The sequence below is a fragment of the Mesorhizobium sp. WSM4840 genome (genome assembly GCF_055811755.1).
Genome location: NZ_JBVVQD010000025.1, coordinates 53,944 through 105,868, shown reverse-complemented (window position 1 = coordinate 105,868; position 51,925 = coordinate 53,944). Strand labels below are relative to the sequence as shown.

The 51,925-nt window shown below is 61.0% G+C and carries 37 protein-coding genes and 3 pseudogenes; 18 read left to right on the top strand and 22 right to left on the bottom strand.

The window, feature by feature from the left end:
* Window positions 1-362: 362 nt before the first annotated feature.
* Window positions 363-1,430: an RHE_PE00001 family protein gene (locus AC0L3I_RS27380; protein ID WP_473528933.1), complete on the top strand. Its 1,068-nt coding sequence runs from the start codon at window positions 363-365 to the stop codon at window positions 1,428-1,430.
* A 344-nt stretch (window positions 1,431-1,774) separates the two neighbouring features.
* Here the strand turns inward: AC0L3I_RS27380 and AC0L3I_RS27375 are convergent, their stop codons facing one another.
* Complete coding sequence (locus AC0L3I_RS27375; protein WP_473528932.1) at window positions 1,775-2,722, bottom strand: DUF5996 family protein; 948 nt, start codon at window positions 2,720-2,722, stop codon at window positions 1,775-1,777.
* A gap of 160 nt (window positions 2,723-2,882) precedes the next feature.
* Between AC0L3I_RS27375 and AC0L3I_RS27370 the strand changes: the two genes are divergently transcribed.
* Window positions 2,883-4,538, top strand: a complete 1,656-nt coding sequence (locus AC0L3I_RS27370; RefSeq protein ID WP_473528931.1) for an acetolactate synthase large subunit — start codon at window positions 2,883-2,885, stop codon at window positions 4,536-4,538.
* A 681-nt stretch (window positions 4,539-5,219) separates the two neighbouring features.
* Window positions 5,220-6,212 (top strand): adenosine deaminase, encoded by a 993-nt coding sequence (gene add, locus AC0L3I_RS27365; RefSeq protein ID WP_473528930.1) that lies wholly within the window; start codon window positions 5,220-5,222, stop codon window positions 6,210-6,212.
* Window positions 6,213-6,353: 141 nt separating this feature from the next.
* Here the strand turns inward: add and AC0L3I_RS27360 are convergent, their stop codons facing one another.
* From AC0L3I_RS27360 to AC0L3I_RS27315, 10 genes are all read right to left on the bottom strand, one after another.
* A complete protein-coding gene (locus tag AC0L3I_RS27360; RefSeq protein WP_473528929.1) occupies window positions 6,354-6,566 on the bottom strand; it encodes a hypothetical protein in 213 nt (70 codons plus the stop codon).
* Complete coding sequence (locus AC0L3I_RS27355; protein WP_473528928.1) at window positions 6,563-7,363, bottom strand: DUF2092 domain-containing protein; 801 nt, start codon at window positions 7,361-7,363, stop codon at window positions 6,563-6,565. The genes AC0L3I_RS27360 and AC0L3I_RS27355 overlap by 4 nt, the downstream gene beginning before the upstream one ends.
* 237 nt (window positions 7,364-7,600) lie before the next feature.
* Window positions 7,601-10,006 (bottom strand): arylsulfatase, encoded by a 2,406-nt coding sequence (locus tag AC0L3I_RS27350; RefSeq protein WP_473528927.1) that lies wholly within the window; start codon window positions 10,004-10,006, stop codon window positions 7,601-7,603.
* A gap of 285 nt (window positions 10,007-10,291) precedes the next feature.
* A complete protein-coding gene (locus AC0L3I_RS27345; protein ID WP_473528926.1) occupies window positions 10,292-11,068 on the bottom strand; it encodes a tetratricopeptide repeat protein in 777 nt (258 codons plus the stop codon).
* Between the two features lie 43 nt (window positions 11,069-11,111).
* Window positions 11,112-11,645: a hypothetical protein gene (locus AC0L3I_RS27340; RefSeq protein WP_473528925.1), complete on the bottom strand. Its 534-nt coding sequence runs from the start codon at window positions 11,643-11,645 to the stop codon at window positions 11,112-11,114.
* Window positions 11,646-12,118: 473 nt separating this feature from the next.
* Window positions 12,119-13,348, bottom strand: a complete 1,230-nt coding sequence (locus tag AC0L3I_RS27335) for a phospholipase D-like domain-containing protein (protein ID WP_473528924.1) — start codon at window positions 13,346-13,348, stop codon at window positions 12,119-12,121.
* Window positions 13,349-14,095: 747 nt separating this feature from the next.
* Window positions 14,096-14,365: a hypothetical protein gene (locus tag AC0L3I_RS27330; RefSeq protein WP_473528923.1), complete on the bottom strand. Its 270-nt coding sequence runs from the start codon at window positions 14,363-14,365 to the stop codon at window positions 14,096-14,098.
* Window positions 14,358-15,146 carry a hypothetical protein gene (locus AC0L3I_RS27325; protein ID WP_473528922.1) on the bottom strand — a complete coding sequence of 263 codons (789 nt, stop codon included), beginning with the start codon at window positions 15,144-15,146 and terminating at the stop codon, window positions 14,358-14,360. Before AC0L3I_RS27325 ends, AC0L3I_RS27330 begins: the two co-directional genes overlap by 8 nt.
* Window positions 15,143-15,610, bottom strand: a complete 468-nt coding sequence (locus AC0L3I_RS27320) for a hypothetical protein (RefSeq protein WP_473528921.1) — start codon at window positions 15,608-15,610, stop codon at window positions 15,143-15,145. Before AC0L3I_RS27320 ends, AC0L3I_RS27325 begins: the two co-directional genes overlap by 4 nt.
* Before the next feature lie 392 nt (window positions 15,611-16,002).
* Complete coding sequence (locus AC0L3I_RS27315; RefSeq protein ID WP_473528920.1) at window positions 16,003-17,445, bottom strand: Shedu immune nuclease family protein; 1,443 nt, start codon at window positions 17,443-17,445, stop codon at window positions 16,003-16,005.
* A gap of 291 nt (window positions 17,446-17,736) precedes the next feature.
* Here AC0L3I_RS27315 and AC0L3I_RS27310 point away from each other — a divergent pair, with 291 nt between their 5' ends.
* The 3 genes from AC0L3I_RS27310 (at window position 17,737) to AC0L3I_RS27300 (ending at window position 24,916) form a co-directional block, all read left to right on the top strand.
* Entirely contained in the window at window positions 17,737-18,786 is a 1,050-nt protein-coding gene (locus tag AC0L3I_RS27310) for a hypothetical protein (protein ID WP_473528919.1), read from the top strand.
* A 236-nt stretch (window positions 18,787-19,022) separates the two neighbouring features.
* Complete coding sequence (locus AC0L3I_RS27305) at window positions 19,023-21,632, top strand: PD-(D/E)XK nuclease family protein (RefSeq protein WP_473528918.1); 2,610 nt, start codon at window positions 19,023-19,025, stop codon at window positions 21,630-21,632.
* A complete protein-coding gene (locus AC0L3I_RS27300) occupies window positions 21,629-24,916 on the top strand; it encodes a UvrD-helicase domain-containing protein (RefSeq protein WP_473528917.1) in 3,288 nt (1,095 codons plus the stop codon). Before AC0L3I_RS27305 ends, AC0L3I_RS27300 begins: the two co-directional genes overlap by 4 nt.
* Before the next feature lie 5 nt (window positions 24,917-24,921).
* Here the strand turns inward: AC0L3I_RS27300 and AC0L3I_RS27295 are convergent, their stop codons facing one another.
* The 4 genes from AC0L3I_RS27295 to AC0L3I_RS27280 all read right to left on the bottom strand — a co-directional run bounded on the left by AC0L3I_RS27295 (window position 24,922) and on the right by AC0L3I_RS27280 (window position 30,012).
* Window positions 24,922-26,340 carry a UvrD-helicase domain-containing protein gene (locus tag AC0L3I_RS27295; protein ID WP_473528939.1) on the bottom strand — a complete coding sequence of 473 codons (1,419 nt, stop codon included), beginning with the start codon at window positions 26,338-26,340 and terminating at the stop codon, window positions 24,922-24,924.
* The gene (locus AC0L3I_RS27290; protein WP_473528916.1) at window positions 26,327-28,048 is read right to left on the bottom strand and encodes an ATP-dependent nuclease; all 1,722 of its coding nucleotides are present in this window, start codon (window positions 28,046-28,048) and stop codon (window positions 26,327-26,329) included. Before AC0L3I_RS27290 ends, AC0L3I_RS27295 begins: the two co-directional genes overlap by 14 nt.
* Window positions 28,049-28,178: 130 nt before the next feature.
* Window positions 28,179-29,291, bottom strand: a complete 1,113-nt coding sequence (locus AC0L3I_RS27285) for a nucleotidyl transferase AbiEii/AbiGii toxin family protein (protein WP_473528915.1) — start codon at window positions 29,289-29,291, stop codon at window positions 28,179-28,181.
* On the bottom strand, window positions 29,272-30,012 hold the full coding sequence (locus AC0L3I_RS27280; RefSeq protein ID WP_473528914.1) for a DUF6088 family protein: 741 nt from the start codon (window positions 30,010-30,012) through the stop codon (window positions 29,272-29,274). The genes AC0L3I_RS27285 and AC0L3I_RS27280 overlap by 20 nt, the downstream gene beginning before the upstream one ends.
* 504 nt (window positions 30,013-30,516) lie before the next feature.
* Here AC0L3I_RS27280 and AC0L3I_RS27275 point away from each other — a divergent pair.
* Window positions 30,517-32,589 (top strand): annotated as a pseudogene (locus tag AC0L3I_RS27275) (helix-hairpin-helix domain-containing protein); the annotation flags it as partial.
* Between the two features lie 79 nt (window positions 32,590-32,668).
* Window positions 32,669-33,661 (top strand): non-homologous end-joining DNA ligase, encoded by a 993-nt coding sequence (gene ligD / locus AC0L3I_RS27270; protein WP_473528913.1) that lies wholly within the window; start codon window positions 32,669-32,671, stop codon window positions 33,659-33,661.
* A 28-nt stretch (window positions 33,662-33,689) separates the two neighbouring features.
* Here the strand turns inward: ligD and AC0L3I_RS27265 are convergent, their stop codons facing one another.
* Window positions 33,690-34,280: an SOS response-associated peptidase gene (locus AC0L3I_RS27265; protein WP_473528912.1), complete on the bottom strand. Its 591-nt coding sequence runs from the start codon at window positions 34,278-34,280 to the stop codon at window positions 33,690-33,692.
* A 58-nt stretch (window positions 34,281-34,338) separates the two neighbouring features.
* Between AC0L3I_RS27265 and AC0L3I_RS27260 the strand changes: the two are divergent.
* A pseudogene (locus AC0L3I_RS27260) lies at window positions 34,339-34,437 on the top strand (SOS response-associated peptidase family protein); the annotation flags it as partial.
* Window positions 34,438-34,658: 221 nt separating this feature from the next.
* Here AC0L3I_RS27260 and AC0L3I_RS27255 read toward each other — a convergent pair.
* Together AC0L3I_RS27255 and AC0L3I_RS27250 are read right to left on the bottom strand one after the other, a co-directional pair.
* The gene (locus tag AC0L3I_RS27255; protein WP_473528911.1) at window positions 34,659-35,840 is read right to left on the bottom strand and encodes an extracellular catalytic domain type 1 short-chain-length polyhydroxyalkanoate depolymerase; all 1,182 of its coding nucleotides are present in this window, start codon (window positions 35,838-35,840) and stop codon (window positions 34,659-34,661) included.
* Window positions 35,841-36,192: 352 nt separating this feature from the next.
* Window positions 36,193-39,540 carry an AAA family ATPase gene (locus tag AC0L3I_RS27250; protein ID WP_473528910.1) on the bottom strand — a complete coding sequence of 1,116 codons (3,348 nt, stop codon included), beginning with the start codon at window positions 39,538-39,540 and terminating at the stop codon, window positions 36,193-36,195.
* A gap of 568 nt (window positions 39,541-40,108) precedes the next feature.
* Between AC0L3I_RS27250 and AC0L3I_RS27245 the strand changes: the two genes are divergently transcribed.
* Entirely contained in the window at window positions 40,109-40,666 is a 558-nt protein-coding gene (locus AC0L3I_RS27245; protein WP_473528909.1) for a hypothetical protein, read from the top strand.
* Window positions 40,667-40,732: 66 nt separating this feature from the next.
* Here the strand turns inward: AC0L3I_RS27245 and AC0L3I_RS27240 are convergent, their stop codons facing one another.
* From AC0L3I_RS27240 to AC0L3I_RS27225, 4 genes and pseudogenes are all read right to left on the bottom strand, one after another.
* Entirely contained in the window at window positions 40,733-41,242 is a 510-nt protein-coding gene (locus AC0L3I_RS27240) for a helix-turn-helix transcriptional regulator (protein WP_473528908.1), read from the bottom strand.
* A 269-nt stretch (window positions 41,243-41,511) separates the two neighbouring features.
* Complete coding sequence (locus AC0L3I_RS27235; RefSeq protein ID WP_473528907.1) at window positions 41,512-41,877, bottom strand: hypothetical protein; 366 nt, start codon at window positions 41,875-41,877, stop codon at window positions 41,512-41,514.
* A 30-nt stretch (window positions 41,878-41,907) separates the two neighbouring features.
* The gene (locus AC0L3I_RS27230) at window positions 41,908-42,384 is read right to left on the bottom strand and encodes a hypothetical protein (RefSeq protein ID WP_473528906.1); all 477 of its coding nucleotides are present in this window, start codon (window positions 42,382-42,384) and stop codon (window positions 41,908-41,910) included.
* Window positions 42,341-43,041, bottom strand: a pseudogene (locus AC0L3I_RS27225) (ParA family protein). Before AC0L3I_RS27225 ends, AC0L3I_RS27230 begins: the two are co-directional and overlap by 44 nt.
* 679 nt (window positions 43,042-43,720) lie before the next feature.
* Here AC0L3I_RS27225 and AC0L3I_RS27220 point away from each other — a divergent pair.
* From AC0L3I_RS27220 to AC0L3I_RS27185, 8 genes are all read left to right on the top strand, one after another.
* Entirely contained in the window at window positions 43,721-44,122 is a 402-nt protein-coding gene (locus AC0L3I_RS27220; protein ID WP_473528905.1) for a plasmid mobilization protein, read from the top strand.
* Between the two features lie 3 nt (window positions 44,123-44,125).
* Window positions 44,126-46,642 carry a relaxase/mobilization nuclease domain-containing protein gene (locus AC0L3I_RS27215; RefSeq protein ID WP_473528904.1) on the top strand — a complete coding sequence of 839 codons (2,517 nt, stop codon included), beginning with the start codon at window positions 44,126-44,128 and terminating at the stop codon, window positions 46,640-46,642.
* Between the two features lie 6 nt (window positions 46,643-46,648).
* Window positions 46,649-46,855, top strand: a complete 207-nt coding sequence (locus AC0L3I_RS27210) for a hypothetical protein (protein ID WP_473528903.1) — start codon at window positions 46,649-46,651, stop codon at window positions 46,853-46,855.
* 292 nt (window positions 46,856-47,147) lie between these two features.
* Window positions 47,148-47,873: an IS6 family transposase gene (locus AC0L3I_RS27205; RefSeq protein WP_473528938.1), complete on the top strand. Its 726-nt coding sequence runs from the start codon at window positions 47,148-47,150 to the stop codon at window positions 47,871-47,873.
* Window positions 47,874-49,169: 1,296 nt separating this feature from the next.
* The gene (locus AC0L3I_RS27200) at window positions 49,170-49,682 is read left to right on the top strand and encodes a sigma-70 family RNA polymerase sigma factor (protein ID WP_473528902.1); all 513 of its coding nucleotides are present in this window, start codon (window positions 49,170-49,172) and stop codon (window positions 49,680-49,682) included.
* Window positions 49,679-50,482 carry an anti-sigma factor family protein gene (locus AC0L3I_RS27195; protein WP_473528901.1) on the top strand — a complete coding sequence of 268 codons (804 nt, stop codon included), beginning with the start codon at window positions 49,679-49,681 and terminating at the stop codon, window positions 50,480-50,482. The genes AC0L3I_RS27200 and AC0L3I_RS27195 overlap by 4 nt, the downstream gene beginning before the upstream one ends.
* A 317-nt stretch (window positions 50,483-50,799) precedes the next feature.
* Window positions 50,800-51,354 (top strand): tetratricopeptide repeat protein, encoded by a 555-nt coding sequence (locus AC0L3I_RS27190; protein ID WP_473528900.1) that lies wholly within the window; start codon window positions 50,800-50,802, stop codon window positions 51,352-51,354.
* Window positions 51,355-51,464: 110 nt separating this feature from the next.
* On the top strand, window positions 51,465-51,854 hold the full coding sequence (locus AC0L3I_RS27185; protein WP_473528899.1) for a BA14K family protein: 390 nt from the start codon (window positions 51,465-51,467) through the stop codon (window positions 51,852-51,854).
* The last annotated feature ends 71 nt before the right edge of the window (window positions 51,855-51,925 follow it).

Sequence of the window (51,925 nt, the reverse complement as noted above, 5' to 3'; positions counted from 1 at the left end):
GCCATCTTGGGGCCGAAAATGACTGATTTGCGCCGCAAAAACAATCACTATCGATAAGAGGTGATTATCGATAGTGAAACCGCATCCCAAGAAGACCCGGCGTGAGTGAAGCAAAGTGCAAGATAGCTTCAGCAAGTCGAATCGGCTAAAGCGATATCAATGGCTTACGACGTCACCAGTTTGCATCAAGAGAGGCTGGAGACGGGCCGCAAGCGGGTGCGCCGATTTTTGCCTAAGAATTTCAATTGGCAGCGCCAGAGCGAAGGCCGGAACGACGCCCGATGACTCTTTTTGACCTTGACCGTACCAATGCAATCCCGTGGCGCGACCTCGCGGGACCGCTCGTCACCGCAGAGGATTCTTTGGCGCGCCTCGATGAGCGGCTGGCCAGAAGTCCGGTGCGCGAAGGGTTTGTCGCGCGCACGCATTTCTACGACGCCGCCGCCGCGCTGTGGCTCGAGGGCGAGCTTGTCCATGTCGAGGATCTGGTCCTACACGACACCCACATGGACATCCGCACGCCGACCCACGAGCTCACCCGTGCCCATGCGGTGCTGCGGGCACGGCGGCTGATTGTTGCCAACAGGCCGGACTGGGCGCTGAGCCCGAACGGCCTAAGCCAATTGCGCGGGCGTGGCGCTAGCGCCCAGAACGCTTTGCCACCGGAGCGTCATGCGACGGCAGCGGAGGGCGGCGGTGATGAAGAGGCGGGCGAGTCGGCCAACGACGATCTGAACGATGGCCTAGGCGCCGAATTTGCTGCCATCGATGCGCTGCTCGATCGTACGCGCAACGTGCTCGACGGGCTCGCCGCCGCGCCGGTTTCGCGACCGCAACAGGTCCCGACGGACGAAAAAAATCCGCTCGTCTACGATCCCGACTGGGACGAGGAGGAACGGCTGTCGGACTGGCGGGCCATGTTGAACCGGACCACTGGCCAGCCGCCCGTGCTGAGCGCCGCCCTGCTATGGGATGCGTGGGAAACAAAAGAACCGCTGCAGCATCTGCCCTGGCTCGGACATCTGCTCGTCGGCGCCATGCTCAGGCAGGTCCGAAAAACGAGCGCACACCTCGTCTGTCTCAACACCGGGCTGCGCGCCATTCCGCGCGAAAGGCGGCGCGCCCGCGACAGGACGGCGCGGCTGATCGGGTTTCTGGAGGGCGTCACTGAAGCGGCCGTCGCCGGGCTGAAGGAACACGACCGGCTGGTGCTCGCCCGGGAGCAGATGGCTCGGCGTCTGCGCGGCCGGCGGGGGCATTCGAAGCTGCCGCAACTGGTCGAGCTGGTGCTCGCCCGGCCGCTCGTCTCCACGGCGATGATCGAAAAGGAGCTGAAGTTAAGTACACGCGGCGCGCTTAATCTCGTCGCCGAACTCGGCCTGCGCGAGATCACGGGCAGGGGACGTTACCGGGCGTGGGGGATCCTCTGACAGCTCGCGTGCGCGCGGAAAGATCGCCTGGCACGCCGGCGTGCGACCGGCACCACCGTGCTATTGCGAGTCGCTTCGTCTTGGCAGCGGGAACAGGCTTCCCACTTCATAGCTCGGCACCCTGACTATCCAGTTTCCTCATCTTCTCTGGCGCGCCAAACCTTCGAACGCATTGATGTGAACCGCGACTACGAGCCGACTTCTTCAACGATATCCGCGCAATTCGCTCGTTTGACGATCGCCAGCTGTTTAGTTCTGCGGCTGTAAGTGCACGACAGGCTCTCAGCCAGTGTCGCTTTCGAGGTCCTAGGGCAATCCGTTACGAACGTTGGGCGAGAAGGCACTTACAGGCGCCGTGGTCGGCGAGGTTGTCCGATTGCGCATTCGAGAGCGGCGGCATCCCATTCCGCGAGCTCGGCAGCGGCGCGATAGGTGCTCTCGAGAAAACCCATGAGGATCGCTTCCGGATCGGCTGCTCCGCGCACCGCGTCATAAGGCAGCAGGAATTCTCCAAGGCTCGCTTCGTAGTATGCGGCGTCGGGAAGGATCTTTGCCGCGGCGAAGCCAGCCGGTGCCGGATAGGCATAGGAATAGAAGGCGGGAAAGTCGACCGCTCCACCGCCCGGCCAAAAGCCAGCCGACGAAACCTCATGACTGTAGGCTTCGCGGGTGATCTCGTCGGGCAGGGCGGGAATGCCACCCGGGTGCAGGGGCGCTCGCCGCCCGGAAAAGCGCGTCACTGCGAGATCGAAGCTCCCCCAGAACAGGTGCACCGGGCTGACCTTGCCGAGATAAGCGGTGCGGAAGGTCTGGAGTACGGCTGTCACCGCTATGCTTGCCTTGAAAAAGCGCGCGACGGCATCGGCATCGTAGGGCCGCTCGGCCCGGTCCTCTGCGAACGGAATCGCGTTCGGGATTTCATTCGGCATGCCGTTCATCTCCGCCGTCCCGCCGAGGCTGCGAACGAGGTCTAATGCGTGAGCATGGAAGGAAGCGACCGACATCGGCTCGAGCGGAAATCGGGCAGTGCGTCCGTCGGTGGCCGCTCCGACCACCTGATGGTCGACCAGGTCGAGGCTGAGTTCGATCCCGCCAGCTCCATCAGGCACGAGCCCGGTCGTGAAGCCGCGAGCATTAGGATAGAGGGTCGCGTGCCACGAATGGTTCACCCAGGGCGTGCGCGCAAGCCGATATTTCCCTATGATCTGGGAATAAAGATGCAGCGCGGAGCAGGTACCGCGCCAAGGACCATACGGTATGTCCGGCCACCGATCATGGATGCGGTCGTTCATCGGGCTAACCTACCTTCGACAAAGTTGAACAACAATCCGCCCCTTCGCTCCGTTCACAATACCCGCCCCGTTGAGATAGAGTAGGTCCAAGGCATTGTCAGTTTCGCTTGGGATCGATCCGTTCATTTGGGTCCCGCTTCAACCACAAGGATGCCGAAATTTGAAAAAGGGCTCTGACCTCCTCGTTGCCGCCCTCGGGAATGAGGGAGTGGATCGGATCTTCGGTGTCCCCGGCGAGGAAAATCTCGACGTCCTGGAGTCGTTGCGCACCTCGCGGATCGAATTGATCACAACGCGGCATGAGCAGGCGGCAGGCTTCATGGCGGCCACGCATGGACGGCTGACCGGGCGGCCCGGCGTTTGCATCTCGACGCTTGGACCCAGCGCGCTCAATTTCTCGACCGCCGCGGCCTATGCCCATCTGGGCGCCATGCCGATGATCATGATCACCGGCCAGAAGGCGATACGGAGCGCCAGGCAAGCGCGTTTTCAGATCGTCGACGTGGTCGGATCGATGAAGCCGCTGACCAAGATGTCGCGGCAGATCGTCAGCCCGCGCAGCATCCCGACCGCAGTGCGCGACGCTTTCAGGGTTGCGACGGAAGAGCGTCCCGGCCCCGTGCACCTGGAGCTTCCCGAGGACGTTGCCGGCGAGAGAATCGAGTTCGTCCCGCCCGTCCCGGTGCATCGGCTGGAAAGTCCGGTGGCCCATCCCGCCGCGATCGATCGCGTAGTGCAGATGATACTCGCGGCCAGGCGTCCCTTGATCATGATCGGCGCGGCTGGAAATCGCCCTCGGCTGGTTGGTCCGCTCTCGGACTTCGTGCGACGCTGCCGCATTCCGTTCTTCAACACACAGATGGGCAAGGGCGCAGTCGACGGCGGCTCGAACCTCTATGTCGGAACGGCCGCGCTTTCCGAGCGCGATTATGTGCACGATGCGATCGAGCTTTCGGATCTGATCATCGCCATTGGACACGACACGATCGAGAAGCCGCCATTCCTCATGCGGGACAAGGGCGGCCCCAAAGTCATCCACATCGGGTTCACATCAGCGACGGTGGAACAGGTGTTCCATCCCGATGCCGAAGTGGTCGGCGACATCGGCACGACCGCGGCCGTGCTCGCCGATCGGCTCGAGGGCCGGCTCAGCCCCGACACGAAGATCATCGAGCTTCGTCAGACGATTCTGTCGCGGATCAACGAGCGCAGCCTGGAGGATCGTTTCCCGATCAAGCCGCAGCGCATCGTACACGACGTCAGAACGGTCATGCCCGAGGACGGCATCGTCTGCCTGGACAACGGCATGTACAAGATCTGGTTCGCCCGCAACTACCGCACCCATCATGCGAACACGCTGCTGCTCGACAACGCGCTCGCGACCATGGGGGCGGGATTGCCGTCGGCGATCATGGCGTCGCTCCTCTATCCCGAGCGCCGCGTGATGGCGGTATGCGGTGACGGCGGCTTCATGATGAACTCCCAGGAACTCGAGACAGCCGTTCGCTTGAGGCTTAACCTTGTCGTGATGATCCTCAACGATTCCGCCTACGGCATGATCCGCTGGAAGCAGGCGGTCGACGGATTTCCGGACTTCGGGCTCACATTCGGCAATCCCGACTTCGTCCGCTACGCCGAGTCGTACGGGGCCAGCGGTTCCCGCGTCGGCGCAGCGGAGGAGCTGGTTCCAACGCTGGAGGAAGCCTTCAAGGGAGGCGGCGTACATCTGGTGGACGTCCCGATCGACTATTCGGAGAATGCCCGCGTCCTCGTCGAAGAGCTGCGCAGGCATTTCGCGGCCAAGGAATCGCAATGAGGCGAACCTATGCTGCCAATCCTGCAAGTCAGCGGAGAAGCCCCTTGCAGGCGGTCCTGCCCCGGCCGCTTTCGCCTCGTAGAGGGCAGCGCGTTGAAAGTACGCTAAACAACGCTAAGGGAGAACAAACGGTGATTTTGTTGGGCGCTCGTTTTGAAGGGCTGCCCAGGGCCGCACACAATCGACTGTGTGGACCACCGCAACGAGCAGGACGCGCCAGAAGTAGCCATTCGGGCGCGCGTTTCGGAACGACCGGAACGGGGCCGGAAGCAGAATGTCTGGTTTGGTGCAGCGAAGAACGATAGCGGACGTTCACCTTCCAAGTCCGATGACCCAAAGGCGACATTCGTAAGGTTGTCGGTTTTCTCCGAAGCGCGCATGTAATTGTCTAGCGATACGTTGGCCTTTCGCCGCCCTCCTCGGACAGTGCCGCGCGTGGCAAAGGCTATTTTGCGAGTGCGTGGTTTAAGACCGGTCGTCCGCTGCTGTGGATATGCGATTGCTCCAAACACAATAAGCTACGAACTCTGAACGGAGGTATCGATGCAGGTTTTACAGCACGATTGTTTGCGGCGCTGTTCCCCCAGAACGCCCATGGCCGGCCGGCGCAATTGTTTCAACTATTTCTTGAAAGGCAGGTCACGCGATACGTGCTTTTGTGCAGTCAGCTAAGGAGGCCTTATGACCGACTTCATCCGACTACCGAAAGCCGAGGTGCATATTCACGTCGAAGGTTGTTTCGAGGCGGAGGACGTCGTGCGCAACTGCGAAGCGGCCGGCATTCCGCTGCGGAGACCGCGCGACAAGCTCTTCGAAGCGCATGACTTGAAGAGCTTCCTTGAGATGCTCGACTGGATTTGCGGCACCTTCCGCACGCCCGAGCAACTGTCCGACACGGCCTACAAGGTCTCGAAGCGCATGGCTAGAAGCGGCGTTCGTTACGCCGACGTCATCGTCAACCCAACACACTGGTCACACTGGAGCCGAAACGTCTCCGGAATGATCGACGCGCTCGATAGTGGCTTCGCGGCGGCCGAGGAGGATGGGCTACCACCGGTCGGACTTTGCATCAGCCTACTTCGCACCCAGTCGGCGGAAGAGGCGATTGAGCTTGTGGAACTGTTGGGGGAGATCAAACACCCGCGGGTCGTCGCTTTGTCGATCGACGGAAACGAAGCAGCGGCTGGTCGAACGGGTCCCCGTTTTGCCGACGCATTCCGCCGTGCTTCAGCAGCGGGCCTACGGCGCACGGTGCATGCAGGCGAGTCGAGCGGACCGGAGGGGGTCCGCGACGCGCTCGAATTTCTCGGTGCCGATCGCATTGATCACGGCGTGCGCGCCGTCGAGGATCCGGAGCTGGTGAGCCTGCTCGCTGAGCGGCAGATTCCGTTAGGTATTTGCCCCGTTTCCAACATCACACTCGGCCTCTACCGCTCAATTGCAGACCATCCTATCGAAAGGCTGCGCAAGGCCGGGGTCCTGGTTTCCGTCAACACCGACGACCCAGCCTTACTTGACACCACGCTCGAGGATTCTTATGCGCAATGCGCCGAAGCGTTTGGCTGGGATCGGGAGACTATTCGGCAAATCGCAGCGACATCCGTTCGCGCCAGCTATGCCAACGCAACACTCAAGGAGCGCGTCCTGGACGATCTGACAGGTTGGCACGGCTGACAAACGGTTGCGCGTCGCTGACCCGAAGAAAAAGGCGGCAATCACGAACAGCAAGCCCACGTTAGCAACAACGCTCGTTGGCTTTAGCCTAAGCGGTTCCGCGTGTCGGCACGGTTAATTCCGCCAGCCTTCCCAACCTTCTTAGCAGTAGTAGACTCCGGCAGCGCAACGCCGCACCGTGCGGCGCGCCACCCCAGCATAGCTCACGGGCGTTAGGGGACGTCCGACTCGGGCTTCAGCGCTTGAGACGAAGCCAATCGAACCCGGAACCGCAAGCCGTTCAGAGGTTCCGATCCCAAGAACTCCAATCGCCGCAGCGAGCAGAATAAGTCTCAGCCTGATTGTCATGGTCATTGGTTTCCTCCTGGAGCAAACTGATCGGGCAATTCATCCGTATCTGTGAGTTCTGTAGCCGCGACCTTCTTGGCATCGGTCGTGTTCTTGAACGTGAAGTCGTCGGCCGCAACCTCGCTACCTGCCTTCCAATCCCTGACTTGGACACTGTATTGCGGACCCTGATCTACCTCCTTGGAGGTGATCACATAGCGGCATGGATAGGGGCTCGCGCCTTGTGCGATCCAGATTTGCCAATCGACCTCTTTGGCGCGGAACGCTAGGTGATCGCATTCGGTGCCGCCGATCACGCCGCTGCCGAGGTCCTTTACGTCGGTCACGCCGTCCATAAGCACTTCGTAGGCATTGGACGTGAGCAGATCGGCACCGGGGACAGGCCTGTGCAACTTGTCGCGCAACTCGTCGATCAGGTGGTCAAGATCGCCTGGGACCTCGGCCTGGGCGTAGAGGTTGGCATCCTTACCCAGCAGAGTGAGCGTCTTTCCGTCGAAGATCATCTCGACACTGGCGAAGCCACCGTCGCGGGTGGCGCGAATCTTGTCGGGACGGCTGAGGGCGGCAGTGCCCGAACTCGCAAACAGAATCTTCTGCTGTTCCTTGGTGACGACTTCCAGGTTCGTATCGTAGCCGAACGAAATCATCTGCTGGGCTGCGAGGTAATCTGACATGGCTTTCAGCAGGCTCTTGGCGTGCGTCTCGTCGGCCCGCGCGGCGCTAGGCGCTCCCAATGCGAGTAGGAGGGTCAGGGTCGTGGTGTACACCGCTGCTCCAGCGAGTCCTATCGGTTTCGTCTTCATTTGAATATTCCTCCGTTGAGCGTCACAATGGGCGCCGCTTGCTGGCGACCGCTGGTCGGCCTGATGGTAGTAGGCGTGGCGAAGGGCGGAGCCTTGTGCCGACTCCGGACGTGACTACAAGGTGGTCAGTTGCACTGTGCTCAGAATTCCAAGTCTGTTTGGCATGCAACTCTGCTGTCGTGACCGGCACGTTCCATGCGCTGGCTAAAATCACCCAGGGATGGGGGCCTGCTTCGGTCAACTGTTCCCCCCGAGCTTAATGGTGAGTTTTCCAAGCTTCCCGGTGAACGGGAAGGGGGACGTGTAGTCGGCATCGTCGACTCCGGTTCCGGTGTCTGAGCCGACGTCGAAGGTCTCGCTCGCCTCGAGTGCAAACGGCAGGGTATTGGCGAGCTGGCCGCTCGCCACTTCGGCGCCGTCGACCTTCATTACCGCGGTCCCGCCTTTGCCGAGGCCAGGTCCATTGTAGGTGAAGACGAAGTCGACGGTGTGCGTGCCCGCCGACAGAGGCTGGGGCGCCTCGATTCGCGGCCGTGCGAGGTCGAGCAGATTGTAGACGAAGACAGGCTTGCCCTTGAGGAGGTAGAGCGCCCAGCCGGCAAAGCGGCCGCCCTGGGTAACGAGCATCCCATCGCCGCCGCCGTCAGGCACTTCGATTTCGGCCGAGATCGAGAAGGATTTGTTGAGAATGCTGGGAGCTGTTCCGAGCGGGGTGCCGACGAGCGGGCGTGTGTAAACGAACTTGTCGCGGCCTGCGACAATGCTCGGCCGGGGTGCGATGAAGCGCGTGAGCGCCGAGGCATCGAGCGGCAGGACTTGATACTTTGCCGCCTCGATCCAGAACATGTCCTGGAGTTCCGTGAGCTTCGTTGGATTGGCCGGGGCGACGTCGTTGTTCTGGGTCCAGTCGGTGGTAAGGTCGTAAAGTTCCCACTTGGCATCGTTGACCACGTCCTTCGGGTCCGGGGCGGTGCCGTTCCACGGCGCGCGGAACGGCACGGTCGATGCGATCCAGCCGTCGTGGTAGAGCGCGCGCTCACCGAACATCTCGAAATACTGCGTGTGGTGCCGGGACGGGGCGTCGGCATTGGCCTTGTCGAAGGTATAGGCGAGGCTCACGCCCTCGATCGGCGCTTGATCGATGCCATCGACAACGTCGGGCGCCTCGATTCCCGTCACCTCGAGGATGGTCGGAACGATGTCGATGACGTGATGAAATTGGTTGCGGATGCCTCCGGCGTCTGTGATGTGGCCGGGCCACGAGATCACCATGCCGTTTCGCACGCCGCCGAGATAGCCGGCTACCTGCTTGGTCCACTTGTAGGGCGTGCTCATGGCCCAGGCCCAACCGACCGCGTAGTGAGGATAAGTTTCGGCGGAGCCCCAAGCGTCGTAGAACGGCATCTGATCCGCAACGGAAACCTCGACGCCGTTGAAGAAAGTCATCTCGTTCGGTGTGCCTACCGGCGAGCCCTCCGCGCTGGGGCCGTTGTCGCCGCTGACATAGATGATGAGCGTGTCATCGAGCTTGCCCATATCCTCGATGGCCTTGACCACACGGCCGATCTCATCGTCGACATACGCGAGGTAGGCCGCATAGACCTCCATCTGTCGCTCGAAGAGCTTCTTCTCGTCGGCCGAAAGTTCGTCCCAATTCTTGAGGAGATCGTTCGGCCAGGGCGTGAGTTGAGCATCCTGCGGGATCACGCCCAGTTTCTTCTGATTGGTGAAAATCTCGTCACGAAGGGCGTTCCAGCCCATGCCGAACTTGCCCTTGAACTTATCGATCCACTCCTGGGTCGGATGATGAGGCGCATGGGTGGCGCCCGGCGCGTAATAGAGGAAGAACTTCTTGTTCGGATCGAGGGCGTTGATCTGCTGGACATGGGCGATGGCGTCGTCCGCCATGTCGGTGACCAGATTGTATTGAGGGTTGCCGACATAGGGGTAGATGCGCGTGGTGTTGCGATAGAGATCAGGCTGCCACTGGTTGGTTTCGCCGGAGTTGAACCCGTAGAAATATTCGAAGCCCATGCCGACCGGCCATTGGTCGAAAGGGCCGACCTGGCTGGTGACGAAAGCGGGGGTATTGTGGTTCTTGCCGAACCAGGATGTGGCGTAGCCATTGGCTTTCAGGATTGTGCCGATGGTCGACTTGTCCTTCGTCATGATGCTGCTGTAGCCCGGAAACCCGGTAGCGGCTTCGCCGATCACGCCTGTGCCGACGGAGTGGTGGTTTCTTCCGGTGATCAGCGCGGCGCGGGTGGGCGAGCACAGCGCAGTAGTGTGAAACTGCGTGTAGCGCAGACCCGCGTCAGCGATCCGATCAAGGTTCGGCGTGGGGATGACGCCACCGAAGGTGCTAGGCGCGCCGAACCCTTCGTCATCGATCAGAACCATGAGGATGTTCGGCGCTCCTTCCGGTGGCACGACCTGGGGCTGCCAGTAGGGCGTGGATGTGGGCGCGTCGAGGTTGATTATGCCGCCGAATTTGCCAGGCGGATTGGGGACGCGTAGCGGGTTGATCGGCGCCGTAGCTGCGGGCGAGCCGAGCGGGACTGCCTCCTGTGCACTAGCCGGGGCAGCTACGAGCGTCAAAACGGCGAGCGCCGCTCCACATGAGACGAGCCTAGTAGTTTTCATCGCAAATCTCCCCCCTTCGCTGATCGCCACATGCAGTAACCAGCAGAACGCATATGCTTCGACGCAACCTATACCCACTCACGCGGCCTGTCAGGATTGTATTTTCAATCTCTCCGGGTCGATGCAGGATTTCTGGAGCGGGAAACTGCCGACGATGACGTAGAGAGGCAATCAGATGGGAACACCAGCCCCAGCTTCTCCTCACTTGAATTTGGTCATCGCCTTCACTCTTCTTGGCCCATTAGACTCTCGAGAGACGACGCATCCTGACATTCCTACAAACCGTCAGTGTGTGTCCAAATACTGATCGAGTGGCAGCAGCAGGTTCTGCGCGCTGCCCAACTCATTGGAGAGTGTTTGAGCTGCGGCGATCAACTCGGCCGTTAGGCCGCGAACCGCTGCAAGGTTCTGTTTGGCATGATTTTCGGGTGATTGGTCTCGGGAGGCAGACAGCAATAGCAGCGCCACGCCTGCGACCCTGTTTTCTTTCACACCGTCGCCACGAAAATACAGCATGCCCAGATTGCCGATGGCCAGTGCGTCCCCTTGGACCGACGCCCTACGATACCACTGGTTTGCGTTAGCAAAATCAACCGTGGTCCCACGACCATTTTCGTACATCACCCCCAGATTGAATTGGGCGGCCGCGTTTCCTTGTGCAGCGGCTTTGCCGTACCAAACAACCGCTTCCTTTTCATCTTTGCCAGCCCCGATGCCTTGCTCATACATCAAGGCTACATTGAATTGGGAATCAGCGTGACCTGCGGTAGCCGCGTCACGAAACCTTTTGAAAGCGAGTGGAAGATCGTTGGCTTGATAAGCTGCGATCCCAGCATCGAAATCCGCAGCTACTTTTGGATCCTCCTTGGCTTGGGCGAAAGTCTCCGCTGCAAACACAATGGTTGCAAAGAGGCACGCGCCGAGTGCGAGGATTGCGGATCCAATTTGCGACTTCAGGACGCGGCGCGATACACGAACGGAAACGGGTTCCGAGTCTGGGGAAGGCTTGAAACGGTCACCCGCTACCAACGATCCCCACGTACTTCTCCCCGTTTTGTTCATTGTGGGGAGCGCTTGTAGCGCACCTCCGCTACCAGCCGGGCAGTCATTGTTGGTCGAGGCACTTGCGGCCCGCCGCCATTGCTCTGAAAGTTCCCTTCAAATCAACGACGAAGGCCCCCACTGTTTCAGGAAATACGATCATCTCGTATTGCTTCGCTACGGCGCGCTTGAAATCCGGGTCGTCCGTCAGGATGTAGCCGCCGGAATATCCGCCCTCGGCTTTCGTGCTAGTGACGACACCACCATAAAGTTTGCCGCTGATAGAGACGAAGATTGGCGACTGGTTCCCGCTCTGGATGCCGATATCCGCCTTCGTGAAGACGCCGAGATAGCCGACCTCCTGATCATTTTGGGTAACGCCCATCTGCACCGCGCCTGCAGCATCCGGGCCGTAGTCATGCACGATCAGGCAATCTCCGCGGGTTTTGTTTGCATAGATCGTCCAGCCCTCGATATCCTTTCCATATCTTTCAAGGACGTCGTTGGCCTTGGGAAGCGGATTGTCGTCTGCGTAGGCTGCCATCGCGTACGAGAGCGCGACCGATGTCGCCGCGACCAGCATCATGAAGTTTCGCATTATTGTTCCTCCGGTGTTCAAGCGGCCATGGCAGGGCACGACGACGCTGCAAATCGAAACCTACTCTCGCAAGGTAAGCGCCGATATTGGCCTTTGGGGAACGCCATGAAATGAGGACGTCAAAATGCTCAATTGGCGGGAAGCCGACAACGCAATCATCGGGGTGGCCATATTTGGCGCAATCGCAACCTTGAGCGTAATCGCCTCAATGTCCGGTTTCAGGAAATGGAAGCGCAGGTGGTCGCGACTGATTTGCGGCGCGAAGCTGCCATTCGCATCGCGGAGAACGAAGGTCTCCAAGGGGTCATGGGCGTGAATTCGGTCGGGGCTAACGAACTTCCGCAATGGGTCGAACCTTGCCGATCAGGCAGCGGCGAAACGCCTACCGTGAATCTGTGTCCCAATAATGCACAGGAGCCCAGTTGCATGGGCGGAATGTTGTTATCCGAAGCGATGGCTCTCCCTGCTTGCCGTCAGAGCGTTCGGGTGTTCGCCATCCGCTTGTAGGCTTGCACCCGCTTCCAGCGCAGCGTGCCAGGCTTGTATTTGACCAGCCATTCCGCCGCATTCTCCTTCAGGAAAAGACTGGGGCTGGCGTCGGCGGATGCGTTTGCCTCCGGATTATTGCCGGTCGATAGGGCCTCCTGTACCGACCGGAAATAATAGTGGTTGTAGAGCCGGTTGAACTCGGTGAAGTAGATGTCCGCGACCCGCTCGTTGCCGCGGATCAGCAGCATATTCTCGTCATTGTCGTTGACCGACGGGTCGGAGAAGTTGGCGGAGCCCGTCACGACCAGCGGGTCGCCGCCAAGCGGATCGCGCAGCATGAATTTCGAGTGGATGTAGCTGACGTGCTCGTTGAGGCCGAGGATCCGGGCGTTGGTCTCCCGGGTCCACTGGTAGAGCGGTCCACGGAAATATGACCCCCATGCCTGGTAGACGTTTTGCTTTGCCGTCAGAGGAATGAACGGCGTCTTCGAGTTCGTTTTCGGCAGGTCCCGCTTTTCCAGCAGCAGGAACAACACCGGATCCTTAGATGTGTTGTCGACGAAGACGGACTTGAACGTCTTGTTGACGCCAAACGCGAGCGTGATCGCGCCCAGGCCGGGAGCGGAATCGAGCGCGGCGGCATATAGCTCGTTGACTCCGCTGCCGCTACGCGGGCTGAAGATAGTCGATGATCCGGGACCGATATCGTCGAGCTGCGCCGGGATCGTTTCGAGGTCCATGACCGCCTTTCGCCCTTCCGCCTTTTTCTTCGTCGCCTCCGACCTCGCGTCGCCCTTCTCGGAGCCAATGTCCTGAAGCAACACGTCCCAGTAGGCCGCGAACCGCCGGGCGACATCCGCGTTTCGCACCCAGTGGCCGACATTGGTCTGGCCGTGAATGCCGCCGATAGAGAGGTTGGTCGAGCCGGTCCAGACCTCCCGCGGCTTGCCGTCGCGAATGAGCACCATGAACTTGTTGTGCTGGATGTTGGCGGGGTTTCTCTCGCGCCAGCGGGCAACGGCGCTCGCGGGCAGGCCGACCTTGTCGACTTTGCGTCTGTTCTCCTCTAGCGGGAACGCCTCGTGGAACTTGCCCTTTTTGTCGGTGTACGAATTGTCCTTGCCGTCGAGCAGCAGGCGGACGTCGACGCCGCGTTCGATGGCGAGCTTCAGTTCGGCCAGGACCAGGCTCGTATCTGAACTCGTAGAATGCACCGAGCAGCGCGTCGCCGGACTTTGCGTTCCTGATGAAAGCCAGAATGGCGTCGTCCAGCCGCCGGCTTAGCCATTCGAGGGCCTCGTCACGCTTCTTCGCGGTCGGCTGCTTGTCCGGCGCCTTGTTGTTGAACCTGCGATTATAGGCCTGGCTCGATGCGACACCACGATTGAAGAAGATGTCGTGCTCGCCCTTGGTGAACAGCGCTTCCGTCTCGACGGTGATTTCGATCGGCGTGGCGGAACGGTCGAGGTTCTTCGGCGCGCCCTTCAGCGGATAGAACCAGTAGGTGTAGCGGCGGCCATCCTTGGCGGTAAAGTCGTCCCAGACAAAACTCTGGACCGGATGATCGTAGGTCGTCACCGTGGTCTTCTCGTCGGGATGCGGGATCACTGACGAGAAGACCTTCATGCCGTACATGAAATATCGTTGCTTTTCTGTCGGGTCCTGCCGCTCCACGGCAAATCCGAGCAGCCCAGTCGTATCGGCATCGTCGAAATCTATCGCAAAGGAAACCGTGTTCGTGCCGGTCACTGCGAAGATCTTGTACCCGTCGACTTCCCTCGAGACAAAGTGCATGCGCGCAGCCCCTGCCGGGATATCAGGGCAACGTAAATCAGTTCGGTGACGATTGCACGATCCCCCTCATCACCCATGGCGGATAGATGCAACGCTTGCTTGAACGATTCGAGAGCCTCTCGCCCGTCTTGCCATTTCGGCACTTTGGGCATCATCGGTATACCTCCTCATCCCGCAACCAACCGGGGCAGGCATGCCCGCAGTCGATGCACGTCATGCGTCAGATCATTGATGATGTTCGCTAGCTCCGCAGCGTAGTCAGAGAGCATGCTGGAGTAGGGCATCCAAAGCCCGGCGAGCAGGTTGGGCAGCTTCCACCAGCGATAGGGCATGAAACGACCGCCGATCTGGCTATGGTCCTGTTCGTGCCGATAGGCGGTGTAGAGCCGAATTGCCTCTGCAGATTGCTTCTGCGTGAATTCGTCCGGTTCAGGCATTGCGGCGTGCCCAATTGACGACCGACCAGACCAATTCATCGACTGTGCTGCTCCCGACGCTGATATCGCGGTGCGGTTCGACTCGATGATACTCGCCGAGCGGCGCGGTCCCCGCGGTGAACCCCGTGCGGCGTGCGATGATGTTCTTGGTGCGCCGGTTTTCCTGCCAATAGGTTACGATTGCCCGGTGCTTCGGCTCGTTCGGGCTACCGGGATGCAGCGCCCGTGCGTCGGGAAAGTGCATGTGGCGATGATGCGCGTGAAGCAGCGTGACATCATAGAGCCGCGCGATGAAGGCCCGCATCTCGTCGACGCTGCCGGAGGTGCCGACATCCTTGCACTCAATCGCTACACGCGGGCGACCCACCGGTATGCCGCCGGCCTTACGGATCTCGGTCCCGACACTGCCGGGCACGATCGAGATGTCGATCTCGTGTGTCGCGGCGCTACGACCCGCGAATTGAATGCCGTTCCAGATTTCCCATTTCCTTCGGCGGCCCCAGCGAAAGCCGATCACGCTGGCATTGCTCGGCCCCGCCGAGGCTGCGGGGACGCCGGTAGGCGCACCGCCGCGTTGAATGAAACGCCGATCGGCATCACCGGGGCGGATGATCGTCCCGTCGGATCGCTGGAGCCAAACGCTAAAGCCAGCGTCTCGTAAGCCGCGCGCGAGGCTGGTCATTACGAATAGCTCGAAGATCCGCCCGGCGCCGGAGGCGTGGTCGAGCGTAGTGACGCGGCCTACGATCGTGTTGAGCGCGGTCTGAACGGCTGGGATCATGTCGTCGCCTGGCCGCGGGCGCGCGTGGTCCACTCCGCCAGCGCAGCATGCAGGGTGGAAAAATCGTCGCGGGCGCCCGCAACATTGTCACGGCTGCTTTTCCGGTCGCCCTCGAGGTCCAGCAGGACCAACGTCACATCTTGATCGGTCTTGCCGGAGGCCTGTGTCGGTACGTCTTGAGAGTCCTGCCGCTCGATGGTCGCCTCGACGATGAAGTCGAGCGTCTCCAACGACGCCTGCAGCTGTTCGAGCGCCGCGTCGAGCCGCTCTTCGACATAGGCCGCCGCCCATTCTACCTGCTCGTCCGCTGGTATCGGCTTCGGCTCCTCAAGCAGAACGCGCGGCTCGCCGCGGGCTTTGGGTTGGGCATTGCTGCGCACGGACTGGCGCGCGGCCGCGAGCACTTCTTCGGGTTCATCGGGCAATCGGCCGAGCCGAATTCCTTCGATCAACTCGAACGCCAACCAGTCCAGCCGAGCTGCGACCAAATCTCAATCAATTCGAGCACGCGCGGATCAAGGATCGCCACAACTTTACGCCCCCAAGCAAGTTGATCCCGCAGGTACGAACTTAATCCGGCAGGCACACCGACTGTCATCGGCGTGCCAACTTTCTATGTGGTCCCCACGGATTGTTCTAGCCAAGAGAAGACGTCCGACATCATGCAGAATTTCCCTGCAGGTACCGGATGGATCGCTTCTCAACCGAAACTCTTGCCATTTGTTTCGCTGATATGCCGGTCGAGGGCCCGCAGCGAGGCATCGGAATGCACCGACCTGAACCAGCCGGGCCCGCGATTGGCAAGCGTCTACAGTCGCAAGCGATAACCTGCCGAAGGCCTAGCTGACCGGCAAGCTCACGCATTGGCCTCGCCTGGCCTCGCGAGGAGGAATTCATGCAACGCCTTCAGTTTCGCCAAAAGCTCATCGAACGTGATGATCAACACGTCACGTTGACCGCCACGATAGAGTTCAAAAGACCGGCTCTCAAATTTCTTTACCGGGTTCTTGCCGATGATCAGGACGCAGGGAACAGTCCACGCTTGTATATGGAAATTGTCGTCCTCGCCCTTCTTCTGGTTGATCGTCGACACGAGGTTGTAGCGCTGCTCCAATAACTGGCTAACGCCTCCGGCCAACTCAGACGACGGGCCAAATAGCGAGGGTGGCCGATACGGCTCCCGCGTCATCAGCGGCGTGCCCGTCGTCTTAATTTCCACTATTGCAAGATTGCCGAACGCGCCGGCTTCAAGCAGGAAATCGGCATACTTCTCACCCGTACGTCTATGGCCCATTCCTCCTACCGACGCTTGGTCCACATATAGAACGATGGGAAGTCCGAAGAGGACCTTGAGGACGAATGGGTTCGCCTTGAAAAAGGTCTGCCAGTACCCCTCCTTATGATCCTGCGTCATTCCGGCCGACATGCGTTCGATCAACAGCTCCAGGGTGACCAACTCCAGTTTCTCACTCAGCTGGAAGACCTGGACTGGATCGTCTCTCGCGATTTCGTCGACCGATTTCATGACGGTCCGCACGGCAGCGGACCTGTTCGTGTTCCTCGACTTCGGCGTGCCGCGCGTTTGGATGGCGGTGTGGACGACGTCCACCAAGTCTTCCACCGAACGAAAATGAGCTTCTGCGCTATAGGCGGGCACGATCGACGGCAATATACGGCTGCGAAGATATTCCCTCTTTTCGCCGTTGGCGAAATCAACCGCGGCGTCATGCACCCGGTTAATGTTGATCCTCACCTCGTGATAAATATGCTCCGGCAATCGAACGTCCATTCCCTCAATCGAGATGTCGTCATCACTGCAGATGATCAGGCCGCTGATCTGCGGCAACTCCTCGAATGCCTCCACGATGTACTTAATCCGCGGATCGACGCCGAAACCTTCGAAGGGCCTTTTCAGGAAACCCGTCGGAAGGTCGAGGATCATGTCGAAGCCTTTCTGCGCCTCGATGGGGTCTTGATCCTCGAAGGAGATTCTCTTTATCTGCTTGTACTTAGGCTTGGTGAAGAGCGGGATGTTTGATCTCAACCAGGTCGGATAGGTCGTCAGTACGCGGCTTTCGAGGTCATATTCTGCAAGGAGCAGGGGCCACTCAGCCTCGTCGAATTCGACCCCCGCGGCTATGCCGCGATCGTGGGCCTTGGTCCCGAGGTGGTAGGTCAGATACTGTATCGTTTCACCCTGAAATCTCTCGATGCGCAGGAACGACCCATCCTCAGGATGTGTGCCGGCGTCCACCAATTCCCTCTCGTTGCCCTGCCTGCCTTGATCTCCGGTTGTCATCCCACCCTCACGCAGCTCTCGATCGCGCGTCTCCCGCAGTCGAGCAATATCCTTGACATTCGCATCCTTAGACCAATGCGCCCTGGCGACCTACCAACAGCGTTCAGACGGCTGTCCGCGGCGATGTATAGCTCGGCGACGTCGATTATTTGATGTGAACCTAAGGCCTTTAGTGTCATCGGTAGGTCCAAAGTTCTCCTGCCAACTGCTTCCAGGTCTTCAGGGGGCTTGGCCGCGGCATGCATAGCAGACAAATAACGACGAATACATTGACGAGGCGAGGGGCATAATATGGGAAAGATGAAAGAACTACATATCGAGACGCAGAACATCGTCCGTGATTGGGAGTATCTCCTCGAGCGAATATTGGGTCAAAGGACTGTCGGCGAGGCAACGGCGCTCAAGCCCGGCGAGTCACCCTCGGATCGGGAGGAATGGGAAATGTTTCGATCCATTCCTGACCTGGCTTTCACCCCGAAGGGCGGAGTGCAGAAGCTGGCGGTCGAATTCAGGATGTTCCGCTGGCAAAGTGAGTGGCGCAGGCATGTTCGGGACGCGGTCTCGCATATGGAGGAGTTGCTCCCCCAAGCCGGCTTTGAGCGCGGCATTGTCATCCTATCGATCGACCCGCCCGCAGACGAGCTGGCTGGCCTCGCATCAGACAAAGTTGATATCTGGGGACTAAGCAAGCTGCGGGACCTGGCCGGAGATGATGAAGAACTCAGCGAAGCGCTGGAAAGCCTTGTCTCCGAGACGGTACTCGATCCGCAGGTTGTGGGCACACAAAATGCGGAACCGGGATCGCCGAGGGGCAGGCTGCTTGTTGACGATCTGCAAAGATCGCAAGCCGGGAGATCGGGATGGAGAGAGTTTGAGAGGCTCTGCGAGCAAGCGATCAGGCATCTGTTCGGACGAGAAATCTCGAACCTTAAAGCGCAGCTTCGAACTCTCGACGGGCTGAACCGCATGGATCTGATTGGCCGCATAAAGGACGACGGCGCGTCCTTTTGGTCGATGATCGCATCCGACTTCTCTACCCGTTATGTGGTTTTCGATGCGAAGAACTTCGTGGACCCAATCACTCAAACGGAAATCGAGATCACCGAGAAATACCTCTTTGCAAAAGGACTACGAGCGGTCGCAATCGTTATCGCCCGGTCAGGTGCGGACGACAATGCGCGAAAGGCTGCCGAGGGTGCGCTTCGCGAGAACGGCAAATTCATTCTGGTCATCACGCTTGATGACCTGTGCAAAATGCTCCTAGGCGCCGATGCGGGCGAGCCCCCGGAGAATCTTCTCTATCAAAGAATGGATGATATGTTGATGAGCATGGGCCGATAGCAGTATAATCGGAATGTTCATAATAATATAACGCAGCTCTACGAGCATGCAGTTCACGCAATCGCACATAGTGAACGGCAGTGAACTTGCGATCAGCGGGCCGAAAGCCACGATCCGATCGTCCACCGGGAAGAATCCGTCCTCCACGCGGAGGACTTGGTGGATAGATTCATTGCGGACGGCCGACTGTGTCACATAGTGTGCGCTCGGCTCCCAGCGCGAGCCAAGAGGGCCATATGCCGATTCACACCGTGGTAGTTGAAGGGCCGCTTGCGCTACGAATGCGACGCCTCAATGCCGCGCGTGAAGGCGCCACGGGCCGTCAGGTTCTCACGCTCCCGCTGCTGGCAGCCCGGCTTGCCGGTGGATTCATCGCGCCGGCACCGCACGAAATCTTGTATCCGGCCATAAGGCAGGCGCTCGACGCCGGCGGATATGAGGACATCGACAAGGTTTCCGAGTTGCCGGGAATGCCGGCAGCTGTGCTGTCCGCGCTTAGGGATTGGTGGGACTCCGGAATCTCGCCTTCTGTACCCGACAATGCCCGCCTCCGGGACTTCACGCTGCTGGAGAGCCGCGTCCGTAACGCACTGCCGCCGGGAATGCTGTCATCTCCCGATTTGGTCGAAGCTGCGCTGAAGCGACTACGCTTTGCGCCAAAGCTGCTTGGCTCCATCACTCTTCAAGACGTTTCCGACATTAAAGCCATCTGGCGTCCGCTCATTCGAGAGCTCTGCAACGTTGTTCCGGTGCGCTGGATCGCATCACAACACGCCAGGCGGGGCTGGTTCTCCGGTGAGATTGAAACACGCCGTGTGGGAACGGCCGCGCTGGTTTCAGCTGACCTCTGCGCAGACCCACGAAGCGAGGTGAGGGAAGCGTTGCGCTGGGCGCGAGCGAAAATTACGCAGGGAGGCGTCTGCCCGCATGAGATCGCAATTACGGCGGCCTCGCCGGCGGCGTGGGACGATGCGTTTCTCGTTCTCGGACGCGAGGCTGGGCTTCCAGTGCATTTCACCCACGGCATCCCGGCACTGGCGACCCGAGAAGGTCAGACTTGTGCATCCATTGCCGACATCCTCCTGCGGGGGCTGTCGCAGGAGCGCGTCCGGCTTCTGTTCGCCCGTCTGCCGCGAAAAGTGCGAGAGACTGTCCCCGCCGACTGGGCCAAAGGGCTGAAGCGGAGCGCGGCGCTCACGACCCCGCAGCTATGGCGCCACGCGTTACAGCAGACTCGCGCCGACCGGGCGGAGGGAGATCTTGCCGAACGCACGATGCTGCCGATTATCGAGGAACTCGCCGATGGGATTGCGTCGGCGGACCGCGCCGGGCGCCGCCTCTTGAAAGGATCGGGTCTCACCTTGTGGCAGGACGCGCTTCGCATGGCGCCTCCGCAAGCGATCGAGCTTTCCCTGCAGGCTCTGCGTGTAGATGACGGACGCGAGCCGGGGAACACGATCGTATGGGGTCCTGCCCACCACATGGCGGCGGCGCCACGGGCCCATGTCCGGCTGCTCGGGCTCGAAGCGAACGCGTGGCCGCGACGGGCGAACGAGAACCCACTACTACCCGAACACCTGCTGGGACATCTCCACCTTCCATCGGCGGACGTAGCCGAAAACGACCGGATGCTACACGACATCATCGTTGGCCAATCGGAGGGTTATACGCTGTCGCGCGGCCATAGAAGCGCGACTGGCTCCCTGCAGGCAGCCAGTGCACTGTGGCGGAAAGACCTGGAGCGCGTCGTTGGCCGTAGTGCAATCCCTGCGCACGCATTCAGCGAAAGCGATCGCCTCTACGCCCGTCCGGCCGACGCCGGCAAGGACCCGCAAGTGCGTGCAAGTCGCGGCTGCTGGCACGCTTGGCAAGACAGCGAGCAGCATACTGCCCATGATGGGCGGGTTCGTCCAAACCACCCACTCATTCTCGATGCGCTCGCCGAAGTCCAGTCAACGACATCCCTGCGTCGACTCCTTTGCGATCCATTGGGATTCGTGTGGGAATACGCGCTTCATTGGCGCGAACCCAACCTTGATCCCCAGCCGTTTGCGCTCGATCACCGCGCCTTCGGCGAACTCGTTCACGCGCTCATCGGAGGCGTATTGCGCAATGGCGCTCCGCGAAATGTCGACGAGATCGACATTGCACTCTCCCATGAAGCCGAGCGCCTAACCCAAAGCTGGCCGATCACGAGGGCAGTGCCACCCGATCTTCTCTGGCGGCACACAGTGGCAACAGCCCACGAGCGCGCTTTGCGCGGGCTGATAGAAGCCCTAGGCGAACCACGCGGCACGAGCTGGACGGAGCTCTCCTTTGGCGAAGCTACTGACGACCCTCACCCATGGATCAATCACTCCCCCGTCGCGATCGGGCAAACCGCGCTTTCCTTCCGAGGGCGAATCGATCGCCTTGACGAAGATGCGGCGCGGGGCGCTGCGATCATCACTGACTACAAGGTCGGGGCGGCGCCGGAGCGAAAGAAGACGGTCGTCTTCGATCGTGGGGCTGAGCTCCAGCGCGTCTTCTATGCCCTCGCCGTCCGGTCCCTTCTTCCTGTGGTCCGCAGCGTAGATTCGCAGCTGACGTATCTGAAGCAAGACCCTGCCCGCACGCTGAGCCTGACACACGAGGAACTGGAGAAGGCCATTGCACAGGCTATCTCTTATACCGAGGCCGGCGGCCAGCTGCAGCGCAGCGGTCAAATTGCGCCCGGTCCGACACCTGCGTTCTTCGAGCCGCTTTCGATTGGCCTGCCGGCGGACCTCGACGCGTATCGTCGCATAAAGCGTCGTCCGTTTGCCCAAGTGAACAGCCCGCTCGATGGGCTCTGGAGCAGCCCTTGAGCGTTCCTGACCTCGACGCCCGCAGGCGCGCGCTCACCGATTTCGAGACCAACATGCTGGTTGAGGCTGCCGCCGGCACCGGCAAGACCTCCTTGATGGCAGCCCGCGTGGCGATGATGGTTGCGAGCGGCATCGACCCCGCCAAAATTGCCGCGATCACCTTCACTGAACCTGCAGCAAGCGAGCTTGAGGCGCGTATACGCTGGACCGTAGAGGAGCTTCGCGCAGGACGGCTTCCGCCCGCCCTTTCTGGAGTTGTCCCGCTGCCCTTAGCCGCCGCCGAGCGCGCGCATTTGGATGCGGCAGCACTGCGCATCGGGGAGATCACGGCAACCACCATCCACGGCTTCTGCCAAGGCATCCTTCGTTCGCACGGCTTGGACGCCGGCTTGGATCCCGGCTCGCGTGTGGTCGATGAGACAATTGCCGACGCTCTCTTTGATGAAGTGCTTGCGACATGGCTGAAGGAGAAGCTCTCCGGGAGCGACGAACAGGACGGGCCGGTCGCGGTACTTGCCAAGGACGATCCTCTTGGGGTCGTTGAGCGCATCCGCGAACTTGCCAAGCTGCGCCGAGAACACCGCAGCGCGACAGCACCGGCACCAGATCTCTCATCTCGGCCGGATCGCACCTTCGCAGAGGCGGTCACCGCATTTTCACGCTGGCATGCCGAAGGCCCCGGAGAGGCGGGGACGGCGGACCTCATCGTCGACCTCGAGCGTCTCTCCGCGTTCTTCCAAGGCGACCACGCGAACGCAGGATTTTCGGCGCTTTGGCAACTAACCCAGCCGCCGCGAATAGGCATGATGCGGCCGAAGGCCATTGACCTCCAGCCTTACGATAGGAAACGCGCCTGGAAGAATCTGCTCGGTGAAACGCAGGGGCAGCATCGCAGTGATGAAGCAGCCGCACATTTCGAACAGGTGAGCACAGCGTATCGAACCCTGATCGGATCGATTTCGCAGCGCCTTGTCCACGACCTCGCCGCGCTCCTGACCGAGGTGATCGAGGCTTACGACCGTCGAAAGCGCGAGGCCGCCGTTCTCGATTTCGACGACTTGCTGCGGCAGGCGCGCGCGCTGGTCTGCGAGCATCCCGAGATCCGCGACTGGCTCGCAGGCCGCTATGCGCACCTGCTTGTCGATGAGTTCCAGGACACCGATCCTGTGCAGGCTGAAATCGTATTCTGCATAGCCGCTCATTCGCAGCCCGCTTCATGGAGCAAGGCGGTTTTGCGTCCGGGCGCGCTGTTTCTCGTAGGCGATCCAAAACAAGCGATCTATCGTTTTCGGGGCGCCGACGTCGAGGCCTATGCGCTCGCGAAATCCGTGATCGCGAACGCCGGCAATGGCTGCCTGCTTGCCGTCACTGCAAATTTCCGATCACGTCCGGAGGTTATCGATCACGTCAACCGCGTATTCCAGGACGTCCTCGGAAAGGCAGGGCAGCCCGGCTTTGTACCGCTCGCGCCGACCCTTACCCTGCCGCCGCTTCCCTTTCCCGCCGCAGCGAAGCTGACGATTGATGTCCCTCGTGACGCAAGCGCCGAGGAACAGCGGGAGGCGGAATCTGCGGCCGTCGCGGACCTGTGCACGCGCCTGATCGGCGCCCTCGCGATCACCGACCCGGATGGGACGGAGAGACTCCTCCGTCCAGGCGACATTGCCTTGCTCGCGCCCACGCATACGGATCTGTGGCGCTATGAGCGTGCCCTTGAAGGGCGCCGCATCGCGGTGGCATCCCAGGCGGGTCACGCCCTGTTCAGGCGACAGGAACTGCAGGACATCCTTGTCCTGGTCCGCACTCTTGCAGATCCGCTGGACACGCTGGCGCTCGGCGCCCTGATGCGCGGCCCCCTCGTCGGGCTACGCGACGAAGACCTGCTTGACGTCACGGCGGCGCTGTCTCCCGACGCGGACGGGCGCCGGCGCTTCCAGCTCCGAACGCCGCCAGACGAGGTTATCCATCCGCTCGCAAAAGCGACCCTGATGAAGCTCCAGGCGTTACATCGCCTCGCCGCGGAGCTCACCCCAATGCAGCTCGTCGCGTACGCGATCGAGCGCCTCAACTTGCGGGTCGTCATGGCGGCCCGGCACGGCCAGCGCAATGCCCGCGCACTCGCGAACCTGGACGCTATTATCGAGCTTGCGAGGCCCTACAACGTTGCCGGCCTGCGGGCGTTCGCGCTTGACCTTCAGCAGGGGTGGCAACGCAAGCGCCGACATCCGGAAGGAAGGGTCGACGCGTCCGAAGAGTCGGTTGAAATCGTTACCATGCACAGCGCCAAGGGGCTGGAGTGGCCCGTGGTGATCACGGTCAACTCATCCACGCGCTTCAAGCCGCAGGATCAGTTCGTCTATCGGCAATCCGACGACACTATCCACTGGATCGTCGGCGGCATCGAGCCGCCTGCGCTTGCCGCCGCCCGAGCAGAAGAAGAGTTTCGCGAAGCACGGCAGCGCGAACGGCTTTGGTACGTTGCCACCACGCGCGCCCGCGACTTGCTGGTTATCCCCGACCTGCCAGGTGCGCCCGCCCGCTCGTGGTCGCGCGTGATGGATCTTGGGCAAAAGCAGCTTTCCGAGTTCCGATCTGAGTTGTTGCCTGTGCCGGTTCCAAGCTCATCGCAGCCTGGCAGTAACGGCCAGACGGAGACGGTGTTTGCCGCAGAAGCCGAGCGGCTCACCGACGCCTCCCCGCCAATCGTGTGGGACCGACCGAGCGAACGTGATGCGGATCGCACCGGCGACATTGTGGATACCTTCGTGGTCGATGCGGTATCCGATGGGCCGCATCGCATTGCCGGGTCTGGCCCGGTTCGCGGCACGATCCTGCACAAACTCATGGAAGAGCTCATCACAGGGGAGCTTGGATCGCACCGCGACGAAGCCGCCGAGCGCGCTGCCGAGCTTCTTGCGCAGTTGCTGCCGGCTGTCAGCGACGAGCCGGATGCAAGACACCCGGATGCGATAGAGATGGCGGAGACGGCTCTGCGTACATTTTCGCTGCCGGAGCTTGCACCATTCATCACGCTACTCGTGCCCGAAATCCCACTCTGGGCGGCAAGCCCGCCGCGTTTTCTCGCCGGCCGTGCGGACGCTGTGGCAATCGACGGGGAGCGTATTTCCCTAGTCATCGACTGGAAGTCAGACGTGACTCCGGACACAGCCGCATTTAACACGCATGCGGCGCAGCTGCGCGATTATCTGCGTGTCACTGGCGCTGAGCGGGGCGCTGTCGTCTACATGTCCCGAGGGCAAGTGGCTTGGGTCGAGCCCGCATAACGCGCTCACCAAGGCGGATCGAGGATCGGCGACGGCGAGCAGACCAGGACGCGGCGGGCCCCACGCGTCATGGCGACGTAGAGATTGCGTGCGTTGAGTGCGCCCGCGTTGAGAACGACCGAGATGTCGGCTTCGAGGCCTTTTAGCAGCAGGGTGCTTCCGACCGAACGTCTTGCGAGCGGCCGGCCAACGAGCCGGGACTGTTCGCGGATCGTCACCGTCGCGTCGCGGAAGGATGGGCCGGCGGGGGAAGCCGCAAGCTGCAATGCCCTCTGCGCCGCCGCTAGCACTGCAGGACGATAACAGCGCACGCCGCCCGCCCGGTTGATGGCGTACAGGAGGTCCGATACGCCTGTAAGCGACGGTGTCTCTTCGAATTTCACCGCCGTTTGCTCGATATCGGAAAGGGCGCGCCCGAGTGTGCCGGCGCGGGCCGAGGCGACCGATCGCATGAGGTCGCTCGCGGAAAAGGCGCTCATCAGGTTTTCTGCGAAATCGGCCACGGCGGAGAGCATGTCCGGTTGGGCGAGATCGAGGGCGTTCCCAAAATCCGTAAGGTCGCGTAGGTCCACGGCCTCGACGGTCACTGCGCCGTCAACCAGCCGGGCAATACGCCGCTGTCCGCGCGGGTCGGTGCTGTCGCCGATGATCAGAACCTTGGTGTCGCCGGGCGCGTCTACCGCGGCAGCTGCATGCCGCAGCGCATCGTCCTGCCGGCCATCAAGGTGAATCCACTGGACGCCGGCAGGGGCTGCTCGAAGGTCAATCGGCGTTCGTCTCGCAAGATCGCCCCTTATCGACAGCAACCAGTTACCGAGGTCGTGCGCCCCTGCATTGTTCCACCTCCAAGGGATCGTGAGTTCTCCTACCACCGGAAAAAACGGCACGACCTGTGTCTGCCAATCTGCCAATGGGTCGCCGCCAAACCCGAAGATAGACTGGAACGGGTCTCCGACGATGGCCGTGGGCAGGCTCTGGGCGAGCCAAGTTACGAGCGCGTGCTGGCGGATCGAGCAGTCCTGGTACTCGTCGACAAACAGCCGTTCATAGCTGGCGGCGAGGATGTCGTGGACATGCCCCGCCGCGACAAGCCGCGCCGCCGCGTCGCGGATGGCTTCATAATTCGGCCGGGCGCCGTTCACGATCCGGGGATCGTGGCCCGCCCTTTGGGGGAATGTGGAGATTAGCCGGATCGCAAAGCCATCCAGTGTCGTGGCGCGGTAGGCGGCCGGCCGCACGCCTGCCTTTTCCAGGCGGCCGCGGAGCGCGGCTACGCCGGCGTTGGTGTGGGTCAACACCAGGATGGGTTTGGGCCCGTCATGATGCACGAGAGCATCGGTGATGAGCTGGGTCTTGCCGCAGCCAGCCGGTGCGATCACCAGCCCACGCCCTATTGTGCGCAGATCGATTTCAGCGGCCGCCATCTTCAACCCATTCCAACACACCGTCCATTATGCCGGTGAGGCTGGTGTTGGCATCCCCGTAGGCCGGGCCGACTATGGTTCGGCCTGCAGTTTCCATGGTGGTGATTGTCTTCAGCCAACCGAAGCGCGCCGCCGCGTTGCCGAGAAGCGTACGACTAGCGGGGCTGAGGCCATCAATCAGGGCCTCGGCTTCCAGATCGTCGAGCGTCTTCGTGCCGTTCGAAATGGTCTTTATATGCGCCTCGATGAGCACACGTTCCTTGGCCTCGATGGCAAGATCCAGTAGTTTGTCCGCAGGGCCGTGCGGGAGTGCCGCGAAAAGCTCCTGTTCGACCGCCCGTCCGCCGCCCCAGGCGAAGACCTTGCCACCGCCCGCGATGAAAATCGCTTCTGCCGGCGCCGGAGCTGGCTTGTCACTGTCTCGCAGGATAGCCACCCGGTAGCCGAGAGATTGCAGGGCATTTGCCCGGCTGAAGGTTTCATCACCGTTGCCGTTGACGAGCGTGGCCCCACAGGCCGCCAAGGATATTTCACCCGTACTGGTAAAATGCTGATCCAGTCCGCGCATGAGCCCGATCTCGCTGCCACCTTCACACACGACGATTGAGGTGGCGAGCAGGGCGTGGGCGTGAGCTCGGATCGTGCCCTGCACATCGCCGGCGTCGCCGGCGCGTGTGACGACGTGCTCTCCACCGCTGTTGCGTCGCACGATATGCAGTTGATGGGCACTCAATTCCGTAACAGCCGTCGGGGAATGGCTCGTCGCGAACACCTGCAGCGGGGGAACTTCTTCTTTTGCGCCAAGCGCTCCGAGCAACCGGATGATGCGGTGCGGCTCCAGACCATATTCGAGTTCATCGATCAGGAAGGTTGTCGCCTTGTCCGCAGCCTTTCGCTGCAACGCCGCGATAAGCAAACGCGACGAGCCGAGGCCGAGAGATCGCAGCGGTATGCCATTCTCATCGTGAAGTGAGATCGTGCCTCCCGTGAAGGTGACCGAGCCCGCATCGATGAGAGCCTGCACTTCCGCGCCGACTGGCACACCCATCTCGCCGGCAGCGGTCGTGACCAGCTTCAGCGAGCCTTCCAGTTCCTTGAGTTCGTTCTGGTCGAAGGCGCCCCGCATTTGGCGGGCCAGCCGGGTCAGCTCGCTCGATGTATCCGCCTTGCCATCTGTAAGTTTGCTCAGCACCGAGCCGCGCCGCCACGTCAGGTGGGTGTCCCCGGTAACGCCAAGACGCGCAGGCGCAATTCGGGTGCGATCAGCCCAATTGAGATTGCGGGTGCGGCCCGCTGCCTGAGCGCGCGGCGATACAAGTGACCATTCCGGCTCAAGATCACTCTGCACCGTGAGTTGCAGGGTCAGCGCCGTTTCGATCCCCGCTCCCGGTTCGGGCTCGATGATGCCGGTGCCGGCGTTGAACCCCACAAGGAAATCGCCATACGCGTCGATGTTCTTGAGCGGCTCATCAAGGGCACTAAGGGTCACGGAAATGCGGATGGGTTGATCAAAATCGATCCCATGAAAATCCGCATCCGTGAAGGACAGCGATCGCCGTGCGCCGAGGCACAGATCGATGGCGTCGAGGATGGTGGATTTCCCGCTGTCGCCCGGCCCAATCAGACAATTCACGCCTGGACCCGGCAACCACCGGAGCTTCTTGATCGCGCGAAAGTTCTCGATTTCGAGCACTCGGACCAATGTCATGCCATTCCACTCCCCATGGCCGTGTCGGCTTTTACCCTATTCCGTCCGCGCACCGACATGTTCGGTGATTTGAGGCATCTTTCTGCTCGACATGGCGCAGGAGGTTCGACGCTGGCAAAGGGCGCGGCGCTCATGATGCCTCGACATTGGCCGGCGCGACGTTGAGATATTGCTCGAGCGCCTTGATGCTCGCCATGACCTCCGCGAAAGCTGGCGGTGTTCCGAAAATCATCGCCGACATCCGCTGGTAGTCCGCCGCAAGCCTGGTTCGCATGTCTTCCGTCGGAATGAGGCGATAGCTGCCCGGCATCGCGCGATCGTAACGATGATCGGGCGCGCGAAACATCAGCTCCTTGTGCTGTCGGCACGCCTCGGCAAGTTCGCGCATGGATGCCGTTGCGACACCGTAGTCGGGGTGCGTCCAGATCTGATGGACGTCGTAGTAGTGACGCGAGTACCGATTGAGATCGGGCACGGGCCGCTTCGGATTGGCATCCTGACGACGCTTCTCCGTCATCTCCGTCATCGCATGCAAGATCAGCACCTTTTCCCAGAACGTCCGCTCAGGCCTCACCGTCGTCACGTTCTGGACGGTGAGGCTCGCCTCTTCCGGCATTTCGGCAGCGATGTAGGGCACGATCTCGCGCGGCTCGGCAGGCTCGGGATCGGGGCGCGCGCCACCTTCGATGCGGACGGCTGCCTGCACATAGCTGCCTGCGACCTCGAAGACGCTCTTGTAGCCAAGCACCAGGATGTCGAGCGCTTCCTTGTTGCGGTAAAGATCAAAGCCGAAGCCCAGCGAGAAATGACCAGGACGCTCGGCCGCCTCTTCGACGACGGCGAGCTCCTTGATCAGAAGTTCTCTGAGCGGTCCGGAGATATATTGCCGCGCGGCCTCGTCGACTTTCTCGGCGAGCGCGCGTTGCTGCCGATTGACTGAGGGCAGGGCGGCGATGTCGGCTTCAAGCGGGACGTGCAGATCGGCTTTGTATATGCCGATGTCGATGTCCTCTGAAAATCGGCGGACCAGCCCGTACGCCTTGCTCAGGCTGGTGCCGCCCTTGAAATAGAGACCGACCGGATCGTTCGGCCGGCGGTTGAACAGAAAGTCGAGCACCCAGCAGACGTAAAGGTCCTTTTCGATATTTGCCGCCTGGGTGCCCAAGTGGGCGGCGACCGTCTCGAAGAGCGTACGGCGTTCGTCGACGCTCGAGTGCAGGATCTCAATGAACGTCTTCTGCATGATCGCCCTTCGCGCGTTCTGGCTCCGGCCCGCCTTCGGTTTGATCCTCGGCGATCCTGCGCGTGATTGTCTCGACCAGTGCATACATCCACGCGGGGACCGCATGAATGTTGTCGCGGAGGTCCTGTGCGATCTTTTCCCGATCGGGATTGCGTGACAGATCCCGGACGATCCCGTTGATGGCCGCGTCGAAGCTCGATCGTTCGTCCCGAAACCATGTGAGCGCCTGGACCACGCGCATGGCCGGCCGGCCAGCCCAAAACGCCGTCTTGGCCGCGATGCGCTTGAAATCGAGCTTGTAGATGACTGGCCGGACCGCCTTCGGATCGCCGGCGCTTGCCTCGATCTCGATTGTCCGCGGATAGGTGTCGGCATAGATCGTTGAGCGCGCCGGGACGGCTGTCGTCAGGCCGAGGTCGTTCGCGGCGGTCATTCCGTCGACGAGGACGCGCAGCTTGTCGCGCCGGGCAATGGCGTCGACGAACGAGGACCGGGGCGGAAACACCATCTTGCCGGTGAGCTTGCTGACGCTGGGCTTGTCATAGAGGCCGCGATGGGGCCGGCGGATGTCGCCCCGCAGGGTCAGCCGTTGCAGCGCCTTCTCAACGGCATTCGGTGTCCCGATGTCGAGAAAGTCGGCGCGCGACCATACGCCGGCCGGCGCCGCCTGGGTGATCCGGTCGTGAATGCGATCGAGCGTGTCGGACGTCGGGTCTGGCATCTGGCCGCCTTTCTGACCGAAGATTATATATAAAAATTGGTCAGTAGCAATCGACATCATCGTTCTGACCAGAATTTATATTCAAACTTTGGTCAGTGGCTCACCCCGCCTCGCGGGGTGTTCGTTGATGCTCAATCGAGATCGATCCATGCCGGCGCATGATCGCTCGGCTTCTCCCACGATCGCAATTCTGCATGAGGGGATCGCGTTGAAAGCCCGCTAAACAACGCTAAGCCGAAAACCTAATGAAAACAGATAGGTTGGGTATTCGCATGGTTCGTTAGAGGGATGAGCCAACGTACTGCTGACTGCGATAGACGCTCCAAAAGACGCCAACGAGAGCAACCTGTTCCGTGCTCGTTCAAACTTATCGTTGCTGAGCGTACTCTCGACGCTATGCCCTCCAGTAGGCCGTTTGCAATGTGCTCGATTTCGGTAATATCTCCGCCCGTTCTCAGAACGGTGCCATTGATCGCCGCACCTCGATCAACCTGAGTTCGTGCCTACGGTCGCGACCATGCCGCACTGTGCTCCACCGTTATCCGTTATCGCACCAAGGGCGCGGTCCGCGATGTCGGCAAGGCGCTCGGCCTGCCCGAGGACATGACGAAACTTCTGTCCTCACAGATCTGGGGCCATGGCGAGGCGGTAGATGAGCAGCGCGCCCGCGAACTCAACCTCAATCTCGGCGATCGCCGGCTGCGCCTGACCCTGGAATTGGCGGCGCAACTTGCCGGCACGCCTCGCCACCTCTCGCAGCATCCTGGCGGCTTTGTCCTGACTCACGATCGGCTTGACGACCTCGTGCCGATCGAGCCGGCGGCGATGAAGGACCGCCAGGTCGTGGAATGGGACAAGGATGATATCGACGCCCTCAAATTCATGAAGGTCGATGTCTTGGCGCTGGGCATGCTCACCTGCATGAAGAAGTCATTCGATCTCCTGTCGGAGCATAAGGACATCGCCCTCGACCTGGCGACGATCCCGGCCGAGGATCCGCGCACCTACGCCATGATCCGCAAAGCAGACACGCTTGGCGTCTTCCAGATCGAATCCCGCGCGCAGATGTCGATGCTGCCGCGCATGAAGCCCAGGACATTCTACGACCTGGTCATCGAGGTTGCGATCGTTCGGCCGGGGCCGATCCAGGGCGACATGGTCCATCCCTATCTTCGCCGGCGCGATGGGACGGAAGAGGTGACGTTTCCGACACCAGAGCTCGAGCGCGTTCTCGGCAAGACACTCGGCGTGCCGCTGTTTCAAGAGCAGGCAATGCAGGTCTCCATGGTCTGCGCCGGCTTTTCCGCCGGCGAGGCCGACCAGCTGCGTCGCGCCATGGCCACCTTCAAGCACACCGGCGGCGTCTCGAAATTCCGCGACAAGCTGATCAGCGGCATGATCGCCAACGGCTATACCTCGGAGTTTGCCGAAAAGACCTTCTCCCAACTCGAAGGCTTTGGCAGCTACGGCTTTCCCGAAAGCCATGCCGCCTCCTTCGCCTTGATCGCCTACGCGTCCTCCTGGATGAAATGCTGGCATCCCGATGTCTTCTGTGCGGCGCTCTTAAACTCGCAGCCGATGGGCTTTTATCTGCCGGCCCAGATTGTGCGCGACGCACGCGATCACGACGTCGAGGTGCGCCCGGTCTGCGTCAATGCCAGCCGCTGGGATTGCACGCTTGAGTCGACCGATGCTGAAGATAGCTTCGCTGTCCGGCTCGGTCTGCGCATGGTGAAGGGTCTCGCCAATGATGACGCAGCCGCAATCATCACGGCGCGGGCCGATGAACCCTTCGCCTCGGTCGACGATCTCTGGCGCCGCGCCGGCGTGCCAGCGGCTTCACTGGTCCAGCTCGCCGAAGCCGGTGCTTTTCTGCCGGATCTGAACCTTGCCCGCCGCGACGCGCTCTGGGCGATCAAGGCGCTTCGCGATGAACCTTTGCCGCTGTTTGCGGCCGCTACGTCCCGCGAACAGAAGACCGTTTCGGAGATCCACGAACCTGTCATTGCGCTTAAGCCCATGACAGCCGGCCGCGAGGTTGTCGAGGATTACGGCCATGTCGGACTGACCTTGCGCAGCCACCCCGTTTCGTTCCTGCGTGCCGATCTTCGTCGCCGTCGCATCGTGACGTGTCAGGAAGCCATGCAGGCCCGAGACAAACGATGGCTTGAGGCAGCCGGCCTGGTGCTGGTCCGGCAACGGCCAGGCTCGGCCAAAGGCGTCATGTTCCTCACCATGGAGGATGAGACGGGCGCCGCCAACGTCGTCGTCTGGGTCAAGGTATTCGAGAAATTCCGGCGGGTTCTTCTGTCATCTGCCATGCTCGGTGTGCGCGGCCGCATCCAGCGGGAAGGGGAGGTGGTGCATCTCGTCGCCCACGAGTTGACCGATCTTTCGGCCGAACTCGCCAGCGTCGGAAATCGCGAGGCGCCGTTTCCATTGCCGCACGGCCGCGGTGACGAGGCGCACCATGGCGGATCGGGCATCGATCCGCGCGGCATGCCGAAAACGCGCGATATCGTCGATCCCTACGAGCACATCGACCGCATCAAGGTGAAGACGCGGGATTTCCGATAGAAGCTGCAGCGGATATACCGTCATCATGTGGTAGTCTGGCCCGCATGACGACGCTTTATCTCAATTGGCGCGGAAGACGGTGAATCCCACACAGCCGAATAAAACGCATCCGCCGAAATGGATCGAGCCTCAGCTGACGCGCCTGGTCGACGAAGCGCCCAACGGCCCCGATTGGCTTCACGAAATCAAGTACGACGGATACCGCATGCACGCGCGGATCGACGGCAGCGACATCCGCTTGCTCACCCGCACCGGCCTCGATTGGTCGCATCGCTATCAAGCGACGATAGCGGCCCTACGCGCGCTCCCGGTGAAAGAGGCATATATCGACGGGGAGCTGTGCGCCGTTCGGGAAGACGGCGTCACCTCCTTCAGCCGCCTGCAGGCCGCTATGGACGAGGGCCGCACGGGCGATCTTGCCTTCTTTGCTTTCGATCTTCTGTTCCTGAACGGAGAAAGCATTGCGAAGCTGCCGCTCATCGACCGCAAGGCGCGACTGGAAGGCCTGTTTTCGACCGACATGCCCGGCCTGCGCTTCAGCGATCACGTGATCGGCGACGGGCCTGCGTTCCGCAAGCACGCCTGCCGGCTTGCACTCGAGGGCGCTATCTCAAAGCGGATCGACAGCGCCTATGCATCCGGCAATCGCGGCCTATGGGTCAAGTCAAAGTGTCTCAACAGAGAGGAATTCATCGTCGTCGGCTGGACCGATCCGACTGGAAGCCGCCCGCATATCGGCTCGCTGCTCCTAGGCTACTACACCAATGATGGTCGTCTGATGTACGCGGGCCGCGCCGGCACGGGCATCACGGTTGCAGAGCTCAGGCGATTGGCTCGCCGGCTTGCGCCACTTCAGGCAGCTCGAATGCCCCTCGACGTTCCGCCGCCTCGCGAGAGCCGGTTCGGCTCGCCGCTTGAGCTGTCGCGCGTGCATTGGGTCAGGCCTGAAGTGGTGGTCGAGGTCACCTATCTCACCTGGACGGAAGACAATCTCCTGCGCCAGGTCTCGTACCAAGGCGAGCGTCAGGACAAGCCAGCCCGGCAGGTGGTGCGCTCCCTGACCCATCCCTGATCGACATCGGGCGCCGATTCGTTTCAAGTCAACCGACTTGCTCTACCTGCAATGTGCTGGGGGGAAGGGCCTTGATCAGCGACTTCGCCGACACCGAAGGGTCGAGCCAATCCGCCCACGCGCTGCGATCGAGGATAACAATCTGCCTGTCATGATAGGGCGCGATATCGGGCCCAGGCTCCATCGTTAGCATGGTGAAGGCTTCGCCGACCTCCGGCGTGTCACGCCAGATTCCAGCAATGCAGAAGATCGGCTCGTCCTTCTTTGTGAAGAGCCACTTGTCTTTTCGCTTCTTCTTGGGGTCTATCGGATCGGTGAACTCGTAGAAGCCGTCCGCGACGATGAGGCACCGGTTCGACGAGAACTCCCGGCCCTCTGAACGGAAATTATAGACGGGCCGCTTGTTCGGTCCGGGCCAGCTCCAGCGACGTTGCATCATATCGCCTTCGCCTCGGACGCCCTCGATAGTCCTGATGATCGGCGCCACGTCCGTGATCTTGATGTCCTCGCGTGCCTCGATGTTCGGCGCACCTTCTCCGAAGCGGATCTTGATATTCAGGTCGGCGAAGTCCTCCACGATCGAAGCGACATCAACCATCAATCGATAGTCATTGCACATCAGTCCTCCGTTCCATCGCATTGCACCGCGATCGTGTTCTTGTAATGTTCTCGCGATTATGAGCGCGAAGGTTTTCGATTCCGATGCATTGCTCGACGAACGTCGCGTCATCATACGGAGCGACGGCGGCGATGTTGAGATGGCAGAGCTGCCTTGGCGCACGCCGGATCGGGGTAAACATGGACCCCTTCCTCTTCGCACGACAGCCACAGTGCGCGTCAGGGATGGCTGCCCGAACGGGTGAAGATCCCTTTGGGGCTTCAGCTCCGCCAGGCATTGGCATGCCCCGCAGGCTCATCTTGGCCGAAGACGTTGGCTCAATATCGAATTTTTGCTGATCGTGCAGAGGTCCTAAAGTGCTGTTGTTTCGGCGAGACGCTAGTGCATCAAGCCTGCCGATCGCAGGGCGTCCTCTATGACTTTTCGTATCTCCGCGGCGGAGTTGGGCTTCTGAGAAGGCGGGATGTTTGCACGTTTCGCAGAGTGAGGGACATTGGGAACCCCAGCCTTGGGCATCGAGAAAGCGCGTGCGAAACCGGGCGCGAGCGCCTCGTTGTTGGCTTTTGCCGGCTTGATCTTCGCATCTCGCTTTACGCACGGCTTCGCTATTCCCCAGAACCGCGCGATATGCCGGCTAGAGGAGATACCGACGTCCAGCATGTACGGTCCCCCAGCGCCAAGCGCGGCGTCGCCGGCCGTGTCAAGTGGCGTACCGTGGCCCATTCCGGCGATGCGATATTCCTCGATCAGCTCCTGCCCTTGGGCATTGCACCAGACGCGCCGTGAATGACCATCCACCATTTCTGATCGGGTCGAACGTGCATCGCGTCCGTGAACGGCCCGCCATTGCCCAATGATCGCATCAGCGTTGGAAGAAACTACGGTTTGATCGGCCGAGCCGTGCCAGACGGATATCGAAGGCCAAGGACCTTGGTGCGGCGAGGCATCGCGCAGGGCTTTCTGCAATTGCCGTTCCGAGGGCATGCCATGACCGCGCATGCGGTCGAAGGCCTCCGGGACTGTCTTTGCGCTCCCATAAGGCAGGCCGGCGATTATCGCGCCGCCTGCAAAAACCTCCGGGTAGCAAGCCAGCATGGCCGATGTCATGGCGCCTCCGGCGGAGAGGCCGGTGATGAAGATACGCTTACGGTCGAGGCCATATTCGACGACAACCGCCTCGATCATCTGGCGGATGGAAAGGGCCTCTCCGCCGTTCCGCTTTGTATCGCTGGGCACGAACCAGTTGAAGCACAGGTTGGGATTGTTGGCGCGTTGCTGCTCGGGAAACAGCAGCGCAAAACCTTCCTGATCGGCAAGTTGCGACCAGCCGGAACCGTCCTCGTAGCCGGCTGCCGTCTGCGTGCAGCCATGCAGCACCACGACAAGAGGTGCCGCGTCAGGCAAATCGTCCGGAACATAGATCCTCGCCCCCAAGGCGCCCGGATTGGAGCCGAAATCGCCCAGATCCGATAGCCGATCGCGGCCTTGGCCATTGCTTTGAAAACCCTGCCCGGCGCGCAATGCGGCGAGGCGGGTGATGGTGTCGGAGATTTTTCGCAAATCAGAATTCCTTAATTCCTCGTGGTCGGCCGCTACGATGGCCACGCTGCGCACAACGCACTTGCAGCAATATCGTTGCTGCACTGCACAATAACAAGTTTCATTTGTACTGTTTCGGCGCGCCTCCAGGTCACCTCCCGCTCCAAACGGGGCTGGCGTAGCGATAGCGGCAGCGCATTGGAGTGACCAGACGTTTCACTGATGTGACAAGCCAATGCCTTTCACGCGAGGCTGTCGGGATATTTCGTCGAGGCGCTAGCGCGTGAATGCCTCGGCCACGGAGTCGACGAAGACGCGCGTCTCGGCCGGCATCAATGGCTCAGGGCCGCCCAAAGGATAGCGTGGGCTCTATTCACCTCAAACTGTCGAGCATTGCTTTGGCCTCCTTGAGGTCCGGTGTCGCAAAGCCTTCGGTGAACCACGCATAAACCGGCGCCAGCAGATCGCGTGCGTCCGCATGCTTGCCCTGGACGCGCCAGAGCCGGGCGAGACTGGTGGCAGCGCGTAGCTCCCAGGACTTTGCGGATTGACGCCGGGCGATCTGGATCGCGCTCTGAAACGCGGCGCTTGCCTCGCCTGGACTTCCGCCGTCCGGCAGAGCTGTCAGAAACAGCCCTCGCAGTCGATGCAGTTCGGCGTCCGGCCAGCGCTGCCCCGTACGCTCGACCGCCGCTATAGCCTCGTCCAGTGCCCCGAGCGCCCGTCGCACGTCACCGGAGAGTGCGCAGGCGTCGGCAAGCAGACTGAGAAAGAAGGGCCGCATCCATTCCGCGCCGCTGCTCGTCCACTCCGCCAAGCCGCGCTCGATCGCCGCAATCCCGACTGCCTCGTGGCCTTGGCTAGCAATGGACCAGCCATTGACCACCGTCGCGCCGGCGCGCCACAGGTCAAATTTCTGGTCCCGGGCCAATTCCAGCAACGATGCCGAGTGCTCCGCGGCCATTCCAGCGTTGCGGCCATACGCACCCGCCATCGCGCTGTACATCAGGGCAAACCCTTGAGTGTTTTTATGCCCAACACGGCGCGCCAACGCCAGTGCTTCGGCTTGCCGGCGAAATGCCTGATCTGGGTAGCCCAGCAACCACAGGACCCAAATCAGGTGCGACAGCACCGCAACTCCAAGGTCTTGTCCGAAGGTAAAGGCTGTTGAACCGTGCCGCTCCGGGTCGTACAGCGCAATGGCCTGCTCGAGATGCTCCCGGGCGGTGGGCAACTCGCCGATCATTTCGTTGGTCGCCCCGCAAATCCGGTGCGCTACGCACAGTCGCTCCGGGTCGGGGTGCTGCTCGGCCAAGGCGAGAATATGCCCAGCGAGGTTTTGCTGCTCTCGGATAGCCATCCGGACATATTGGACAGCCCAGAACCCATACAGCACGGGGAATTGTTGTGGGACGTCGCCGAGGGATTCTACCAGATCTCGGGCGCGGGCGAAGGCGGCGGCGGTTTCAGAGGCGGCGTAGCCGTGGCGGGCGATGCACGCCTGCCCGAGCATTGTCTGGAGATGCAGCTCACGCTCCGCTTGAGCGCGGTCTTCCGGCAAGAATCGCAAGAGTTCGATGCTCTTGGCAAGATGGCCAGTGGCTTCCGCAGCTGCCGAGCGCCGGAACGCTCGTTCGCCGGCCCGCTGCCAGTAATCGGCGGCGCGCTCCATTGAGCCCGCTTGGGTGAAGTGATGAGCGAGAATCTCAGGCTGGGTTTCGACCACGTCCGGCCACCGCTCCTCCAACACCTTGGCGATCCGTGAGTGCAACTTCTGCCGTGTGCTACGCAGCAGGCTCCCGTAGGCGGCATCCTGAACGAGCGCATGCTTGAATGAGTAGATAGCTTCAGGCGGGTTGCCGCGGCGGAACGCGAGACCGGCGCTTACGAGTTCGTCCAATCCTTGCGTCAATACCGCCTCGGGAATTTCCGCCACCGTGACCAGCAGCTCATGGCTGAACTCTCTGCCGATAACCGCGCCGATCTGTGCCACCTGTTTTGCGACTGGCAGCCGATCCAACCGCGCCATCAGTGAGGCCTGCAAGGTGCTTGGCACCGAAAGCGCTGAGCCCACGCTATCGGGCTGACTGGCGCGCTCCAGGACGGCCTTCGTCAATTCCTCGATGAAGAGAGGTACGCCATCAGTCTGCGCCACAATCCGCTCCAGCATCCCCGCCGGAAGCGCCTGACCGACGACAACCTGACTTGCGAGCGTCGTCGCCTGGCGAGGGCCAAGCCGGCTCAGCGCCATCAAGATCACGCTGGCTTGGCCGACCCAAGGCGCATGAAACTCTGGCCGGAAGGAGATGATCACCATTACCGGCAAAGAGGCTAGACGCATGATTAACCTGTCCAACAGCTCAAGCGAACTTGGGTCGGCCCAATGCGCGTCCTCGAACAGGATCAGCACGGGGGACCGGCGTGCCCTTTCGTCCAGAATCCGGTTCAATGCTCCGAAGGTCTGCTCCTTCTTGCGCTCCGAAGTGAGTTCCAGCGGCGGATACCGCTCTCCACCCGGCACGCCGAGCAACTCGGCAATGAGCGTCACCTCTTCGCGAGTTGCCCCGAGTGGGAGAAGCAGGGCTTCCAGCTTGTCAAGCCGTGCGTCCGCAGACTCGCTGCGCACGAAACCCGCATCGTTCTGCCAGCGTGCGACGACGGGCTGTAGTGCGCTGTCGCGGTGATGCGGCGAGCAGAAATACTTGAGTGTGAGATGCGCCTCCCCGGCCACGCGCTCCTCGAGCGCAGCGATCAGGCGGGATTTGCCGATGCCGGGCTCGCCGGAGATGAGCACTACCTGCCCTTCGCCGTCCTTTGCTTGCTGCCAGCGGCGCAGCAGCAGATCGAGCTCGTCATCGCGCCCGACCAGCGGCGAGAGGACGGCCGCGTGCATTGCCGCGAAGCGGCTCTCAACCAAGGCTTCGCCAAGCACTTGCCACGCGCACACAGCGCCAGACAGGCCTTTGAGATTAAATTCGCCAAGCTCGCGGCACTCGAACAAGCCGCCGATGCGCCGCCGTGTTTGTGCGTCGATCACTGCGCAGCCAGGATCAGCGAGGGATTGTAGGCGCGCGGCGAGGTTTGGGGTCTCGCCTATTACCGTCTGCTCCTGTGCGGCCCCGGCACCCAGCAGGTCGCCGACGACCGCGAGACCACTGGCTATGCCAATGCGAGCGACCAGCCGTTCGCCGGCTGACGCGGCCTGGCCGACCTCCTCCAGCGTAGCCAAGGCGGCGTGCACAGCGCGCTCGGGATCGGCTTCATCAGCTTGTGGCCAACCGAAGTAGACCAGGACCCCGTCGCCCATATACTTCGCCACGAAGCCGCCGTAGCGGCCAACTGTGTCAGCGACACTGCGATGGTAGGCTCCGATCACCTCGCGCATGTCCTCCGGATCCAGGCGGCCTGCGAGTGCCGTCGAGCCGACGACGTCAACGAACATGACCGTTAGCTGCCGCCGCTCAGCCTCTGGAAGCGGCGGCGCTGTCCCTGGGACCGCCGCCAGGGATCTCGTGGTCGAGGTGGCCGCTGTATCCGAACTAGCGCGCAGGGCGTCGATGGCGGCGAGCAGCTTGCGGCGGTGACCAATCGATGTGACCCCGAGCGCCACGAGATCGTCGGCCGTGAGCTGGGGAAGCGTTTCAGCTTCAATGTCGTTGTCGCGAAAAGCCTGCTCGTATTGCTGCAGGCCGAGGCTCCGTAGCCACTTCGCGATATCCACGCCCCTTCTCCTCTTCGGCTGCGGGGGCTGCCCTGTTCTCCCGACTATATCCCAAATTGATGGAGTAGGCGGAAATCTCTTTGGAAGAGGCCGCTGAAATGGAGATATCGGCCGTGGAACGGGTGGCCTGACGAGCATCGCGCTTCTCGAAAGGATGCCTGCCCTGAGGTCAGGACTTGCCCATTCTCTTGCCTCGGGGAAGGTCAGCTTCGGAGAAGCGCCGGCAATGTCAAGAAATGGCGCATTGTGCCGTTTCGGAACCGGGTGGACGGGGCAGGATCGCTGACCAATATAGGGTCAAAGTCGCATAAAATGCGGCCTGGAACTCGAACATTCCGCTCAGGGCAGGCGCGCGGCTGCAAACTGTGGTAGGTGCTCATTGCGCATATCTTGGTCGCCCAGAGTGCCTCGTTGTGGCCATGCCGAGCAAAGGCGGAAAGATGTCGGCCTTACACGCGTTGGCCCGTTGGCAAGGGCTGAAATTGCCCCAGGGCGTGCTCGGAGGTTAGGGCATGTGGAAAGATGTCCCCATCGCAGTGTTAAATGGCGAAAAGAGGGAGGTAATACGGTGGCTGATCTCAAAGAGACGGCATTGGTCGCGCGGCTGGCGGCGCGGCACGGGTTGTCAAGGGACGCGGTAGAAACCGTGCTGCGTGCCCTGCGCTCGGGCGGCGGTTCCATGGCGCAGTTCAGCCATTCCGAATTCGGCGGCATGTCGCAGTGGTCATCAGGCATGACAATGGTCGGCGACATGTTCAACGATGCGCTGAGGGCGAAGCTGAACGCGGTGGCCACCGATCTAGCAGCTTATCTGCGGGAGAATCCTGAGGTCGCCCGTAATGAACCTGCCGAAGTGAGCTACAGATCGCAGCAGCAGGTAGCTAAAAGTTGGCCGAGCGGACTCGGCACACCCTCATCGACCGGGTCGCAGAACCATCTGCGCTACGCGATCTATCCCGACTCGCGGCGACTGGTCATCGAAGATGCCGGCCGGCGCACGATGTACGACACCGGCGATCACGTTATTTCGGGGATCGCCCAGGCGCAAAGTACGGATGCGACACTGACATTCCGCAGCCAGAACGGCCTTGTGCGGCTCTCGGAGCTGAAGAAGGTCGATCCCTAAGGTGTGGCCTATTAATGCGTCGCGGTGATGCTCGCGCCCGGCGCCATTCACCGCAGCGCGAGGTGCCTAAAGACGTCCTTCTTCGCCTCTTTGCGTTTCCGCCGCCCCTCCGTCTGCGGCACGCTCCAGGGCCACCATTTTCTTGACCAAGGCTAGCAGATCGCGCTTGGTGCCGTGCGGCAGATACACGACCAGTTGCGCGAGTTCCATGCTGTCGCGCGCTTCCTCCGGCGTGCGGCCCCATAGATGCGGGGCAGCGCTGAACAGCATTTCCATCGGCATGAATCCGAGGATTTCGCACAGGTGGATCATCCTCGTTACGTGCATTTTTGAGAATGCGCGTTCATAGCGGCCATAAACCTGCATCGAAAGACCAAGCAAGGGCGCAAGCTCGGCGCGCGTCAGATCCTTATCCTCACGCGCCTTGCGGACGAAGGCGGCAATTCTTTCATCGATTTCGCCGAGGGTTTTGATGCCTTCGAACCCCGGGCGGCGGAAAACAGGCTTGTCGATCTCAGGATCGATCGTTTCAACCAATTCCATTTTCTTTTTATAGGCGTCCATATCCTTCGGCACGTCCTCTCCCTTCTTGCTTTTTTCCAGTCGCGGACAGGGCGACGACCTCAATCAGACATTCAAAATGGGATTGACCCAAGTACGCCCCCAGCACCTCATGCACAGCGATTTTCCAGAAGCGGGGAGTGAGGGCAGCGCTTTCGGCTACTCGCTATAAGCAACCATCACGGCCGTGCTGCGCTCGCCTTACATGGTTCTTTCCATCGGAAGCCTGCATTCATAACGCCCTTGAGCTGGCGCGGGGATAGGCACTGCCCACTAAGAGTAAATCAGTTGGCCTTGGCTGCAACCATTCGCCAAGCACCCGGCTTTCCCTCGAATACAGCTTCGACAAGTTTTTCCCCATCGACCCACCCCAGATGCGCCAGCAGTTCGCACGCGATAGAATCTTTGCCAATACTCATACATCGCTTCACGGCAACCGTCGATCCAGTCCCGTGTATTGAGATATCCCAATTGGATAAGCGAAACAGCTCGCCTTTGGCGGTTTCGTCAGATGGCCGGATGGCCGAATCGAGAGCGGATTCTATATGCCCGTTCAATGGGGAAGCGACACTCGCGCCTTCACCCAAGTCGATGCCTTGGCGTCCGATCCACGGTGCGGCGTAGATGCCAATAAGGATACCGATCGTCATCCCGAGCAGGAGGCTTCGACCGCCCACGGATCAATAGCCGTTGTCGCGGAGGAACTGATCGATGGCGGCCTTTATGATCACCGTCATCTTGATGTCGTTGTCGAAGGCGGCCTGTTGCAGTCGCATCTTCGTGTCGTAGTCCAGCGGGCAATTGACGTAGTGCTTGGCTTCTCGCGCGTGCGAGCGTTTGAGGTCGCGCAGGCGATAGCGTCCCTCCTCCTGAGCCAGAGCACGTTCGATCGCCTTGCTCTTGCGCTCTTCACCGCTTGGGTTCGGCAGACTGCGCTGCGGCCGTTCTCTTGTCGCATCCGCTTCTGAAACCGGCGCCGCTGCTGGTTTCCTTGCAGCCGTTCCAGCTTCTGCCTCTTCCGACACAGAGGGTGGTTTCATTGCGGCTTTGGATATGGCTGCCTTCGGCCGTCGCGGAGCGATCGGAAAGTCAGAGACGGACAGTTTGCCTGGTTTAGACATTTCCCACCTTTTCCCGGTTTTCTGCGAGATGGCCATCGAGTTCAGCCACGAGCGCCGCGATCTCCGCGCGGCCCTTCATGATCGGGGCGGTCAGCTCGAGCATCTGCAAGGTGCCGAGGCCGTTACGGATTTCGCGGTAGCAATTGCGTTCGGTGAGCTCGGTATCCATCAGTGTCGATTCATAGCCATTGTCGCGAAGATTGTGGATGAACGGACGGATCAGCCTGTAAGCCTCGAGAACGCGATGCGCGTCACCACGTTCACGTGTGGAATCGTGCGCCCCTCCCTATCGCCAATATCCGCCGTGATGGTGGCCGCTTCGCCGGCCGCCTTGATTTCATCCTGGTTCGGCTGAATTGGCGTCAGCACCAGGTCGGAGTTGCGGATGATCGTATCGCGGATGACGCTGTCGACGCCGGGTGAGTCCATCAGGATTACGTCGTAGACGCCGTTCTGTTCGGCCAGCACGGCTTCAATGCTTCGCTGGGTTGCCGCGCTGTGCAGCTCGATGTTGGCCGGAAGATTATCCTTGGCCTCACATCGCTTCCACCATTCGGCGAGGTTCTGGCGCGGATCGGCGTCGATCAGAAGAACCTTCTTTCCCTGAATAGCGTACTCGCCGGCAACGAGAATAATTACCGTCGTCTTCCCGGCGCCGCCTTTTCCGCTGATCGCGCAAATCCTTCGAGGCATGTTCGATCCCTCTTTTGCCGCTCTCCAAGGCGTCAACGCGGCAGGCCGTCGCCACACAGCATTTCCAAACGAAGCGAATGCTTGCTTTCGCATGGCGTTTTTACACCACGCGATTACACCTCACTATCCTAGCGTGTGATACTTCGATCACATCTTGCTTTCACATCGTAACGTCGTGGCATGTGAACACATCGTGTGAACAAGTCGTGTGAAATGGGATCAACCGTGTGCCGCCGCTTGGGCGATCCTGGAAGTCTCCACGTCGCGCAATTTCCGTTGTTGACCGGTGAAGTCGGCACCGACCTTCCCGCTCCTATTGTGGTGAACCCCGGAGCCGCGCGAAGGCCGTCTGTGACGCTCGCACGCAGTCGGCCAGGGCGAAGAGCGGAGCGTCCCTTGCGGACGAGTACGAGGGGCACACAAAGGCCGACAAAGCGGTCCTGGAGGTGAACCCTGGAGAGCGTTTTAGCGTTTGAACGGGCAGGGCCTCCGTCCCTGCCCGACGTTTCGATGCGGGCGAGCGAAATGTGGGTCGCTCGAAAAGTCGGTTTCTTTGAGTGTTATTTTCACGTCTATTGAGGGTGGCAGGATACGGAAAAATGTGCGACATTTTTCCCGACGATCGAGGAACAAGCCCTCGATGCCTGCCGCAAGCGCCAGAGAGAGGGTCCTAAGGCTAATGGACGACGCGAAATTCGAGGTCCGGCTCGCGCCGGACCGGAAGGGTCGAATGGTGCATGCCCGCGTCAGCGCGGACGAATATGCGGCGATCGAAAAGTCAGCCAAGGCGGCCGACATGACAGTTTCCGGGTTCTTCCGGTCGCTGATCATCGAGGGAGCGGGCGTTCGGCCAATCCTTACCGAGGAGGACCGCCTCGTGATGGCATTGCTGCTGGAGGATATGCGCGCGATCGGTGTGAACCTCAATCAGGTCGCGCGGGCGCTCAACAGCGGCAAAGGCGTTCATCCGAGCGACGTCGATATCAATGTCGGGAACGTGCAACGCGTCCAAGCGGCCGTCATGACGGAGTTGCGATCGCTGGCGAAGCGCGCCGGCTATAAGCGGCGAGGGGAGGGGTAAGGCGTGGAAATCTTTTTCGGCGCCTTCACGAGCGAATGGGAGCAGCGCCGTGCGGCGTTGCTGCATGAACTATCGCTTGGGCCAAAACGCCATTCGTCGGCCGAAGACGAAATGAAGCGCCGATTGAAAGCGATGGCCGCGCTGGGCGGCGGTGGTGGTGGTGCTGGTAGCGGTGGTGGCAGCCAGCCAAAAATGCGGCGGACGGCCGCCAGGGCGATCTTCGCGGCCGAGACGCGGGCAGCTGAGGCATCCCGTCCAATCGAAGCGCGGCTAGCGGCGGTTGCCCTGGGCAGTCAGCCCGCGGTTGTCAAAATGGCATCCTATGGCGGCGGCGCGAGGGTGGGGGCGATGCTGAATTATGTGTCGCGCGGCGGCGAGCTCGCGGTCGAGAACGAGAACGGCGAGCGCATCAGCAGCCGCGAGGATCTGGCGCGGTTGCGGGGAGACTGGAACCATCTGTTCCAGAACCGAGTAGAGAGCCGCGATATCGGCAGCTTCACCGTAGAGATTGCGACTGCGGCGGTTTCGTCAGACGAGGCGATGCACGAGCTGGTCAGGAACAGTTTGACGAGCGCGTTCGGCGATCGACGCTATGCTTACGCGGTCACGCACCAGGCCGACGGCGGGCTGTCTGTTCAAGGAGCGGTCGTTCTCAGAAGCGGGCAGGGCGAGCGGCTGACTGGCGACGACAAGGCCGCCAGCATCATTCAGGTGCGATATGACGCGAGTGCCGCCGCGCAGCCACATGCTGCGCGGTTCTCGTTCCAGGGCCACGGCAACGGTGTCGAGTATGGCGCCAGCAAATTGCGGAGCCTGGTCGAACGTTATGACGGCAACGTTCGCGATGACCGCGGCCAAGTCATCGGTGACGAAAAGCTCGCTGGCGACCTGGTGCAGAAGGAATGGCGCGGTGATCTGCACAGCCGCAAAGGCCGCGACGTGATGCACCTGATCATGTCGGCCCGAGCCGGCACGAATGTCGAGGCGTTTGAAAACGCTGCACGCGACTTCCTTGCCGAGCAGTTCGCCGGCCATCGCTACGTGTTTGCCGTGCATGATCCGGCCAATGATCCAAAGGAAGAAGGGGATGGGGGCAAGCGGCCACATGTCCATGCTCACGCGATCATCACGATGCGATCGGAATCGGGCGATCGGATCGAGACGACCCCGCAGGTGTTTCGGGAGTGGCGGGCCACAATGGCTGAGAAGGCCCGCGCGCAGGGAATAGCGATGGAGATGACCGATCGTCGCGAGTTCGCCAGTCCGCCCGCCTTTACCCGCAATCAAGTGAGACCGGTGAGCAGGGAAGGGCGGACCGAGCACGTCGGGACCAGCGAGGCGGCACAGGGCCGCTACGACGCTAAGCGGGGCGGACGCCGCAGTCTGGCGAAGGCCGAAAGAAGCCGGGAGTATGCCATAAAGGCAACGCAGAGTTGGCAGAAAATTGCGCTCGCCAGCGGTGATCGGCGTGTTGTCGCCTATGCAGAACAGCAGCGGGATCATTTGACAACAAGCCTTTCGGCTGGTCAGACAGAAGCGAGACCAAATGTCGTCCATGCAGCTTTCGGATCAAAATTCCGCGCCAATATGGTAACCTTGCAGAAAGTCGTTTTGGAGGGCCAGGAAATGCGCGAGACAACACGAGCAGAGTTTGAAGCCTATGAAAAGAAGGTCGAGACGGCCTTGTTCCGGCTGGAGCGGAGCGTCGGTCCGGACGAGCGGGCCGACTTCGATGAAGTGGCGACATTGGCGCGCGAACACGTCAATCAGCGCCGCGAGCTGGTGGAATTATATGAGCAGCGCAACGAAGTGCGGGCCGAGCAGAAGCAAGAAGAGCAGGCGGAGGCCGAATGGCAAGCAGCCGTCGCCCAGGACGGCGATGTCGCGGTTGATGCTGGCAACGACGTCCTCTCGGTTCAGGATCACAGCTCCGATCTGATCGAATCCAGTTCTGCTGAAAAACGGCAAGCCGCAATGGAACAGCCGCAAATGCCGAAAGAGGAATTAGAACGGGCCATTCAGGCCGAGATTGATCGGCTCAAAGCAGAAGGCTACAGCACCGCATACATTTGCGAACGGAGTCTGGAGATCGAGGACGGCGTTCGCCAGCGGTATGCCGAGGCCATGCAGAACCCCGACAATCCCGATCTTGTCGGCGCAGCTAAAAATCGGGAGGCGCTGATTGCTGGCGCCGAAAGGGTAGGGGAGCAGTCAGCAGAGCAAAAGGACAAGACCCCGACGAATGCCGATGCCGTGACCGAACAGCAGCGAGATCCTCGCTTTGAGGAGGCCGAGCGCCGGCCGGACGAATCGGCCGAGCGCGAGGCTCACGAACTGGCGTCGACCGTCGATGCTACAAATCGGCTGCAGGATAAGTTAAACAGGGACAATGAGGCCGCACAACGCGGCGGCGAGACAACGCGGACCGATCCGGCGCAACAGCATATTCCTCGCCTCGAGGAGTTGGAGCGCGAGGAATTGGAAAGAAGGGAACGCGACCGCGACGACCGGGACCGTTAGAGGATCATGTTTAATCGACAGGATTACGTTTACCAGAGCAGCGACCCGAAGGGTGACGAGGGATTTGGCAAGTTATTTGCTATCATCATCTGTTTCGTTTTCTTCCTGGGCGCACTGCAGGTTGCTTATGAAACGGTGTCTGGCTGGTACCAAAACTTTATGCAGTGGAGCAGCGAAATGCTGGCTTTTTTGGCCGGCTTATGGCCGTTCTGAATAGTTCCGGGCCTCCGGCACTCGAGTCTTATGCGAGGATAAGAAAACGGCAGACGAACCGATCCGGAATTCGACTGCTGACGAAATGGCAGGTATGCAGTGGTGGAATTCGCTTACCGAGGCTGAGCGCGCGAACTGGCTGGGCCGGGCGGATTCGGCAGTGCCCGCCGAGGCTTGGGCAGCATATAAATGTCAAGGACCGCTCGATCTACAACCTGCTGCAGGGATCCACTAATATAGACCGGTACCGTCGCCTTAACTCGGCGTGAAGATTGGCGTCGTAGGTCACGCCCTGACCGAACGTCCTGCCGACCTCGCCGATCAGCTCTACAAGCGCCACCGCTTTCCGGCCGAGATCATCAGCCATGCGGTTTGGCTCTACTTCCGCTTTCCGCTCAGCCTGCGCCATGTCGAGGACATGCTCGCCGCCCGCGGGATCGAGGTTTCCTTCCAGACCATCGCCGAGTGGGCCACCAAGTTCGGAGGCGCATATGCCCGCCGGATCCGGCGAGCAGCCAAAGGTGCCTTCGCCGACAAATGGCACCTCGATGAGATGGTGGTCCCCATCAAGGGTAAGAAGCACTGTCTGTGGCGGGCCGTCGACGCCAACGGCTATGTTCTCGACGCTCTCGTGCAAAGCCGCAGGGACAGAAAAGCCGCGCTGCGGCTGATGCGAAAGCTGCTCAAGGCGCAGGGCATGGCGCCGCGCGTCATGGTGACCGACAAACTCGGCTCATGTGCTGCGGCAAGGAACGAGCTCATGCCTGGTGTAGAGCATCGATCCCACAAGGCGCTGAACAACAGAGCGGAGAACTCTCATCTTGCCGTTCGACGACGGGAGCGGATGATGAAGCGGTTCAAGTCGAGCCGCCAGTGTCAGCGCTTCGTTTCCATCCACGGCCCGATCACCTATCTCTTCCACTATCCGCGTCACCACATGACCGCCGCACAACATCGCGAACTTCGAGAGGCCTCCATGGCAACGTGGAGCCAGATCACCATGTCGACGGCGGCATGAAAAATCGGTCTGCCGGCGTCTACTCGTCTCGTGCTCAGCTAAGGCGACGGTTCCGCAAGCGGCAATGCGCTGGTCGTGCCAAAGGTTGTGGCACCACCCGACCACGAACGGCCGCAGGTCGACGTTGCACGCGTGATGACAGCGGGCTTTCTCAAATGTTGCCGCGCTTCCCGGCGCTCCGAAAGAATGCCCGGCCGGAGCCGGGGAATGACCGTTCCGAACGAAATCGGCGCGAGCGTTCAACGCCTTAGTAGCCGCCGCCCATGCCGCCGGTACCGCCGGGGCTACTGCTGCCACCGTTTGTGGTCTGTGCCGGGGAATGCTGCGCACCATTGCTGGTCATGCACCCGGCGGCACCGGTTAGGATCATGAGCAAGACTGCGATTGTGATGTGACTGCGCATAAGGTTGTCTCCCTTCCGTGGGTTCCCACCCCGCATCCCGTCAACAACATTGCGCTCGGTTTTAATCCATCACGATTGAGTGACGGATTTGCGTACTCACAGCGCGCGCCGATGGACTTGGAAAAGGGGGTATACGATCTCGACGAGGCAATTCGCAGATTGAAGGCGTTCGAGGCTGCGATTTCCTTCGCAGCGCCTTCGTGAAATCCGTCGTCGAAGAGAGAATTCCCGAAGACCAATGGCGGGCGACTGCCGCGCTTTTGATCCAGCGACTTTACCATAGCGATGACGTCGATTCAGACTTGCTGGATTGGATTGTGCGAAGTAGCAGCGTTCCTGTCGCTTGGCAGTTAACCGGGTTCTGCCTCACTTTGTGTGGTGGACAATCGATCGGCTGCGCTACTCACGTCATCGACGGCTAAACGGAACACCAGAACAGCAGATTGAGGCTTTCTGGACGCTTGATGAATTGCCACGCAGGCGTCGAATTGCTGCGAGCACGGACGTTGCCGCTCGTTTCGTGCATCCACCACACAAAGTGAGGCAGAACCCGGTTAAGTGCCAAGCGACATTCGTGTTGGTGTCTCGCGGCTGCGGCGGAGCCTCGCTGATAGTGTGGGGAGCTGCGATGACGGTCTAACGACTTGGTCTGCGTGTTGTTAGGGGGAATCGAAGGTGGAGTTGGCTGGGCCGGATCAGACGGTTCAATTCCCCCGATGCAAGCGCGGGAATAAATTCCCGCTGGAAACGTTATTCATTACGACCTCCACCAACGACATCAGGTGCGTCGTTGGCGTTGCGTTTCACCGGTTCGTCGCCGCGTGTGCGGCGCTGGAATCGGGAGTTCAATCGAGCGGGCGTGGCAACCAGAGTTGAAGGCGCCGGCGGAGCCAATGGACGAGAAGAAGACGGCCATCCTTGCGCAAATTCCCCGGCTGCGCCGCTATGCTCGCGCGCTTCTGCGCGACAGGGATGCGGCCGACGATCTCGTCCAGGACTGCCTGGAGCGCGCGCTCACCCGGCTGGACAACTGGCGCACAGGGGAAAATCCCCGCCGTTGGCTGTTTACGATCATGCATCATTTGTTCGTCGACCAGATGAGGAAGGTGAACCGGCGCGGTTCGACACTGCCGGTGGAAGCCGCGGAAGCGGTGGCCACATCCGTCTCGCAGCACGACAGCATTGCGGTCCGCGACATCCTTGATGCGCTGGAAGCGATCAGCCCGGAGCGCCGCGCGGCTATCATGATGGTCGCGGTGGAAGGGTTTTCCTATGCCGAAGCGGCGAACATTCTTGGTATTCCGGCTGGCACGTTTATGTCGCGGATCGCGCGCGGACGGGAGGAACTGCGCGGACTTCTCGACATTGCCGCGCGGCGGCGCACAATCAGGGTCGTCGAGAAATGACACCGCGCGAATACACCATTCGGGACATCCACATGGCGCTCGACGGCGAGATGCCCGCCGAGGAACGCGATGACTTCGAAGTCTGGCTTGCCGCCAATCCCGACATGAAGGCGATGAGCATGCGTTTCGCCGCCGACCGGGCGCGTTTGCAGAGTGTTTTTGCGCCGATCCTCAACGAGGCGGTGCCGGAACGCCTGTTGAAGATGCTTGCCGACGAAACGGCTGAAAGCGGATCGCGTTGGTCGATTTCCAAATTGCCGTGGCGGTCCGCGGCCGCCGCTGCCCTCGTTCTTGTGAGCGCTGCCATCGGCTACTATGCGGGAACCTCCCGGGAGCAGATTGTTGAAATCGAAGCCCAAGACGGGGCGGTGGTGGAGCGTGCCCTCCAGGCGCATGTCATGTACGCTGCCGAAAAACTGCATGTGGTCGAGGTCGGCGCCGACCAGAAGGACCATCTTGTCGGCTGGCTTTCGAAAAAGGTCGGCGTCTCCCTGGTCGCTCCCGATTTTTCGGCTGAAGGTTACCAGCTTGTCGGAGGCCGCCTGCTACCCGCCGCCGGCAATGCGGCGGCGCAACTCATGTATCAGGACCGCGCCGGCACGCGCATCACCCTCTACGTCACTGCTGACGCGGAGAGCAGCGAGACCGGCTTTCGCCTCTACGAGGAAGATGGCGCGCGCACCTTCTACTGGATCGACGGCGGCTTCTGCTATGCGGTTTCCGGCGGGGTGCCCGAAACGGCCTTGCTCGACATCGCCAATGCAGCTTATCGGCAACTCCTCGACGGCGCGGCGAGCTAGCCGTCCGGCGCCGACCGGAGCCCTGCCATGTCTCTGTTTCCGAAAATAAATCAGCATGTTGCTACAAGCCTGGATGGGGTTCACTTCCGTGTTCATTCGCACCATCGGGTGGCGGTATTCGGTGCCAAAATCCAGCGCGTTCGCGCCGGGTCCGAACTCCTGGACCCGAAATAGCTGACCGCCGTTTCACTGGCCAGGCTGGCCTCTGCGTTCTGGAGCCCCAGCATTGGTTAATTCCAAATCACCCTTCTTATGTCTGGAAGAATCCGGCCTTTGGAATCGTTAGTCTGGTGATACACGATCTGAGGAGAACCCCAATGCAAACACGATTGATTGTTAGCCTGGCGTCCCTGCTTGTTGCAGCGCCCCTCGTGGTCGGACCGGCCTTTTCGGTCGGCGGCGGGGGTGGTGGCGGCGGCGCACCTATTGCGCAGTGCAAGAAAGGCATGGTCTGGAGCAAGAAGAGACAGAAATGTGTCGCCCAAAGACAGGGTGCGCTCGACGACGACAGCATCTATGAGACCGGCCGCGCGCTTGCCCAGGCGGGGCGCTATGGCGAGGCGATCACGATCTTGAGCCTTGCCGCCGACAAAACCGACCCGCGCATTCTCAACTATCTCGGTTATTCGCATCGCAAGCAGGGCCGCGTCCTGGTTGGTCTCGGCTATTACCAGGAAGCCCTGCGCAACAATCCGGATTACACGCTGGTGCGCGAATATATGGGCGAGGCCCATCTGCAGCTTGGCGACGTCGCTTCGGCCAAGGAACAGCTCGGCGAGATCGAGAAGCGCTGCGGCACCACCTGCAGCGAATATACTGAACTCGCTTCGCAGATCGATGCCTATGTCAAGGGCCGACCGACCGGCATTTGAAAGGTGCAGAAGCTCGACCGTTGTGTAGAAGCGGCCGGGCTTTCTTGCACACTGTAAACTGCACGGGACATGCTTGCCCGTTTCTTAGGCACAAGGGACAGGCATAGCTGATGAAAAAATTCCTGTCAGGCCTGTGTGCCGCAACGCTTGCGATTTCGTTCGCGGCAGCCTCGATCGTTCCGGTGAATGCGGCGCCCATTTTTGTACCGAAAGCCCCGATAGTGTCGTCCGACGTTGTTCCGGCACAGTACCGACGGCGGATCATGCGTCGGGACTTCCGCCGTGACCGCCGCCATTTCCGCCGTAGTTTCCGTCGTGACGCAGCGGCCTTCATTGCCGGTGCAATCATTGGTGGTGCGCTGGCCAACCAGCCGCGCCGGGCCTATGGCGGCAACGCGCACGTCCAGTGGCGCTACAACCGCTACCGGTCGTATCGGGCATACGACAATACGTATCAGCCCTATTACGGCCACCGCCGGCAGTGCTATTCGCCCTACTGAGATTCTTCGCCTCCGGTTTGAGCAGAAATCGGTATTGGGCTCACCGGCGACGCGCTCCAACGTGCTGCCGA

Coding starts and splice junctions, on each gene's coding strand:
- AC0L3I_RS27200 (WP_473528902.1), top strand. CDS start 49,170: ATGGACGAGAAGAAGACGGCCATCCTTGCGCAAATTCCCCGGCTGCGC.
- AC0L3I_RS27295 (WP_473528939.1), bottom strand. CDS start 26,340: ATGGCGGCCGCTGAAATCGATCTGCGCACAATAGGGCGTGGGCTGGTG.
- AC0L3I_RS27210 (WP_473528903.1), top strand. CDS start 46,649: ATGTTTAATCGACAGGATTACGTTTACCAGAGCAGCGACCCGAAGGGT.
- AC0L3I_RS27330 (WP_473528923.1), bottom strand. CDS start 14,365: ATGCCTGAACCGGACGAATTCACGCAGAAGCAATCTGCAGAGGCAATT.
- AC0L3I_RS27375 (WP_473528932.1), bottom strand. CDS start 2,722: ATGAACGACCGCATCCATGATCGGTGGCCGGACATACCGTATGGTCCT.
- AC0L3I_RS27345 (WP_473528926.1), bottom strand. CDS start 11,068: ATGAACAAAACGGGGAGAAGTACGTGGGGATCGTTGGTAGCGGGTGAC.
- AC0L3I_RS27185 (WP_473528899.1), top strand. CDS start 51,465: ATGAAAAAATTCCTGTCAGGCCTGTGTGCCGCAACGCTTGCGATTTCG.
- AC0L3I_RS27305 (WP_473528918.1), top strand. CDS start 19,023: ATGCCGATTCACACCGTGGTAGTTGAAGGGCCGCTTGCGCTACGAATG.
- AC0L3I_RS27350 (WP_473528927.1), bottom strand. CDS start 10,006: ATGAAAACTACTAGGCTCGTCTCATGTGGAGCGGCGCTCGCCGTTTTG.
- AC0L3I_RS27195 (WP_473528901.1), top strand. CDS start 49,679: ATGACACCGCGCGAATACACCATTCGGGACATCCACATGGCGCTCGAC.
- AC0L3I_RS27235 (WP_473528907.1), bottom strand. CDS start 41,877: ATGACGATCGGTATCCTTATTGGCATCTACGCCGCACCGTGGATCGGA.
- AC0L3I_RS27325 (WP_473528922.1), bottom strand. CDS start 15,146: ATGATCCCAGCCGTTCAGACCGCGCTCAACACGATCGTAGGCCGCGTC.
- AC0L3I_RS27315 (WP_473528920.1), bottom strand. CDS start 17,445: ATGACAACCGGAGATCAAGGCAGGCAGGGCAACGAGAGGGAATTGGTG.
- AC0L3I_RS27360 (WP_473528929.1), bottom strand. CDS start 6,566: ATGACCATGACAATCAGGCTGAGACTTATTCTGCTCGCTGCGGCGATT.
- AC0L3I_RS27220 (WP_473528905.1), top strand. CDS start 43,721: ATGGACGACGCGAAATTCGAGGTCCGGCTCGCGCCGGACCGGAAGGGT.
- AC0L3I_RS27280 (WP_473528914.1), bottom strand. CDS start 30,012: ATGCCAGACCCGACGTCCGACACGCTCGATCGCATTCACGACCGGATC.
- AC0L3I_RS27290 (WP_473528916.1), bottom strand. CDS start 28,048: ATGACATTGGTCCGAGTGCTCGAAATCGAGAACTTTCGCGCGATCAAG.
- AC0L3I_RS27230 (WP_473528906.1), bottom strand. CDS start 42,384: ATGGCCATCTCGCAGAAAACCGGGAAAAGGTGGGAAATGTCTAAACCA.
- AC0L3I_RS27190 (WP_473528900.1), top strand. CDS start 50,800: ATGCAAACACGATTGATTGTTAGCCTGGCGTCCCTGCTTGTTGCAGCG.
- AC0L3I_RS27285 (WP_473528915.1), bottom strand. CDS start 29,291: ATGCAGAAGACGTTCATTGAGATCCTGCACTCGAGCGTCGACGAACGC.
- add (WP_473528930.1), top strand. CDS start 5,220: ATGACCGACTTCATCCGACTACCGAAAGCCGAGGTGCATATTCACGTC.
- AC0L3I_RS27340 (WP_473528925.1), bottom strand. CDS start 11,645: ATGCGAAACTTCATGATGCTGGTCGCGGCGACATCGGTCGCGCTCTCG.
- AC0L3I_RS27355 (WP_473528928.1), bottom strand. CDS start 7,363: ATGAAGACGAAACCGATAGGACTCGCTGGAGCAGCGGTGTACACCACG.
- AC0L3I_RS27310 (WP_473528919.1), top strand. CDS start 17,737: ATGGGAAAGATGAAAGAACTACATATCGAGACGCAGAACATCGTCCGT.
- AC0L3I_RS27265 (WP_473528912.1), bottom strand. CDS start 34,280: ATGTGCAATGACTATCGATTGATGGTTGATGTCGCTTCGATCGTGGAG.